Source organism: Micromonospora sp. NPDC049101 (assembly GCF_040648675.1).
In the GTDB taxonomy this organism is placed as follows: domain Bacteria; phylum Actinomycetota; class Actinomycetes; order Mycobacteriales; family Micromonosporaceae; genus Micromonospora.
Map to the genome: position 1 here is coordinate 57,090 of NZ_JBEZED010000026.1, position 56,243 is coordinate 113,332.

56 protein-coding genes and 1 pseudogene (1 of these 57 only partly in view) are annotated in these 56,243 nt (G+C 71.0%); 34 read left to right on the forward strand and 23 right to left on the reverse strand.

The genetic code is table 11. The features are described 5' to 3' along the window. The 3 genes from AB0B57_RS28645 to AB0B57_RS28655 form a co-directional block, all read left to right on the forward strand. Window positions 1-59 carry the 3' portion of a PadR family transcriptional regulator gene (locus AB0B57_RS28645; RefSeq protein WP_357076598.1) on the forward strand. The gene continues 556 nt to the left of window position 1, outside the view, so only the last 59 of its 615 coding nucleotides appear in the window; the start codon falls outside the window, past its left edge; it ends in the stop codon at window positions 57-59. Between the two features lie 156 nt (window positions 60-215). Beyond that, complete coding sequence (locus AB0B57_RS28650) at window positions 216-1,175, forward strand: ATP-binding cassette domain-containing protein (RefSeq protein WP_357076430.1); 960 nt, start codon at window positions 216-218, stop codon at window positions 1,173-1,175. 17 nt (window positions 1,176-1,192) lie between these two features. Further along, window positions 1,193-1,948, forward strand: a complete 756-nt coding sequence (locus tag AB0B57_RS28655; protein ID WP_357076433.1) for an ABC transporter permease — start codon at window positions 1,193-1,195, stop codon at window positions 1,946-1,948. Window positions 1,949-2,086: 138 nt separating this feature from the next. On the opposite strand, the gene AB0B57_RS28660 is transcribed toward AB0B57_RS28655, so the two are convergent. From AB0B57_RS28660 to AB0B57_RS28670, 3 genes are all read right to left on the reverse strand, one after another. Then, window positions 2,087-2,740 carry an O-methyltransferase gene (locus tag AB0B57_RS28660; protein WP_357076436.1) on the reverse strand — a complete coding sequence of 218 codons (654 nt, stop codon included), beginning with the start codon at window positions 2,738-2,740 and terminating at the stop codon, window positions 2,087-2,089. Continuing rightward, entirely contained in the window at window positions 2,737-3,405 is a 669-nt protein-coding gene (locus tag AB0B57_RS28665; protein ID WP_357076439.1) for a nucleoside triphosphate pyrophosphatase, read from the reverse strand. The genes AB0B57_RS28660 and AB0B57_RS28665 overlap by 4 nt, the downstream gene beginning before the upstream one ends. 232 nt (window positions 3,406-3,637) lie before the next feature. Next, the gene (locus tag AB0B57_RS28670; RefSeq protein ID WP_357076601.1) at window positions 3,638-4,726 is read right to left on the reverse strand and encodes a S8 family serine peptidase; all 1,089 of its coding nucleotides are present in this window, start codon (window positions 4,724-4,726) and stop codon (window positions 3,638-3,640) included. A gap of 954 nt (window positions 4,727-5,680) precedes the next feature. Between AB0B57_RS28670 and AB0B57_RS28675 the strand changes: the two genes are divergently transcribed. After that, entirely contained in the window at window positions 5,681-5,854 is a 174-nt protein-coding gene (locus AB0B57_RS28675) for a hypothetical protein (protein WP_357076442.1), read from the forward strand. A 292-nt stretch (window positions 5,855-6,146) separates the two neighbouring features. Here AB0B57_RS28675 and AB0B57_RS28680 read toward each other — a convergent pair whose 3' ends face one another. Both AB0B57_RS28680 and AB0B57_RS28685 read right to left on the reverse strand, forming a co-directional pair. Further along, window positions 6,147-6,611, reverse strand: a complete 465-nt coding sequence (locus AB0B57_RS28680; protein WP_357076446.1) for a hypothetical protein — start codon at window positions 6,609-6,611, stop codon at window positions 6,147-6,149. 88 nt (window positions 6,612-6,699) lie between these two features. Next, the gene (locus tag AB0B57_RS28685; RefSeq protein ID WP_357076449.1) at window positions 6,700-6,897 is read right to left on the reverse strand and encodes an acyl-CoA carboxylase subunit epsilon; all 198 of its coding nucleotides are present in this window, start codon (window positions 6,895-6,897) and stop codon (window positions 6,700-6,702) included. A gap of 90 nt (window positions 6,898-6,987) precedes the next feature. Here AB0B57_RS28685 and AB0B57_RS28690 point away from each other — a divergent pair, with 90 nt between their 5' ends. After that, window positions 6,988-8,955 (forward strand): protein kinase, encoded by a 1,968-nt coding sequence (locus AB0B57_RS28690; RefSeq protein ID WP_357076452.1) that lies wholly within the window; start codon window positions 6,988-6,990, stop codon window positions 8,953-8,955. A 65-nt stretch (window positions 8,956-9,020) separates the two neighbouring features. After that, window positions 9,021-9,248: a hypothetical protein gene (locus AB0B57_RS28695; RefSeq protein ID WP_357076455.1), complete on the forward strand. Its 228-nt coding sequence runs from the start codon at window positions 9,021-9,023 to the stop codon at window positions 9,246-9,248. Between the two features lie 77 nt (window positions 9,249-9,325). Here AB0B57_RS28695 and AB0B57_RS28700 read toward each other — a convergent pair whose 3' ends face one another. Together AB0B57_RS28700 and AB0B57_RS28705 are read right to left on the reverse strand one after the other, a co-directional pair. Next, window positions 9,326-10,078: a GH25 family lysozyme gene (locus AB0B57_RS28700; protein WP_357076457.1), complete on the reverse strand. Its 753-nt coding sequence runs from the start codon at window positions 10,076-10,078 to the stop codon at window positions 9,326-9,328. A gap of 126 nt (window positions 10,079-10,204) precedes the next feature. Next, window positions 10,205-10,750: a Uma2 family endonuclease gene (locus AB0B57_RS28705; RefSeq protein ID WP_357076460.1), complete on the reverse strand. Its 546-nt coding sequence runs from the start codon at window positions 10,748-10,750 to the stop codon at window positions 10,205-10,207. 99 nt (window positions 10,751-10,849) lie between these two features. On the opposite strand from AB0B57_RS28705, the gene AB0B57_RS28710 reads away from it, so the two are divergent. From AB0B57_RS28710 to AB0B57_RS28725, 4 genes are all read left to right on the forward strand, one after another. Next, window positions 10,850-11,593, forward strand: coding sequence for a M50 family metallopeptidase (locus tag AB0B57_RS28710; RefSeq protein WP_357076463.1), 744 nt, complete (start codon window positions 10,850-10,852; stop codon window positions 11,591-11,593). Between the two features lie 134 nt (window positions 11,594-11,727). Further along, window positions 11,728-12,711, forward strand: a complete 984-nt coding sequence (locus tag AB0B57_RS28715) for a 2-dehydropantoate 2-reductase N-terminal domain-containing protein (protein ID WP_357076466.1) — start codon at window positions 11,728-11,730, stop codon at window positions 12,709-12,711. A gap of 63 nt (window positions 12,712-12,774) precedes the next feature. Then, complete coding sequence (locus tag AB0B57_RS28720) at window positions 12,775-13,275, forward strand: sigma factor-like helix-turn-helix DNA-binding protein (protein ID WP_357076469.1); 501 nt, start codon at window positions 12,775-12,777, stop codon at window positions 13,273-13,275. Continuing rightward, complete coding sequence (locus AB0B57_RS28725) at window positions 13,268-14,116, forward strand: hypothetical protein (protein ID WP_357076472.1); 849 nt, start codon at window positions 13,268-13,270, stop codon at window positions 14,114-14,116. The genes AB0B57_RS28720 and AB0B57_RS28725 overlap by 8 nt, the downstream gene beginning before the upstream one ends. Before the next feature lie 43 nt (window positions 14,117-14,159). Here the strand turns inward: AB0B57_RS28725 and AB0B57_RS28730 are convergent, their stop codons facing one another. Next, a complete protein-coding gene (locus tag AB0B57_RS28730) occupies window positions 14,160-15,743 on the reverse strand; it encodes an acyl-CoA carboxylase subunit beta (RefSeq protein WP_357076475.1) in 1,584 nt (527 codons plus the stop codon). Window positions 15,744-15,827: 84 nt separating this feature from the next. Between AB0B57_RS28730 and AB0B57_RS28735 the strand changes: the two genes are divergently transcribed. Together AB0B57_RS28735 and AB0B57_RS28740 are read left to right on the forward strand one after the other, a co-directional pair. After that, a complete protein-coding gene (locus AB0B57_RS28735; protein ID WP_357076478.1) occupies window positions 15,828-16,703 on the forward strand; it encodes a biotin--[acetyl-CoA-carboxylase] ligase in 876 nt (291 codons plus the stop codon). 181 nt (window positions 16,704-16,884) lie between these two features. Beyond that, window positions 16,885-17,457: a PH domain-containing protein gene (locus AB0B57_RS28740; protein WP_357076481.1), complete on the forward strand. Its 573-nt coding sequence runs from the start codon at window positions 16,885-16,887 to the stop codon at window positions 17,455-17,457. A gap of 49 nt (window positions 17,458-17,506) precedes the next feature. On the opposite strand, the gene AB0B57_RS28745 is transcribed toward AB0B57_RS28740, so the two are convergent. The 3 genes and pseudogenes from AB0B57_RS28745 to AB0B57_RS28755 all read right to left on the reverse strand — a co-directional run bounded on the left by AB0B57_RS28745 (window position 17,507) and on the right by AB0B57_RS28755 (window position 20,084). Then, on the reverse strand, window positions 17,507-18,478 hold the full coding sequence (locus AB0B57_RS28745) for a MaoC/PaaZ C-terminal domain-containing protein (RefSeq protein ID WP_357076484.1): 972 nt from the start codon (window positions 18,476-18,478) through the stop codon (window positions 17,507-17,509). Next, window positions 18,475-19,182: a GtrA family protein gene (locus AB0B57_RS28750; RefSeq protein WP_357076604.1), complete on the reverse strand. Its 708-nt coding sequence runs from the start codon at window positions 19,180-19,182 to the stop codon at window positions 18,475-18,477. Before AB0B57_RS28750 ends, AB0B57_RS28745 begins: the two co-directional genes overlap by 4 nt. A gap of 63 nt (window positions 19,183-19,245) precedes the next feature. Beyond that, window positions 19,246-20,084 (reverse strand): annotated as a pseudogene (locus AB0B57_RS28755) (GtrA family protein). A 136-nt stretch (window positions 20,085-20,220) separates the two neighbouring features. Between AB0B57_RS28755 and AB0B57_RS28760 the strand changes: the two are divergent. The 6 genes from AB0B57_RS28760 to AB0B57_RS28785 all read left to right on the forward strand — a co-directional run bounded on the left by AB0B57_RS28760 (window position 20,221) and on the right by AB0B57_RS28785 (window position 27,228). Further along, window positions 20,221-22,065, forward strand: a complete 1,845-nt coding sequence (locus AB0B57_RS28760; RefSeq protein ID WP_357076487.1) for a phosphoenolpyruvate carboxykinase (GTP) — start codon at window positions 20,221-20,223, stop codon at window positions 22,063-22,065. A 37-nt stretch (window positions 22,066-22,102) separates the two neighbouring features. Beyond that, on the forward strand, window positions 22,103-22,948 hold the full coding sequence (locus tag AB0B57_RS28765; protein ID WP_357076490.1) for a hypothetical protein: 846 nt from the start codon (window positions 22,103-22,105) through the stop codon (window positions 22,946-22,948). A gap of 314 nt (window positions 22,949-23,262) precedes the next feature. Then, window positions 23,263-24,417 carry a sensor histidine kinase gene (locus AB0B57_RS28770; RefSeq protein ID WP_357076493.1) on the forward strand — a complete coding sequence of 385 codons (1,155 nt, stop codon included), beginning with the start codon at window positions 23,263-23,265 and terminating at the stop codon, window positions 24,415-24,417. Next, on the forward strand, window positions 24,414-25,019 hold the full coding sequence (locus AB0B57_RS28775) for a response regulator transcription factor (RefSeq protein ID WP_357076496.1): 606 nt from the start codon (window positions 24,414-24,416) through the stop codon (window positions 25,017-25,019). Before AB0B57_RS28770 ends, AB0B57_RS28775 begins: the two co-directional genes overlap by 4 nt. Window positions 25,020-25,283: 264 nt before the next feature. Continuing rightward, window positions 25,284-26,426 (forward strand): geranylgeranyl reductase family protein, encoded by a 1,143-nt coding sequence (locus AB0B57_RS28780; RefSeq protein WP_357076500.1) that lies wholly within the window; start codon window positions 25,284-25,286, stop codon window positions 26,424-26,426. Window positions 26,427-26,457: 31 nt separating this feature from the next. Then, window positions 26,458-27,228, forward strand: a complete 771-nt coding sequence (locus tag AB0B57_RS28785) for an isoprenyl transferase (RefSeq protein ID WP_357076504.1) — start codon at window positions 26,458-26,460, stop codon at window positions 27,226-27,228. 25 nt (window positions 27,229-27,253) lie between these two features. Here AB0B57_RS28785 and otsB read toward each other — a convergent pair whose 3' ends face one another. The 3 genes from otsB to AB0B57_RS28800 form a co-directional block, all read right to left on the reverse strand. After that, window positions 27,254-28,078 (reverse strand): trehalose-phosphatase, encoded by an 825-nt coding sequence (gene otsB, locus AB0B57_RS28790; protein ID WP_357076507.1) that lies wholly within the window; start codon window positions 28,076-28,078, stop codon window positions 27,254-27,256. A gap of 67 nt (window positions 28,079-28,145) precedes the next feature. Further along, complete coding sequence (locus AB0B57_RS28795; RefSeq protein ID WP_357076510.1) at window positions 28,146-28,499, reverse strand: hypothetical protein; 354 nt, start codon at window positions 28,497-28,499, stop codon at window positions 28,146-28,148. Between the two features lie 162 nt (window positions 28,500-28,661). Continuing rightward, window positions 28,662-29,105 (reverse strand): XRE family transcriptional regulator, encoded by a 444-nt coding sequence (locus AB0B57_RS28800; RefSeq protein ID WP_357076513.1) that lies wholly within the window; start codon window positions 29,103-29,105, stop codon window positions 28,662-28,664. Window positions 29,106-29,369: 264 nt separating this feature from the next. Here AB0B57_RS28800 and AB0B57_RS28805 point away from each other — a divergent pair, with 264 nt between their 5' ends. From AB0B57_RS28805 to AB0B57_RS28835, 7 genes are all read left to right on the forward strand, one after another. Further along, complete coding sequence (locus AB0B57_RS28805; RefSeq protein ID WP_354995764.1) at window positions 29,370-29,714, forward strand: hypothetical protein; 345 nt, start codon at window positions 29,370-29,372, stop codon at window positions 29,712-29,714. Window positions 29,715-29,745: 31 nt separating this feature from the next. Then, window positions 29,746-30,081 carry a hypothetical protein gene (locus AB0B57_RS28810; protein ID WP_357076516.1) on the forward strand — a complete coding sequence of 112 codons (336 nt, stop codon included), beginning with the start codon at window positions 29,746-29,748 and terminating at the stop codon, window positions 30,079-30,081. A gap of 474 nt (window positions 30,082-30,555) precedes the next feature. Continuing rightward, window positions 30,556-31,971: a PhoH family protein gene (locus AB0B57_RS28815; RefSeq protein ID WP_357076519.1), complete on the forward strand. Its 1,416-nt coding sequence runs from the start codon at window positions 30,556-30,558 to the stop codon at window positions 31,969-31,971. A gap of 276 nt (window positions 31,972-32,247) precedes the next feature. Next, window positions 32,248-32,925: a transglycosylase SLT domain-containing protein gene (locus tag AB0B57_RS28820; RefSeq protein ID WP_357076522.1), complete on the forward strand. Its 678-nt coding sequence runs from the start codon at window positions 32,248-32,250 to the stop codon at window positions 32,923-32,925. Window positions 32,926-33,032: 107 nt separating this feature from the next. After that, entirely contained in the window at window positions 33,033-33,686 is a 654-nt protein-coding gene (locus AB0B57_RS28825; protein ID WP_357076525.1) for a rhomboid family intramembrane serine protease, read from the forward strand. Between the two features lie 105 nt (window positions 33,687-33,791). Next, the gene (locus tag AB0B57_RS28830; protein ID WP_357076528.1) at window positions 33,792-34,760 is read left to right on the forward strand and encodes an NAD(P)/FAD-dependent oxidoreductase; all 969 of its coding nucleotides are present in this window, start codon (window positions 33,792-33,794) and stop codon (window positions 34,758-34,760) included. Between the two features lie 65 nt (window positions 34,761-34,825). Continuing rightward, on the forward strand, window positions 34,826-36,604 hold the full coding sequence (locus AB0B57_RS28835) for a DMT family transporter (protein WP_357076531.1): 1,779 nt from the start codon (window positions 34,826-34,828) through the stop codon (window positions 36,602-36,604). A 98-nt stretch (window positions 36,605-36,702) separates the two neighbouring features. Here the strand turns inward: AB0B57_RS28835 and AB0B57_RS28840 are convergent, their stop codons facing one another. Together AB0B57_RS28840 and glpX are read right to left on the reverse strand one after the other, a co-directional pair. After that, window positions 36,703-37,692: a DMT family transporter gene (locus AB0B57_RS28840; RefSeq protein WP_357076535.1), complete on the reverse strand. Its 990-nt coding sequence runs from the start codon at window positions 37,690-37,692 to the stop codon at window positions 36,703-36,705. Then, complete coding sequence (gene glpX / locus AB0B57_RS28845; protein WP_357076538.1) at window positions 37,689-38,720, reverse strand: class II fructose-bisphosphatase; 1,032 nt, start codon at window positions 38,718-38,720, stop codon at window positions 37,689-37,691. The genes AB0B57_RS28840 and glpX overlap by 4 nt, the downstream gene beginning before the upstream one ends. A gap of 159 nt (window positions 38,721-38,879) precedes the next feature. Between glpX and AB0B57_RS28850 the strand changes: the two genes are divergently transcribed. Beyond that, window positions 38,880-39,527 (forward strand): DUF4245 domain-containing protein, encoded by a 648-nt coding sequence (locus AB0B57_RS28850; protein ID WP_357076540.1) that lies wholly within the window; start codon window positions 38,880-38,882, stop codon window positions 39,525-39,527. Between the two features lie 191 nt (window positions 39,528-39,718). Then, a complete protein-coding gene (locus tag AB0B57_RS28855; RefSeq protein ID WP_357076543.1) occupies window positions 39,719-40,567 on the forward strand; it encodes a hypothetical protein in 849 nt (282 codons plus the stop codon). 43 nt (window positions 40,568-40,610) lie between these two features. Here AB0B57_RS28855 and AB0B57_RS28860 read toward each other — a convergent pair whose 3' ends face one another. Then, the gene (locus AB0B57_RS28860) at window positions 40,611-40,832 is read right to left on the reverse strand and encodes an exodeoxyribonuclease VII small subunit (RefSeq protein ID WP_141907898.1); all 222 of its coding nucleotides are present in this window, start codon (window positions 40,830-40,832) and stop codon (window positions 40,611-40,613) included. Between the two features lie 30 nt (window positions 40,833-40,862). Further along, entirely contained in the window at window positions 40,863-42,092 is a 1,230-nt protein-coding gene (xseA, locus tag AB0B57_RS28865; RefSeq protein WP_357076546.1) for an exodeoxyribonuclease VII large subunit, read from the reverse strand. 140 nt (window positions 42,093-42,232) lie between these two features. Here xseA and AB0B57_RS28870 point away from each other — a divergent pair, with 140 nt between their 5' ends. Beyond that, entirely contained in the window at window positions 42,233-43,219 is a 987-nt protein-coding gene (locus AB0B57_RS28870; RefSeq protein WP_357076549.1) for a 4-hydroxy-3-methylbut-2-enyl diphosphate reductase, read from the forward strand. A 40-nt stretch (window positions 43,220-43,259) separates the two neighbouring features. Continuing rightward, window positions 43,260-43,721, forward strand: a complete 462-nt coding sequence (locus AB0B57_RS28875) for a hypothetical protein (protein WP_357076552.1) — start codon at window positions 43,260-43,262, stop codon at window positions 43,719-43,721. A 16-nt stretch (window positions 43,722-43,737) separates the two neighbouring features. Here AB0B57_RS28875 and AB0B57_RS28880 read toward each other — a convergent pair whose 3' ends face one another. Beyond that, entirely contained in the window at window positions 43,738-44,901 is a 1,164-nt protein-coding gene (locus AB0B57_RS28880; RefSeq protein ID WP_357076556.1) for a DNA recombination protein RmuC, read from the reverse strand. 54 nt (window positions 44,902-44,955) lie between these two features. Between AB0B57_RS28880 and AB0B57_RS28885 the strand changes: the two genes are divergently transcribed. Next, window positions 44,956-45,798, forward strand: a complete 843-nt coding sequence (locus tag AB0B57_RS28885) for a hypothetical protein (protein ID WP_357076559.1) — start codon at window positions 44,956-44,958, stop codon at window positions 45,796-45,798. Between the two features lie 67 nt (window positions 45,799-45,865). Here the strand turns inward: AB0B57_RS28885 and ppc are convergent, their stop codons facing one another. Beyond that, window positions 45,866-48,652, reverse strand: coding sequence for a phosphoenolpyruvate carboxylase (ppc, locus tag AB0B57_RS28890; RefSeq protein WP_357076562.1), 2,787 nt, complete (start codon window positions 48,650-48,652; stop codon window positions 45,866-45,868). A gap of 300 nt (window positions 48,653-48,952) precedes the next feature. On the opposite strand from ppc, the gene AB0B57_RS28895 reads away from it, so the two are divergent. Then, window positions 48,953-49,993 carry a S66 peptidase family protein gene (locus AB0B57_RS28895; protein ID WP_357076565.1) on the forward strand — a complete coding sequence of 347 codons (1,041 nt, stop codon included), beginning with the start codon at window positions 48,953-48,955 and terminating at the stop codon, window positions 49,991-49,993. Between the two features lie 59 nt (window positions 49,994-50,052). On the opposite strand, the gene AB0B57_RS28900 is transcribed toward AB0B57_RS28895, so the two are convergent. Continuing rightward, window positions 50,053-50,931 (reverse strand): serine hydrolase domain-containing protein, encoded by an 879-nt coding sequence (locus AB0B57_RS28900; protein WP_357076568.1) that lies wholly within the window; start codon window positions 50,929-50,931, stop codon window positions 50,053-50,055. Beyond that, window positions 50,889-51,212: a hypothetical protein gene (locus tag AB0B57_RS28905; protein WP_357076571.1), complete on the reverse strand. Its 324-nt coding sequence runs from the start codon at window positions 51,210-51,212 to the stop codon at window positions 50,889-50,891. The genes AB0B57_RS28900 and AB0B57_RS28905 overlap by 43 nt, the downstream gene beginning before the upstream one ends. 274 nt (window positions 51,213-51,486) lie before the next feature. Between AB0B57_RS28905 and AB0B57_RS28910 the strand changes: the two genes are divergently transcribed. From AB0B57_RS28910 to AB0B57_RS28920, 3 genes are all read left to right on the forward strand, one after another. After that, complete coding sequence (locus AB0B57_RS28910) at window positions 51,487-52,761, forward strand: sensor domain-containing protein (protein WP_357076574.1); 1,275 nt, start codon at window positions 51,487-51,489, stop codon at window positions 52,759-52,761. Window positions 52,762-52,766: 5 nt separating this feature from the next. Further along, on the forward strand, window positions 52,767-53,417 hold the full coding sequence (locus tag AB0B57_RS28915; RefSeq protein WP_357076607.1) for a response regulator transcription factor: 651 nt from the start codon (window positions 52,767-52,769) through the stop codon (window positions 53,415-53,417). 1,143 nt (window positions 53,418-54,560) lie between these two features. After that, window positions 54,561-54,779 carry a hypothetical protein gene (locus tag AB0B57_RS28920; RefSeq protein ID WP_357076576.1) on the forward strand — a complete coding sequence of 73 codons (219 nt, stop codon included), beginning with the start codon at window positions 54,561-54,563 and terminating at the stop codon, window positions 54,777-54,779. 241 nt (window positions 54,780-55,020) lie between these two features. On the opposite strand, the gene AB0B57_RS28925 is transcribed toward AB0B57_RS28920, so the two are convergent. After that, window positions 55,021-55,998 (reverse strand): cyclase family protein, encoded by a 978-nt coding sequence (locus tag AB0B57_RS28925; RefSeq protein WP_357076579.1) that lies wholly within the window; start codon window positions 55,996-55,998, stop codon window positions 55,021-55,023. Window positions 55,999-56,243 lie beyond the last annotated feature (245 nt).

Below are 56,243 nucleotides of genomic sequence, written 5' to 3' on the forward strand. Positions count from 1 at the left end.
AGGGTTGGTCGGGGTGGAAGGGGCGCCCGGAGTCGGCGCCGCCGCCACAGGCGGAATAATCAACGTTGACTAAAAGAGCTATATCGCGTTAGCCTGCTGTCGGCACAGCGGGGGAGTGCGCCGTCCGGCGTTCGTCCCACTCGACGGCCGGCACGCGGCCGGCCCGAACGACACTCGACGGCCGGCCCCGCCGGCCCGAACGACCAGGAGCAGAAATGATCGAGACCAGGGGGCTGCGGAAGTCGTTCCGCTCCCGCGCGGGTCGAGAGACGAAGACGGTGGACGCCGTGCGCGGCGTCAACCTCGAGGTCGCCGAAGGCGAGATCTTCGGCTTCCTCGGCCCGAACGGCGCCGGCAAGACCACCACGCTGCGGATGCTCGCCACGCTCATCGAGCCGGACGGCGGTGACGCCACCATCGCCGGTGCCGACCTGCGCAAGGACCCAGCCGAGGTGCGCCGGCGCATCGGCTACGTCCCGCAGGGCGGCAGCACCTGGGACGAGTCCACCGCCCGCGACGAGCTGGTGCTGCACGCCCGCATGTATGGCATCAGCAAGGCCGACGCGCAGCGGCGCGCGGTCCGCGCGCTGGACGCCTTCCAGCTCACCGAGTACGCGGACCGCAAGTGCAAGACCTACTCCGGAGGTCAGCGCCGACGGGTCGAGATCGCGCTCGGCATCATCCACGAGCCGAAGATCGTCTTCCTGGACGAGCCGACCACCGGCCTCGACCCGCAGAGCCGCGCACACATGTGGGACGAGATCCGGCGGCTTCGCAACGACGGGATGACCGTCTTCATCACCACGCACTACCTGGACGAGGCCGACGCGCTCTGCGACCGGATCGCGATCATGGACAACGGCGAGGTGGTGGCCGAGGGCACGCCAGCCGAGCTCAAGCGCGAGATCTCCGGCGACGTGGTGCTTGTCGGTCTCGACCTGGCCGCAACCCCGCAGGCCACCCAGGTGCTCGACGGCGAGGCCTACGTCAACAAGCTGGAGGCCATCGACGAGGGCGGCCTGCGCCTCTACGTCGACGAGGGCGCCACCGCCATCCCGCAGGTGCTGCGCAGGCTCGACCAGGCCGGGCTGGAGCTGCGCTCGATCGAGCTGCACCGACCCAGCCTGGACGACGTCTTCCTCACCAAGACCGGCCGCTCGCTGCGCGAGTCCTGACCACCCGGAGACCACTCATGAAATTCGCCCGTGACACCTGGCTGATCTTCCAGCGCCAGACGCAACTCCTGCTGCGCAACCCGGTCTGGGTCTTCGTCGGCGTGTTCCAGCCGGTCATGTACCTGCTGCTCTTCGCCCCGCTGCTCAAGCCGGCACTGAACGCGCCCACCCAGGCCGCCGCCTACAAGATCTTCGTACCCGGCCTGTTGGTGCTGCTGGCGATCTTCGGGGGCCTGTTCCAGGGCTTCGGCCTGATCGCCGAACTGCGTGCCGGCGTCATCGAACGCTCCCGGGTCACCCCGATCAGTCGGCTCGCCCTGCTGCTCGGTCGCTCGCTGCGTGACGTCGTGTCGCTCGTCGTGCAGGCGATCATCATCACCCTGCTGGCGCTCCTGTTCGACCTGCGGGTGTTCATCGGGGACCTGCTGCTGGCGTACCTGATGCTCGCCCTGATCGCCCTCATGACCTCGGCCGTCTCCTACGGCGTCGCTCTCAAGGTCAAGAGCGAGGATGCGCTGGCCCCCCTGATGAACACTGTGGCGCAGCCGGTGCTGCTGCTGTCCGGCATCCTGCTGCCACTCACCTTCGCCCCCGGCTGGTTGCAGGGCATCGCCAACTGGAACCCGTTCTCCTGGGCGGTCGACGGCACCCGGGCGTTGTTCGCCGGTGACCTGGCCAGCGACAAGGTCTGGCAGGGCCTCAGCATCACCGCGGTGCTCGCCGCGCTCGGCGTCTACTGGGCCGCCCGCCAGTTCGCCCGCAGCGTCCGCTGATCCGACAGTCCCGGCGTGTTCGGCGCCTGGTGCGGGCGTGATCGACTCGCTTTCCTGAAAGTCGCGGTGTCCTAACGCCTGGGATGCCGCGACTTTCAGGAACCCGAGTGGATCAAAATGGCCGGCGGGCGTTGCCGGTCAACGCACCCGGGCGAGGGTGAGGCCGTCCGCGATCGGCAGCATCACCGGGTCCACCCGTACGTCGGCCAACACCTCATCATTGAAGGCGGCGATCGCCCGGTCGCCCTCGTCCTGCGGCGCCACGATCCGTCCGCCGCGCAGGACATTGTCGACCGCGATCACTCCACCGGGCCGCATCCGGGGCACCAACTCGGCCCAGTAGACCGGGTAGCCCGTCTTGTCGGCGTCGATGAACGCGAAGTCCAGGTAGCGCTCGTGCGGCAACTCCCGCAACGTCTCCCCGGCCGGGCCGATGCGCAGCTCGATCCGGTCCTGCACGCCGGCCCGCTCCCAGTAGCGCCGGGCGATGCCGGTGAACTCCTCGGAGATGTCGAAGCAGGTCAGCCGCCCACCCTCGGGCAACCCGCGGGCGATCGCCAGCGACGAGAGCCCGGTGAACGTGCCGATCTCGACGGCCTGCCGTACGTCGAGCAGCCGCGTCAAGAATGTCAGAAAGGCGGCCTGCTCCGGTGCCACCTGCATGGTGGCGTGCTCCGGCAGCACCGACCGGGTCTCCTCGGCCAGGTCCAAAATGATCTCGTCGGGCGGGGAGCCGTGCGCGACCAGGTACTCGTGCAGTTCGTCGGTGAGCGGGATCGATTTCGTGGTCATGACCGGACGTTACCGAGTGGCTCGACCGATTGGCCGCCCGGCGCGACCTTCGTCCACAGGTCGGTGATCCGCAGATCCAACTCGGCGAGGAGGCGGCGTAGCAGCGGCATCGACAACCCGACCACCGTCCCCGGGTCACCCTCGATCCGCTCCACGAACGGCCCGCCCAACCCGTCGATGGTGAACGCGCCGGCCACCGCCAGTGGCTCGCCACTTGCCACGTACGCGGCGATCTCGTCGTCGCTGATATCGGCGAAGTGGACAGTGGTCGAGGCGACCGCCTCCGCGCGCCGCCCGGCGGCAACGTCGATCAGGCAGTGCCCACTGTGCAGGACGCCGCTGCGCCCCCGCATCCGCAGCCAACGCCCGGTGGCATCCGCCGGGTCCGCTGGCTTGCCGAGGATCTCCCCGTCGAACGCCAGCACGGAGTCACACCCGATCACCAACGTCCGCTGGTCGGCGCCAGGGCTCAGCCGGGTCAACACCGCCTGCGCCTTGAGCCGCGCCAACTCCAGGCACAACTCCTCGGCCCGCTCGGTCACCACCAACGACTCGTCCACCCCGCTGACCAGCACATCTGGCTCAATCCCGGCAGCCTGGAGCAACTTGCGACGGGCAGGGCTCGCCGAGGCGAGCACGAGGCGGAGCGGCAGAGTCTCAGACACCCACCCGACGTTACCGGCTAACCACCCACACAAGCCTCCCACCACGCAGCAACCCAAGCGACCGCCGCCCGCCGGCCTGCTCGCCCCGCCCGCCGGCCCGCCCATCGGGCGCACGCGGTGCCGAGCGCGGTGCCGAGCGTGATCGACTCGGGTTCCTTGAAACCGCGGTGTCCCACCGCCCCGGACACCGCAACTTTAAGGAACCCGAGTCGATCACCGCGCCGTCGGCCAATCAGCGACTAATCCTGGGCGGCGGCTCATCGCCGCGCCGACGCCGCCGCGCCACCACCGCCCACCCAACCCCCGCAGCCAAGATCACGCCAAGCGTGACCAGGCCACGCGCCGTCGCGCCGTCGCCGTCATCACCCGGTTGAGCACCAACCGTCGTCGGGCCAGCATCAGCCGGCGCGCTCACAGACTCAAACCCCAGCGGCGGTACGTCCGCCGTCAGCGCCGCCACAAGATCGATCACGCCATAGCCGTACTCGTCGTCACGCCCCGGCGGGCCCTTGTCGACAGCCGTCGCCGTGAGTCGGTGCGCCACCTCCCGCGCCGGCAGGTACGGGTACTTGGACCGGATCAACGCGGCCGCCCCCGCCACGATCGCCGTGGCGCTCGATGTGCCAGTGCCCTTCGAGTACTTTCCGTCGTAGCTGGTGCTGTAGATATCGACAGCGGGAGCTACGACGTCGATCTTCGACCCGGTCACCGAGACGGCGGCGTGCAGTCCGTCACGACCGACGCCGCCGACGGCGATCACGCCTTCTTCGCTGGCTGGATAGCGCACGCCGGTGTCGGAGGGTCGATTACCCGCTGCGGCTATCACTACAATGTCGGCATCCTGGGCGGCCTTAATTGCTTGCTGAAGGCGCACGCTGGCACCGGCAACCGCTGAGATGCAAATAATGTCAGCACCTTTTGAAATCGCGAACTCGACACCGGAGGCGAGTGCATCCGGATCGCCTATGCCGCTCGGCGGGGTGTCAAGGATTGGAAGAATCTTTGCCTCAGGGGCGATCCCAAGAGCGCCCTGTTCGTCTTCCTTTCCGTGGGCGGCAATCAGGCCCGCCATCGAAGTGCCATGACTGTCTCGATCTTGGCGCCCGTCGCCGCTTCCTCCGGAAATAACGTCTGTGCCGTCTAGCAGATTTCCGCTTAGATCAGGATGGGGGTCGACTCCGGTGTCTGGCACCGCGACGATCACCCCTGCCCCTTGGCTAAGCAGATGCACCGCACCGATGTGCAGGAATGGAAGATGCCATTGGTCGCCTCGTATAAGGTCCGCATCTTGTGCTGGGGCGGCAATGCTCGCAGGTAGTATTAGTCCGATCAGCGCTACCCTAAGAGCTCCTGCCAAGAACTGCCGGATCACCTGTTAAAGCCGATTGCGGGACCAGGGTCGATCGGATCATCGCGGTCCGGAGGCTGAACCACCGGAGGTACGCCTTTCTCGGTCTCCCAAGGGTTATCCGGATCCCATCGATGAAATTTCTGTTCAAGCTCTGACCGCGTCCCTGGGCGACCCGCGCTCGCTTGCAAGCTTGGCGCACCGCCGATCGGGAAACCGCTTGGGCTTCCATTGATACTGCGTCCCCCACCTGGTCGGCTTCCTGCTGAACCACTGGGCGCTGTCCCTGCACCGCCGCCTCCAATGACGCCGCCGACCGGATTGACCCTTCTGGGGGTCCCAGCGTTACCTGCGGGTTGACCTGTACTCAATCCTGGGACACCCCCGATTAATCCTCCTGCAGAAGGGGTGGGGCGCGCGGGCGGCGTAGATCGCGTTGCACTCCCATCAGTGGCGCCATTAACTGGCCTTGTGAGTGGCCCTGGCTGGCCCGGCCGCAAGGCAGGTGCTGTTGGCGAGCCTAGGGGAGGAGTAGGGGGGAACGCCGGTGTGGGGCCCGGCCCGGCGGCTGGCGGGCCGACTATCGCTGGTGTCTGAATCGTGGGAGTGACGGTAGTAGTCGGTGGGAGAGAGACTCCTGCTGCGGCTCCTCCGAGAACCGGGCCCATTCCCGGCACCACGGGTACGGGACCCGCCCGCTCAGCGCTTGGGCTCGGCAGTTGAGTCACAGAGGGAGCGGATATCGGCACCGGCACGATGGGCGGGATCACGGGTGTTTGATAACTGCCATACACATCCGGATCGTCCGGCTGTCGCGTGCTCCTCGGCGCCGCTGGTGGTTTTTGGAGGGTTGCTTGGGCTTGTTGGAGTTCACCGCTGAGGTTGAACATGGCCGTCCGTGCCTGAGTATTCAGTCGTTCCAGGTCCGTGTCAGTAACAGGCGCCTCGGTGGTCCGGTTGCCCAATATCGCCTTCGGGTCGGCGGCCATCGACTCGTACGCCTGCTTCTGTTGGGACTTGGTCGCGTACTCCTCGTGGATCTTGCTGAGCGCGGCGCGGGTGGTGCCGATGGCCTGGGTGGCGGCGGCGAGCGCGGTGTAGTTCGCGGCGGCGGCGTCGTGGGTGCGCTGCACCTTGTCGATCAGCTCGTCGAGCTCGGCCAGGTACGTGCTGGAGGCGGCGCTGGTCTCGGGTGGCCACGCCTCGGCGAGCCCGCGCCGGTATTCCCGGAGGCGGCTGAGGTGGGTTTGCGCCAGGTCGCAGACCTTGCGCCAGCCGGCGACCTGCTTCCAGTGGTTGGTGGTGTCGTGGTCCTGTAGGCAGGCCCACATGCTGTTGACGTCCATCAGATGCCAGTCGGTGCGGCCGGAGGTGCGGCCGGTGCCCCGGTCGATCATGGCAGCACCACCGGCCCTTCGGTGTCGGCGTCGGCGCCGGTCGGGTCGGTCAGCATCGGTGTCGGACCGCCGGGCAGCATGCTGGTGGGGTCGGCGAGGGCCTGTCGCACGTCCACCACTCGCGCGGCGGTGAAGGCGTCGCTGTCGGCGTATCGGGTGGCGACCTGGTCGGCGGCGGCGGCCAGGTGGCCGGTGGCGCCGCGGACGGCGTACACGATGTCGGCGGTGGCCTGCTGCGTCTCGTGGTGGGCGTGCAGGAACGTGACCAGCTCGACGAAGGCGTCGCACGGGTTGGGCAGCTTCGCGGACATGTCCTCGGCGATGTACGACAGGTGCGGCGCGTAGTTGCTCTCGACCTCGGCGGCGAGCCGGTCGGCGAACTCTCTGAGCTGGCTGATGTCGGCCTCGATGCCGCCGTAACCGCGCAGCCAGGGCGCTGGCCGGTCCTCCTGAGGGATCACGGGTCCTCCCTAAGTGTCACGGCATCGTCTCCCTGAGTGAGGGTAACCGCTCCCCGTGCCCCTGGCAGCCCCCGTCCGGCGGGTCGGGTCAGCTGCGGGGCAGGCCGGAGGTACGCCACCCGCCGGAGGCGACCGGCCGACCGCTGCGCGCCCAGGCGGACGTGGTCGTCGGCGCGGGAGCGGCGGCAGGGCGGGAGCGGGTGATGATCGCTCCGACCAGGGCGGCCAGCTCCTCCGCGGTGGGCACGCCGCGAACGACCCGGAACAGCGGCTCTTCGGCAGACATGACGCCAGGGTACGCGGCGCGAAGTTACGCGAAGCGCACAGTGGCGTGCCGGCGGTGTGAGCGTCAGCCGGTCCGGGTACCGTCTCAGCGATGTCGAACGCGCTTCCCCAACTCGTCGCTGACCGATACCGGCTCCTGTCGCCGCTCGGCCAGGGCGGCATGGGCCGAGTGTGGAAGGCACGCGACGAGGTGCTGCACCGGGACGTCGCCATCAAGGAGTTGGTGCCGCCGCCCGGTCTCACCGATGAGGAGCGCCGCGAGATGCGCGAGCGCTCGCTGCGGGAGGCGCGGGCCATCGCCCGGCTCAACCACGCCAACGTCGTCCGCATCTTCGACGTGCTGCGCACCGACGGCGATCCGTGGATCGTCATGGAGTACGTGGCGTCGAAGTCGTTGCAGGACACTCTCGCCGAGGATGGCCCCGTCTCGGTGGCCCGCACGGTGGAGATCGGCCTCGGCGTGCTGGGTGCGCTGAGTGCCGCGCACAAGGCGGGCGTGATGCACCGCGACGTCAAGCCCGGCAACGTGTTGCTGGGCGAGGACGGCCGGGTGGTGCTGACGGATTTCGGTCTCGCCACCATTCCTGGTGACCCCAACGTGACCCGCACCGGCATGGTGCTCGGCTCGCCTGCGTACATCTCGCCGGAGCGGGCTCGGGACGGCACCGCCGGCCCGGAGGCCGACCTGTGGTCGTTGGGCGCGACGCTCTACGCGGCGGTCGAGGGCAAGTCGCCGTACGCGCGGCCGTCGGCGATCGGCACCCTTGCGGCATTGGCGACCGAGCCGATTCCGCCGCCGAAGAACGCCGGTCCGCTCAAGGCCGTGCTGAACGGGCTGCTGCGGAAGGATCCGAACGAGCGGATCACCGCCGAGGTGGCGGAACGCCTGCTGCGCCGCGCCGGTGGCAAGCGGGCGCGCGGGATCTCGCTGCTTGATGGCGTACGCCGGCCGGGGCCGAACGGCCCGCGCGAGCCGCGCCCGCCGCACGTCCCCGCGCCGCGACCGGCCGAGAGTGTCGACCGGCCGGTGTCGCCGCCGGCCTCCGCTACCTCCGCCGCTGCTACGACCTCCGCCACCGATGCCACCCCGACGGCCGTCGTTGCCTCCGGCGCGCACGGCGACCCGACCGCGGCGGTGCCGGCCGAGCCGACCGCCACGATCGACCGCCCGTCCGATGCCGCGCCGTCCGATGCCGACCCGACCGCGAAGGTCACGGCCGCGGCCGACACGACCGGCGACGGTACGACGAACGACGACGAGCCGACGGCGGTCGACGGTCCGCCGGTGGCTCCGGAACAGCGCAGGCCGACGACGCCGACGTCGCTCTTGCCGCCGGTGGGTCCGGCGGGTCGCGCGTCGGTGCCGCCGTTCGACGGCACGAAGCCGAACAACACCCGCCGCAACCTGCTGATCGGGGCGGTGGTCGCCCTGCTGCTGATCGGCCTCGTGGTGGTGGTGCCGATGCTCACCAAGGGCGACGACACGACACCGCAGACCGGGCCGACCGGGGGCGGCGGGACGTCGGCAGCGGCGCCGAGTTCCGCTGCGCCGGCGCCCACCACCGGTGCCCCCAGCGCGACGCCCTCGGCCTCGCCCTCGGTCGACCCGAACGCGTTGCCGGCGGGCTGGAAGCTGCACCGGGACCCGGCCGGCTTCACCCTGCCGATCCCGGACGGCTGGGTGCGCGAAGAGGCCAGCAGCGACACTGTCGTCTTCGACGATCCCGACGGCCCGGGTGAGTTGCTCGTGCAGTGGACGCCGAGGCCGGAGAAGGACGCCTACGCGAACTGGGTGCGGATCGAGCCGGGCCGCAAGGACATCGTGAAGAACTATCAGAAGCTCGGCATCGTGCGCTGCGACTTCTGGAAGACCTGCTCCGACTGGGAGTGGCTGGAGACCCGCGACGGCACGCGGATCCACGTCCGCAACCGTGGGTTCGTGACGGCCAGTAACCGGGGCTACGCCCTGCGGTGGGAGATCGCCGAGAAGGACTGGCAGGCCAACCTGCCGAACTTCGACCGGATCGCCAAGGGTTTCGTGCCCGACCGACAGGACTGAAACTCATTCGCATGACCCTCCGTCGTCCTGGGTAATTGACAGTCGACGACGGAGGGAGGCACGACATGGGTTACCGACGGAGGGACACCCGGCCTCGGCTGGCGCTGTGGATGCTCGTGGCGCTCGGCGACGCGATCCTGCTGCTGGTCACGATGGGGATTCCGGCGCTCATCGCACTGCTCAGCGTCGTGGTGGTTGCCGGCTTCGGGGTGGCTGCCTGGCGGCTGACCCGCCGGGGCGCGCTGGCCCGCGAGGAAGCCGTGGTGCCGGTGTTGAGCCGACGGAGGGCCTGACACCGGTGGTGTGGCGGCAGCCGGACCGATTGTCGACCGGGTGGTGACCGTCGATCCCGCTGCCGCCAACGGCCCGGTCAGGTGTTGTTGGCCAACGCGATCAGTCGACTGCGGTCACCGTTCCAGTAGTTGCGGTCCACGTTGCCGCTGATTCCGGCGACGACGCCGGTGCTGGTGTACTGCCAGAAGCTCCACACCGACGCGCCGGCCGGCAGGGCACCGGGCGCGCTGGCCCAGCGGGCCAGCCAGAGCGGGTGGTTCGCCCACGGGCCGGTCCAACTGCCGGTGCACTGGTTCCACCAGCTCGTGGTGGTGTAGATGACGGCGTACCGGCCGGTGCGCGACCGGTAGGTGTTGAGGAAGTCCTGCACCCAGTTGCGCATCCCGGTGGTGCTCAGGCCGTAGCAGTAGCCGCCGCTGTACGGGTTGGCCTCGATGTCCAGCGCCGCCGGCAGGGTGCGGCTGTCCGCGGACCAGGCGCCGCCGTTGGAGGCCAGGTAGTTGGCCTGGGTCGAGCCGGCGGAGATGTTCGGGCGGGCGAAGTGGTACGCCCCGCGGATCACCCCGGCGTTGTACGAGTTGACGTAGTTGGCGTTGAAGTTCGGGTCCTTGTAGGTGGTGCCCTCGGTCGCCTTGATGAAGGCGAACTGGATGCCCGCGTTGCGGACGCTTGTCCAGTTGATGGTGCCCTGGTAACGGGACACGTCGATGCCGGGTGTGGTGGCGGCGGCCGCCGGTCCGGCGGTCGCGACCAGGGCCGCCGCCGCGGTGGCGAGGACGGTGAGGCCGGCCGCGAGTGCGCGGCGCAGCGATGACGAGGTACGGGCCATGAATGCCTCCAAGGACGTCGCTCTATCGACAACCATCTTTGGAGGTAAGTGCCCTAGATCACAAGGGCGGCTGAAAAAAGCTTCATCGACGGGCATGTGTCGCCCCGGTTGCGAGGGTCGAACGGATCAGCCCAGCGTGGCCGGGTCGAGCTGCCAGCGGAACGGCTCGACAACGCTCAGCGTCTCGCCCGCCTTGGCCACCTGGTCCTCGACGTAGTGCTCACCGTCGAGCCGGTAGAGCCGCAGCGAGTGACCGTCGCCGTCCTGCTCGACCAGCAGGTACCAGGGGATTCGCGTGATGGCGTAGAGCTGCATCTTGACCAGCCGGTCGGCAGCGGCGTTGCCCGGCGAGATGATCTCGCCGACGAGCACCACCTCGGCGGCCTCCACCGCCATGCCCTCGTCGTCGGTGTCCGCGACAACCACGTCGGGGATGACGATTCGATCCACGCCGAGCCGAACGTTGACCGCCCCGAAGACTGCGAGGCCTGCTGCTGCGCGCTCGACCTGGTCTGCCAGCCGGCGCGACACCAACTGGTGACGCTTACTCGGGACCGGGCTCAGAAGCAGGCTCCCGTCGAGCAGTTCGATCCGGTCCGGAGTCTCACCCAGGGCGAAGTAGTCGGCCTCGGTCCAGAGCCCGACATGGTGTTCCAAGGGCAACGACCCCATCTGCAATCACCTCTATCCTCGATGGCCACCCGAAGTCTCAGGCATCACGAGGCGGTGCTCCGGGAGCGACACGGAACGCCGCCGGTAGGCTCGCGCCCCATGATGTCGATCGACGGGCTGGGCGATACGTGGGACACGCTGTTCGGCGCTCAGCCGGACCCGCCCCCGCTGCTGGTGTTGATCACGGCGGCCATCGCGCTGGTGGTGGTGTCCACCCGGTTGCCGTGGCGGATCGCCCGCAACGCCATCACCATCGCGCACGAGGGCGGGCACGCACTTGTCGCCCTGCTCAGCGGCCGCAAGCTGCGCGGCATCCGGCTGCACTCGGACACGTCGGGGCTGACGCTCTCCGCCGGCCGTCCCACCGGGCCGGGCATGATCCTCACCCTGCTCGCCGGTTACGTCGCCCCGCCGCTGGTCGGGCTGGCCGGTGCCTGGCTGCTCGGCGGCAACCGGATCACCCTGCTGCTCTGGGTGGCGGTGGCGCTGCTGCTGGCCATGCTCATCATGATCCGCAACGCCTTCGGCGTGGTGTCGCTGCTGGTCACCGGCGCGCTGGTGATCGCCGTCTCGTGGTACGCCACGCCGCAGGTGCAGGCCGCGTTCGCGTACACCGGGGTGTGGTTCCTGCTGCTCGGCGGGGTGCGGCCGGTGGTGGAGCTGCAACGGCTGCGGTCGCGGGGCCGGATGCCCGCTTCCGACGCCGACCAACTCGCCGGGCTCACCCCGTTCCCGCCGCTCTTCTGGGTGGCCGTCTTCGCCCTGGTCAACCTGGCCGCCCTGGTAGCCGGCGCCCTCCTGCTGACCGGCCCGATCCTCACCGACGCCGGCCTGACGCCCTAACCCGCCTCAACCCCGCCTCCGCCCGGGTCGATCAAGGAGTTGTGGTGGGCCGCGAAAGCCGCGATACCCCCGCATCCAGGCACCACAACTCCATGATCGACGGCGGGAAACGCGCGGGCGGGCAGAATGGGGCGATGCGATACGTGATCATCGGGGCGGGTGCGGTCGGCGGGACCATCGGCGTACGGCTGGCCCAGGCCGACCGGGACGTGACAGTGGTGGCCCGTGGTGCCCACCTGGAGGCGATCCGGGCGCGGGGGTTGACCCTGCGGCAGCCCGACGGGGAGGTCACCGCCCGGCTCACCGCCGTGGACGGGCCCGGCGAGCAGCCGCTGCCGGCGGACACGGTGCTGATCCTTACCGTCAAGTCGCAGGACACCGCCGGCGCGCTGGCCGCCTGGGTGGACGCGCCGGTGGTCGGTGGCGGTACGGCGGGTGAGCGGCTGCCGCTGGTGACCGCCCAGAACGGGGTGGCGAACGAGCGGGCCGCGCTGCGGCTCTTCGCCGACGTACACCCGGTCTGCGTCTGGTTGCCGGCCACCCATCTGGACCCGGGCGTGGTGGTGGCCAACGGCTACCCGCACCCGGGGATGCTCCACATCGGGCGATACCCCGCAGGCGCCGACGACACCGACCGGGCGATCGCCGCCGATCTGAGCGCCGCCGGGTTCGTCGCACCGGTCCGCGAGGACGTGCTGCGCTGGAAGTACGGCAAGCTGCTCAGCAACCTCGGCAACGGCCTCCAGGCGCTGCTCGGCCAGGACATCCCGGACGCGTTGGTCGAGCGGGTGCGCGCCGAAGGTGTCGCCGCGCTCGCCGCCGCCGGCATCGCGCACACCTCGCCGCAGGAGGAGAAGGCCGAACGCGGTGACCTGGTGCAGCAGCGCCCGGTCGACGGCGAGGCCCGCTCCGGCGGCTCCACCTGGCAGAGCCTGGCCCGGGGCACCGGCTCGACCGAGGTCGACCACCTCAACGGCGAGATCGCGCTGCTCGGCCGGCTGCACGGCGTGCCGACGCCGGTCAACGTGGCCGTGCAGCGGGCCGTCCGCCGGGCGGTCCGGGACCGGGTCGCGGCCGGCGCGTTCCCGCTCGCCGAGTTGGAGCAGATGATTCCCTGATCTCGGCAACCGACCACCCGACCCGGTGCGTGTTCCCTGCGACCGACACGGGGAGGTAAACGGGTGCCGGACATCGACGGGTTCGACGAGTTCTACCGGGGGAGCCGACAACGGCTGCTCGGGTTCGTCTACGCCCTGAGCGGCGACCGGGTCGAGGCTCAGGACGCCGTGCAGGAGGCGTACATCCGGGCGTGGCAGCGCTGGTCGACGGTCCGTGAGTACGACGACCCGGAGGCGTGGGTGCGGGTGGTGGCCAGTCGGGTCGCGGTCAGTCGTTGGCGCAGCCTGCGCAGTCGCGCCCGCGCGTACCTGCGGCACGGGGCCACCGAGACAGTTCCCGGGCCGGGCACCGACACCGTCGAGGTGGTCGCCGCCCTGCGCCGGCTGCCCGAGGAGCAACGCGTCGCCATCGCCCTCTACTACCTGGTCGGCATGCCGGTCGCCGACGTGGCGCGGGAAACCGCAGCCCCGGTGGGCACCGTCAAGGCCCGACTGTCCCGGGGGCGCGCCGCGCTCGCCGGCCTGCTCGCCGTCTCTGATCTGGAGGAGACCACCGATGCGTGATGACCCGTCGTTCGTCGAGCAGATCCACCGTGACCTGCAGGATGTCCAGTGGCCGGCACCTGAGGAGATTCGTTCCCGGGCCCGTCGCCGCAGCCGGCGCAGAATCGTCGTGGCCACCGCCGTGCTGACCCTCGTCGGGGCCTCCGCCGTGGCGGTCGCCGCACCGCGGCAGTCCTCGGCACCGGCTCTGCCGGCCGCTGCCCCGACCCGGCACGAGATCAGCACCGACGCGCTGTTGCAGCCGAGCGACCTGCCACAGCCGGTCGACGTGCAACTCAGCCAGTCGGGGCTGGGCGAGATGATCAGGCTGGACGAGATTCTCGGCTACTGCCGGACGAGCCAGGGGTTTTCGGAGGGTTGGCAGCCGTCGATCCTGTCCCGCTCGCAGACCTTCGTGCCCAAGCGCGCTCCCGCCATCCAGACGCGGGGTGAGGGCGACGTCACGCAGGAGCTCTTCAGATTGGTACCCGAGGCGGCCACGCAGCTCTTCACCGGTCTGGACGACCTGATCGCCCCGTGCGCCGAATGGCGAAGCGTCGGGCAGATGGACACGGCAGGGGTCACCCGCACGGTGTTCGTCGTGCACCGGTGGGCGGTGACGCAGCGGGGTTTCGCCGGGGACGACGCCGCCATTCTGCAGGACTCGCTCACGGCCGTCACCGACCTGGAAACCGGGCAGAAGGACGGCGACGACCCTGCGCCGCTTCGGCTGGCCGTCGTCCGGGTCGGCGACCTCGTCTCGGTGCTCCGCCTCGGCTACGACGGCACCGAATCGGAGCTCAGGCAGCTGGCCGTGGCGGCAGCGGCCCGCATGTGCGTAGCCGCGAACCCGGCCTGCTGACCCCGGACCGGGTCAAGCGTCGCGCGTCGGGGGTCGGCAGCGCTCAGAGCGGGATGTTGCCGTGCTTCTTGGGCGGCAGGGTCTCCCGCTTGGTGCGGAGGACGCGCAGCGCCCGGATGATCTGGGTACGCGTCTCGTGCGGCGCGATCACCGCGTCGATGTAACCGCGCTCGGCCGCCACGTACGGGTTGGCCAGGGTGTCCTCGTACTCGGCGATCTTCTGGGCGCGGACCGCCGCCGGGTCCTCCGCGCCGGCCAGTTCGGAGCGGTAGAGGATGTTCACCGCGCCCTGTGCGCCCATCACCGCGATCTGGGCGGTCGGCCAGGCGAAGTTCAGGTCGGCGCCGAGGTGCTTGGAGCCCATCACGTCGTACGCGCCGCCGTACGCCTTACGGGTGATCACGGTGACCTTGGGGACGGTGGCTTCGGCGTACGCGTAGATGAGCTTGGCGCCCCGGCGGATGATGCCGTCCCACTCCTGGCCGGTGCCGGGCAGGAAGCCGGGCACGTCCACGAAGGTCAGCACCGGGATGTTGAACGCGTCGCAGGTACGCACGAACCGGGCGGCCTTCTCGGAGGCGGCGATGTCCAGGGTGCCGGCGAAGTGCATCGGCTGGTTGGCGACGACGCCCACCGGACGACCCTCGACCCGGCCGTAGCCGACCACGATGTTCTGCGCGTAGAGCGGCTGGACCTCCAGGAACTCGCCGTCGTCGAGGATGTGCTCAAGCACCGTGTGCATGTCGTACGGCTGGTTGGCCGAGTCCGGGATCAGCGTGTCCAGCTGCCGGTCCTCGTCGTTGATCTCCAACGAAGCCGGCGCGTCGAAGACCACCGGCTCGTCGAGGTTGTTCGACGGCAGGTACGACAGCAGTGCCTTGACGTAGTCGATCGCGTCGTCCTCGTCGCTGGCGAGGTAGTGCGCGTTGCCGCTGCGGGAGTTGTGCGTGCGTGCCCCGCCCAGCTCCTCCATGCCGACGTCCTCGCCGGTCACCGTCTTGATCACGTCGGGGCCAGTGATGAACATGTGCGAGGTCTGGTCGACCATCACGGTGAAGTCGGTGACCGCCGGGGAGTAGACCGCGCCGCCCGCGCAGGGCCCCATCACCAGCGAGATCTGCGGGATGACGCCGGAGGCCCGCACGTTGCGGAAGAAGATCTCGCCGTAGCGGCCGAGCGAGACCACGCCCTCCTGGATGCGGGCGCCGCCGGAGTCGTTGATGCCGACCACCGGGCAGCCGATCTTCATGGCCAGGTCCATCACCTTGACGATCTTCTCCCCGAAGACCTCACCGAGGGAGCCGCCGAAGACCGTGAAGTCCTGTGCGAACACGCACACCTGCCGGCCGTCCACCGTGCCGTAGCCGGTGACCACACCGTCGCCGTACGGGCGGTTGCGCTCCAGCCCGAAGGCCGTGGAGCGGTGCCGGGCCAGCTCGTCGAGCTCGACGAACGAGCCCTCGTCGAGCAGCAGCTCGATCCGCGCACGGGCGGTCTTCTTGCCGCGCGCGTGCTGCTTCTCGACGGCACGGGCCGACCCGGCGTGCACCGCCTCGTCGACCCGGCGCTCCAGGTCCGCCAGCTTGCCCGCGGTGCTGTGGATGTTGGTCCCGGTCTCGGTAGTCACCCAGGGAATATAACGATGGTTCAGGTCGGCACCGGCGTGCCGTACCCCTCAGTGTCGGCACCGCCACCGCCGTAGGCTGGCGGAATGTCGGGCTCCCCGTACACCGATCTGGATCGCCCGCCGCTGTCGGCGGCCCGGCTGCGCCGCGCGTTGGTCGCGCCGAACGGGCCGTGGGCCCGGCTGGAGCTGCGCACCGAGACCGGCTCCACAAACGCCGACGTGGCCGAGGCGGCCCGAGCCGGCGAGCCCGAGGGCCTGGTCGTGGTCGCCGAGCGGCAGACCGCGGGGCGTGGCCGGCGCGGCCGGGTCTGGCAGTCACCGCCGCGGGCGGGCATCGCGACGAGCGTGCTGCTGCGGCCCGGCGAGGCCGTGCCGGACCGCGGTTGGCTGCCGGCGACACCCACGGGGTACGGGTGGCTGCCGTTGCTGGCCGGCGTGGCGCTTGTCGAGGCGGTGGCCCGGCTGGCCGAGCTGGACGCCAAACTGAAGTGGCCCAACGACCTGCTGATCGGCGACGCGAAGTGCGCGGGCGTGCTGGCCGAGGCGGTGCCCGGGCGTGCACCGGACCAACCGCCGGCCATCGTGCTCGGCATCGGGCTCAACGTGACGCTGCGCGCCGAGGAACTGCCGGTGAACCCGACCGGGCTGCCGGCCACCTCGTTGCAGTTGGCCGGTGCGGCGGCCACCGACCGGGATCCGCTGCTACGGGCGCTGCTGCGTGCGGTCGCCGACTGGTACGACCGGTGGCGCTCCGCGGGCGGCGACGCGGTGGCCAGCGGCCTGCGCGACGCCTACCTGGCGGCGTGCGCGACGGTCGGTCGCGAGGTACGCGTGCTGCTCCCCGACGGCGACTCCCTGACCGGCGAGGCCACCGGAGTGGACCCGGACGGCCAACTGATGGTCACCACCCCCACCGGCCCCCGAACCCTGACCGCCGGAGACGTCCTCCACCTCCGCTAACCACCCCACCCCACCCCCGCGATCTTGCAGTTTCGGTCGGGGTAAATCGGGTGAAGGCCGCGTAACGGCGACCGAAAGTGCAAGATCGCGGAGAACGGGGTGGGGGCCGCGTGGCGGATGTCGTGGTGGGGCTTGGGGGGTTTACCGTCTGCGCGTCTAGAAAATCGCGATGGAGGTTCCCGTGGCGTTTCCTGAAGACGTGCTCACCGAGGACGAGCACGTCGTGCTGCACCTGCACCCGCACTGGAAGGCGTTGATCCGGCCGATCGCGGTGCTGGTGCTGGCCATCGCCGCGGTGGTGGTGGGGCTGCTCCTGCTGCCCGAGAGCGGCGGCGGTTCGATCGCGCTGGCCGTGATCGGCGTGATCGCCCTGGTCGGGGTGCTCTGGCTCGGCCTGTGGCCGTTCCTGGTCTGGCGTACCACGCACTACCTGTTCACCAACGAGCGTGTGCTGATCCAGCAGGGCGTCTTCTCCCGTGACCGGCGGGACCTTCCGCTCACCCGGGTCAACGACCACTCGATGAACCAGCGCTTCGTCGAGCGCCTGCTCGGCTGCGGCACGCTCACCATCGAGTCGGCCGGCGAACGCGGCCAGTCGGTGCTCGCCGACGTGCCGGGTGTCGGAAAGGTGCAGACCACCCTGTACGAGCTGGTCGAGGCACAGCACGACAAGCACTCGCTCGGCGACGGGGAGATGCGCGACATCCTCGCCGACATGCAGGACGGCAAGCCGCTGCGCGACACCACGACCTGACCTCGGGTCGACCGAGGCCGTGACCCGCCCTGGACAGTGTCGGGGCGGGTCAGTCGTGTGGTTCGGCCGGGGGTGTGCCGTTTCCGGGCCGTACGGGCCCAGGCGGGCTGGTCTCGGCCGGGCCGGCGTCGGGCGGCCCACTCGCAGGCTGACCGCCTTCGGCCGCGCCGCGACCGGCTGGGCCGCCACTGCCTGCGTCGTGACCGGCTGGGCCGCCTTCGGCCGTGCCTCGACCGGCTGGGCCGGCTTCGGCTGGGCCGCGACCGGCTGGGCCGGCTTCGGCTGGGCCGCGACCGGCAGGGCCGGCTTCGGCTGGGCCGCGACCGGCAGGGCCGGCTTCGGCTGGGCCGCGACCGGCAGGGCCGTCGCTGGCTGCGTCGTGACCGGCGGGGCTGCCTCCGGCTGCGCCGCGACCGGCCGGGCCGGCTTCGGCTGCGTCCTGACCCGCTGTGCCGCCTCCGGCCGGGCCGGAGGCGACTGTGCCGGCTCCGGCCTCGGGGTCGGCCTCGATGGGGTCGGCCTCGGCTGGTCGCAGGGCGAACCAGCCACGGAAGCGGGTGCGCAGCACCTCCTGCTCGGGCCGGTCGTCCGGGCCGAGGCGCAACATGGTGCCGGTGAGGCTGACGGTGCCGAGCCCCGGGCGGGCCGTCGACGGTCGCGCGCCCATCACGTCGACCCGGATCGCGAGCCGGTCGCCGGCGCGTACGGGGGCGAGCCAGCGCAGCTCCTCCAGGCCGGGGGACGCGTCCGCGGCGGCTCGGGACAGCAGATGGTCGACGTACGCCCGCATGAACAGGCTGACCGTGTAGAAGCCGCTGGCGATCAGCCCACCGTGCCGGCTGGCCCCGGCCAGCTCGGGGTCGACGTGGTACCACTGCGGGTCGAAGCGGCGGGCGAAGGCGACCATCTCGTCGCCGTCCACGGTGACCACGCCGAGGTCGACGGTGTGCCCCGGAACGAGATCCTCGAAGAACAGCTCGGCGGGTAGCCCGGTGCCGGAGCGGGCGTCGGGTGTCGTCACCGGCGGGGCGCGCGGCGAGTGCCGACGTGTAACTCCGCGGCGAGCTCCGCGTCCAGGTCGGCAGCGGGGCTGACACTCAACCGGGTGGGCCGGCCCTGGGTGGGAGTGCCGGGCGGTTGGTCGGCGCGGTCTGCGGACTTCGCCTCCTCCTCCAGCTCCGACACGGTCTCGGCAAGCTCGGCGACCGGGTCCATCTCGGCCAGGGTGTCCCACTCGTCCCGCGGGATGTCGTGCCAGGTGGGCTCGGCTTTCGTCTCGCCCTCGGCCGGCACGACCGGCTGGAAGACGAAGGTCCGGTAGGACCAGAAACGGAAGAGCGTGCCCAGCAGGACGCCGACGGTCTTGGCCACGTTCAGTGCGAGCAGGCCATGGACGCCGAGGCCGTACTTGGCCGCCGCCACGGCACCCAGCTCGATGAGCAGGCCAACCCCGTTGAACAGGAAAAACAGGACGTACTCCCGGCGCAGCGCCGACTTCGGGCGATCCCGGTACGTCCAGTGCCGATTCATCAGATACGACGTGATCGTGGCGACGAGGGTCGCGATCACGTTCGCCTTCAATTGACCATTGACGAAAACGGTCAGTGCAAGGGCATTGAACACCGCGTAATTGATGACGGTGTTGACGCCGCCAACGATGCCGAACTTGAGCGCCTCGTGGATGAACTTCTGCCAGCGCTCAGGCAGCAGACGGACAAGACGCATGCGAAACACCTTAGGGCAGTCGGTGCGGCCGGTGATCACCGGCCGAACGGGGTGAGCGGCAGGTCACGCCCTGCGATCGGGGTCGGGTCTTACCTGCGGAACGGTCCGGGTTCCCGCTTCGACGAAGACGAACCGCCGGTACGACCAGAATCGGAACAGCGTGCCGAGGCCCGTGCCGACGACGTAGCTGGCGACGTTGTCGGCCAGGCGTGTCTCGAACACGGCGGGCCAGATGCTGCCGAGCCCGTACCGGCTGATCGCGAGGCAGGCCACCGCGATGCCGAGGCCGACGACGTTGAAGAAGAAGAACAGTGCGTACTCGCGGGCCGGGTTGCTGCGCTGCCGGTGCCGCCAGGTCCAGAACCGATTGCCCACGAAGGCGACGGAGGCCGCGATGATGGTGGAGATCGTCTTCGCCGTCAGCTCCTCGACGCCACGCGTGCTCGTCAGATAGTTGAAGAGCGCGAAGTCGACGAGGAAGGCGACGCCACCCACGGTGGCGAACTTGCTCATCTCGCGGACGAGATGACCGAAGCGGTCCAGCAGCCTGCCGACCAGACCCCGTCGGGTCTGCCGGGGACCCGGTTGCTCCCCGGTCATCGTGGCGGCCACGGGGCGAGCCTACCGGCTGTCGACCAGTCAGAGGGGTAGCAACGGCGAGCGGGCGTGGTCACCCGGAACAGCCGATCACTGTGTGCGGAACCGTTGTACGCAGCGTAACCAATTGGGAGGACTGACGCGCCCCGGAACGGGAATCCACGCACCGGTCGGCGGGGCAGGTCACGGCCCGACCGCTACAAGCGTCCGCCGGGGTGCACAACAAGATTTGCGTGAAACTGCGCAGGAAAGCGGGTATCAGCTCGTGATGCCGCAGCGTGGCCGTAGCTTGTGCAGTTCTTCACAACCAGTCCCACTGACTCGGAAGGCTGCCCGGTTTACGCTGAGGCCAATCCCAGGTTTCCACGAAGGCGACGCATCGCGCCGCTGAGTCTCGTGCATCCCATAGATCGGTCAGCGTCGACCACAAGGAGATGTGTCATGGTTGCTCCGGCTGTTGTGCGGGGTATTGATCAGGCCCCGACGTCCCATCCGAAACTGCTCGCCTGGGTCCGTGAGGTCGCGGAACTGACCACCCCCGACCGGGTCGTCTGGGTGGACGGGTCCGACGAGGAGTGGCGCCGCCTCACCGACGAGCTGGTTGAGGCCGGCACGCTGATCCGGCTGAACCCGGAGAAGAAGCCCAACTCGTTCTACGCGCGTACCGACCCGACGGACGTCGCCCGGGTCGAGGAACGCACCTTCATCTGCTCCCTCGACGAGGCGGACGCCGGCCCCACCAACAACTGGATGGCGCCGCCGGAGATGAAGCGGACGATGACCGAGCTGTACCGCGGCTCGATGCGCGGGCGCACCATGTACGTCATCCCGTTCGTCATGGGCCCGGTCGAGGCGGAGAGCCCGATGTTCGGTGTCGAGATCACCGACAGCCCGTACGTGGTCGCGTCGATGCGCATCATGACCCGGATGGGCACCCGTGTCCTCGAGGCGATGGGCGACGACGCGGACTTCGTGCACGCGCTGCACTCGATCGGCGCCCCGCTCGCCCCTGGCCAGCAGGACGTCGCCTGGCCGTGCAACGAGACCAAGTACATCTCGCACTTCCCGGAGACCCGGGAGATCTGGTCGTACGGTTCCGGTTACGGCGGCAACTCGCTGCTCGGCAAGAAGTGCTACTCGCTGCGGATCGCCAGCGTGATGGGCCGGGACGAGGGCTGGCTCGCCGAGCACATGCTGATCCTCAAGATCACCTCGCCGGAGGGCAAGGTCCACCACATCGCCGGCGCCTTCCCGTCGGCCTGCGGCAAGACCAACCTGGCCATGGTGGAGCCCACCATTCCGGGCTGGAAGGTCGAGACCATCGGCGACGACATCGCCTGGATGCGGTTCGGCCCGGACGGCCGCCTCTACGCGGTCAACCCGGAGTACGGCCTGTTCGGTGTCGCACCCGGCACCGACTGGAAGACGAACGCCAACGCCATGCGCACCCTGGACCGGGGCAACTCCGTCTTCACCAACGTGGGCCTCACCGACGACGGCGACGTCTGGTGGGAGGGCATGGGCGAGCCGCCGGCGCACCTGATCGACTGGAAGGGCAACGACTGGACGCCGGAGAGCGAGGGCCTCTCCTCCCACGCGAACAGCCGGTTCTGCACCCCGATCACCCAGTGCCCGATCCTCGCCGACGAGTACTTCGACCCCAACGGGGTGCCGATCGACGCGATCCTCTTCGGTGGCCGCCGCAAGGACACCATCCCGTTGGTGACCGAGGCCCGCGACTGGGTGCACGGCGTCTACATGGGCGCCACGCTCTCCTCGGAGACGACGGCCGCCGCGTCCGGCGCGGTCGGCGTGGTCCGCCGCGACCCGATGGCGATGCTGCCGTTCATCGGCTACCACGCCGGTGACTACTTCCGGCACTGGATCGAGATGGGCAAGGGCACCGACGGCGACGAGGCCAAGCTGCCGAAGATCTACTACGTCAACTGGTTCCGCAAGGACCCGGACGGCTCGTTCCTCTGGCCGGGCTTCGGGGAGAACTCCCGGGTGCTCAAGTGGGTCGTCGAGCGGATCGAGGGCACGGCCGACGCGGTGGAGACCCCGGTGGGCATGGTGCCGACGCCCGAGTCGCTGGACGTCGAAGGCCTGGACATGACCCCGGAGGACGTCCGGATCGCGCTGAAGGTCGACCCGGACGAGTGGCGCAACGAGCTGCCGATGATCACCGAGTGGTTCGAGAAGTTCGGTGACAAGCTGCCCGGCGTGCTCTGGGCCGAGTTGGACGCGCTGCGCGCCCGCCTGGACGCCACGCAACCGCAGCGGTAGGTGTGAACGAGACCCTTCGCGGGCAACATCGGATTCCATGAGGACGGCCGCCGAGACCCAGGTCCGGCGGCCGTCCGCCGTCCGGGTGCTGACCTTCCTGCTCGCGACGACGGCGGCGGCCACCGTCGTGGTCGAGCTGCTCAACTGGTGGTACGCCCCGGAGCAGGGCTTCGGTCTGGCGGTACGCACCGGCTGGGCGATGCTGCGCTCGTTCGGTTTCCTGCTGCTGATCGGGCACGTCCGCCGGGGCCGCACGGTGGCTCGCCCGTTCGGGCTGATCCTCGCGGTCACCACGGTCTTCGCCGTCGGCCGGTTGATCGTGCCCCGCCAGGGGGTGCCGCCGCTGCCCGGCCTGCTCGGCTTCGCCGTGCTCAGCGCGCTCTGTGTGGCGGTGGTCTGGCTGCTGTACCGCTCGTCGGCGCTGGCCGGGCATCTCGTCCGGCACCGGCCAAGGCTGGTTATCGACCGGGCCGGCCTCTCCTGGCGGGAAACCCCACCACGTCGGGCGGAGGCCAGTGCCTGGCTGCTGACCAGCCGGGTGGCGGCGTTCACCTACAGCCCGCTGATGCTGGTGCCGGCCCTGGTGGCCGGTGGCGCCATCCTGGACGGTCGGCTGTCCGCGCTGCCGGCCGTGCTGTTCTGGTTCGGTGCCGGCATCGCGGCCAGCTACGCGGTGCTGTTCTGTACCGCGTTCCTGATGCGCGGCAAGGACTGGGCGCGGAGCCTGCTGGTCGGCGTCACCCTGGTCGTGCTCGCCGTGGACCTGCCGCTGTGCTGGTGGCTGCTGGGCGTGGACGGCCTGGTCCGCGACGGCGCCCCACTGCTGGCGGCAGCCGCACTGGCCCTGTACGGCCTACGCCAAGCAACCCACACCCCAGCCTGACCCGCCCCGCCCTATCCATCGTCGATCTTGCACTTTCTGTCGCGACAGAAGGGAACGAAAGGCCCGAAGCGGCGACACAAAGTGCAAGACCGCGGGATTGGTGGTGGCGACAGCCCGGGACATTTGTCACCGTGCACCCGGTACCGGCGGCTCTGCCGGGGGCGTTCGCCCGTTCGTAGCGTGCTGGGTATGGGTGACAACGCGGTACGTCGCACGGGGCCTACCAACTCATCCGGACTGCTCTTCGCGGCCGTCGCGGCGTGCGCCCACCGGCGCGCGACCGTACGCGGTTGACCGCCACTAGCGTGTCCGTCGTGCCTGGTGCCAGCGAGATGACACGTGCCGTCGACCCCGGCCTGCGGCGGCGCGGGATCATGCTGGTGGCGGCCCACACGCTGTGGCTGTGGTTGCTGCTCCCGCCGGCTGCCACTGTCGTGCGGGGGGAGGTCCACCCGGTGCCGGTGGCCATGGTCGGGCTGGCCGTCTTCGCGTTGCTCTACCTCGCGCTGGTGGCGGTGCCGGTGGCCGCACTGGCCGTTCGGTCGGCCGTGCACCACGCCGGGCTGGCACTGCTGGCGCTGCTCGGGGTTGCGCTCGCCGCCGCGTACGGCAACGCCACGACCGGCTGGCTGGCCCTGCTGATCTATGTGTGCTCCGCGGGCGCCGTGGGGCTGCTCCGGGTGAAGTGGGCTTTCGCCTGGGTCGGCGGCAGCGTCGCGGCCGTGCTGGTGATCGGGGCGGCGCGACGCCTGCCCGCCGAGGGCACCATCCAGATCGCACTGATCACGCTGCTCGCCGGTGCCATGACGTTGGCGTTCGCGCGGGTGGCCCGCCTGGTCGACGAGTTGCGCCGCACCCAGCGGGAGCTGGCCCGTTCGGTCGTGGAACGGGAACGACTCCGGTTCGCCAAGGACCTGCACGACCTGCTCGGCCACACGCTGTCGCTGGTGGTGGTGAAGGCGGAGGTGGTCCGTCGGCTCGCCCCGACGGATCCACTCCGGGCGGCGGCGGAGGCGGCCGACATCGAGCGGATCGGCCGCACCGCCCTCACCGAGGTGCGCGAGGCGGTCACGGGTTACCGCGAGCACAGCTTCGCCCGGGAGCTGGACAACGCCCGGGCCGTCCTGGCCGACGTCGGCATCACCGTCACCGTACGGGGAACGGGGAATCTCGACGTCGACACCGACGACGCGTTCGGCTGGGTCCTTCGGGAGGGAGTGACGAACGTGCTGCGACACAGCCGGGCGTCGCGTTGCGCCATCGAGGTCGACACCGATGCCGACGGGTCGGTGCTGACCATTCGGGACAACGGGGTGGGCGGCCGACCGCGGTTCGGAAACGGCCTGCGGGGTCTCTCCGAGCGGCTTGAGCAGGCGGGCGGCACCCTGCGGGTCGGTCCGGCGCACGGTGGTGGTCTGCTGCTCACCGTCCGGGTTCCCACCCGCGCGGTAGCGACGGCGACCGAATGATCCGGCTGCTGCTCGCCGAGGACCAGGGCATGATGCGCGGGGCGCTGGCCCTGCTGCTGAACCTCGAACCCGACATCGAGGTGGTGGCGCAGGCCCGGACCACCGCCGAGGCGTTGGAGGCGGCCCGGAGCAGTCGTCCGGACGTGGCGCTGCTGGACATCGAGATGCCCGACGGCAGTGGCCTGGACACCGCCGCGACGCTGCGGGAGCAGTTGCCCGACTGTCGGGTGCTGATCCTCACCACGTTCGGTCGGCCCGGCTACCTGCGTCGGGCGATGGAGGCCGGTGCGGCCGGCTTCCTGGTCAAGGACGGTCCGGTGGAGGAACTCGCGGTGGCCGTCCGGCGGGTGCTGGCCGGTGAGCGGGTGATCGATCCGACGCTCGCGGCGGCGGCTCTGGCGGCCGGCCCGAACCCGCTCACCGACCGGGAGCGGCACGTGCTGGCGGCCGCCGTCGACGGTGCGACCATCGCCGACATCGCCGCCCGTCTGCACCTGTCCGAGAGCACGGTGCGCAACTATCTGTCGTCGGCCATCGGCAAGACCGGTACCCGAAACCGGATCGAGGCCGCCCTCAGCGCCAGGACCAACGGCTGGCTCTGACGCCGCCCAGGTCCGCGGTGCGTCGATGGAATTCCGGCCATGTGGGTCGGCCCGGGTGAGCGGCTGGCGGGCAGGAAGTTCCGGCCGTGTGGGGTCGGCCCGGGTGAGCGGCCGGCGGGCAGGAAATTCGGCCGTGCGGCGTCGGCCCGGGTGAGCGACAAGCGGGCAGGATGACGGGTGGTGTCGGTCACAGCACAGCGACGACGCCGACGGCGCAGGCGGGTGGCGAACGGGCCGTGCCGCCGACGGGGAGGGAGGCGCGCGGTGAGCGACGAGTTCGATGTGGTGGTGGTGGGAGCGGGGCCGGCCGGAGCAGCCGCCGCGTTGGCGGCACGCCGGGCGGGTGCCAGCGTGCTGCTGCTGGACCGGGCCGACTTTCCCCGGGACAAGGCGTGTGGCGACGGGATCGCCGCGCACTCGGTGGACGTGCTCGCCGAGCTGGGTGTGCCCGAGGCGGTGGCCGGCTACGCGCCGCTGCCCGCGTTACGCATGATCGCGCCGGGTGGCGGCGCCGTGGCTCGGGCGCTGCCCCGACCCGCGTACACCGTGCCCCGGGAGGTCTTCGACGCGCGACTCGTGGCGGCTGCCGTGGCGGCCGGCGCGCAGTTGCGCCGACACACCGTGCGCCGGGTCGAGCCGCGCGCCGACCGGGTGGTGCTCGACGGGGAGGTGTCCGGTCGAGTGGTGGTGGGTGCCGACGGCGCCGGCTCGTTGGTGCGTCGGGCGCTCGGCCATCCGCAGAATCCCGACCGGCACCTGGCGCTGGCCATCCGGGGGTACGCCCCGGCTCTGCCCGGCCCCTCCGAGCAGCTCATCGTCACCTCGAAGGCGCGCTGGCCGGCGTACGCCTGGTCGTTTCCGATCGGCGACGGACGGGCGAACGTCGGGTACGGGGAGGTGCTGCGCGGTGAGCCGCTGAGCCGGGCCTACCTGCTGGACCGGCTGGCCGCGCTGCTGCCCGGCACCGATCTGGGGACGGTGACCGGGTTGCGCGCCCACCATCTGCCGCTGTCCACCCACCGGCCGGCACCGGGGCGTGGCCGCACGTTGCTGGCCGGGGACGCGCTGTCACTGATCAATCCGTTCACCGGGGAGGGCATCTTCTACGCGCTGCTCTCCGGTGCGCTCGCCGGTGCGGCGGCGGCCCAGGCACCCGAGGCGGCCGCCGTCCGGTACGCCCACGGGTTGCGTCGCCGCCTCGGCACCCACCTGCGGCACAGCTCGTTCGCGGCCTGGTTGGCGCGGCGTGGCCGGGTGGTGGACGCGGCGGTGCGGGCCGCCCGGCGCGACGACCGGGTGTTCTACGACGTGGTCGAGTTGGGGCTGGGTGACGGACGCCTCACCGCCCGTACGCTGGCGATGATCGGCATCGGTCTGCCGGGCGGGGATGCGACTCCGAGGCGGTGATCTGGCCGAAGGGTCGCTACGCTGCTAGGTGATGACGCTGCGGGACCTTATCTACTCCGTGTACGAGCGCCGGCTCACGGCGAAGCTCGCGGGTAAGCCGGTGCCCCGGCACGTCGGGGTGATGTGCGACGGCAACCGCCGATGGGCGAGGGAGATGGGCTTCGTCGACCCGAACGACGGTCACCGGGTCGGGGCGGCCAAGATCAAGCATGTCCTCGGCTGGTGTGACCAGGCCGGCATCGGGCACGTCACCCTCTACCTGCTGGCCACCGACAACCTGCGCCGCCCGGCCAGTGAGCTGGACCCCCTCCTCAAGATCATTGAGGATCTGGTGGTGGAGCTGGCGGAGGAGGGCAACCCCTGGCGGTTGCGCATCGTCGGGGCTCTCGACCTGCTCCCGGCGCAGACCGCGGCGGCGTTGAAGGGCGCCGAGGAACGCACCCGCGAGCGCACCGGCGGCGCGGAGGTCAACATCGCGGTGGGCTACGGCGGTCGCCGGGAGATCACCGACGCGGTCCGCTCGCTGCTGTTGGAGCACGCCGCCTCCGGCGGCACGATCGAGGAGTTGGCCGAGGTGCTGGACGTCGAGCACATCGCCGAGCACCTCTACACCCGTGGCCAGCCCGATCCCGACCTGGTCATCCGCACCAGCGGGGAGCAGCGGCTGTCCGGCTTCATGCTGTGGCAGTCCGCGCACTCGGAGTTCTATTTCTGCGAACTCAACTGGCCGGACTTCCGGCACATCGACTTCCTGCGCGCACTGCGCTCGTACGCGACGAGGCAACGCCGCTACGGCGCCTGACGCGTCGGTCTGCCGCCCGGCCAGGTCAGGGCAGGTGGGTCAGCGCCTCGGTGAGGAAGTCGCCCAGGGCGGCCGGGGACTCGATCGTCAGGTCGGCGGCGTTGGCGACCTCGTGGCCGGTCTCCGGGTTGGCCACCGCCACGCAGACGCCGAGGAAGTCCGGGTCGGCGGCGGCGCGGGCGCGCAGTGCGGCGAAGGCCTTGATGTCCGAGACGTCGTCACCGAAATACCAGGCGCCGGTGGCCCCCTTGATCGCCTCGCCGATCACCATGCCCTTGTCCCGGTCGACTGGCGGTTTGAGCTCCAGCACCATCCGCCCGGCCTGCACCCGCAGACCCAGCCGGTCGGCCTGCGCCTGCCCCCACTGCTGCACTGTCGCGCCGAGCTGTGGGGCGGTCCGCCAGTGCAGTGCCACGGAGAGCCGCTTGTATTCCACGAGCGTGCCGGGCGGCAGTTCCGCCCGGGCCAGGTCGGCCAGCTCCGTCATGGTCGGCACCCAGGGCAGCGCGGCCGGCTCGGTGACGGTCTCCCCGCCGGAGTGGCTGTGCTCCAGCCCGTACAGGCCGTAGAGGTCCACGCCGGTGAGCCCGCCGAGCTGATCCCGCAGGAACTCGACGGGTCGGGCGGAGACGATCGCGACCCGCTGCACGACCGGGGCCAGCGCCTCGATCGCGGCCAACGCCTTGGGCGCCGGGCGGACCGCGGTCGGATCGTCGTCGACGGGCGCGAGCGTGCCGTCGAAGTCGAAGAAGAGCACGGTCCCGGCCGCCCGGCTGGCGGTGGTCCGCCAGGCCTGGTCGGCGTTCAACGGAGTACTCGGCTGGTGATTGCCCAGATTCAACGGCGGCACGCGCGTCAGCGTACCCCGGCGACGAAGGCTCATTCCTGGCCGAGCGGACCCGTTGCGCGGTGGGCGATCAGCGTTCGGCGGCTCCTCGTCCACGCCGACCGAACGGCACCACCGCAGCCTCCTGGCCGTGGCTCAACAGGTAACCCTCCACGAACCCGGTGTTGCGATCGCCGGTGTGGGTCTCGATCTCGTTGAGCCGTGCCACCAGGAACTCGGTGAGTGCGCTGATTCGGTCGTTCATGCGTTCGTGCAGCTCGGCGACGACGGCCAGGACGACCGCGGTGCCGGCGGTGATGAGTACGAAGAGGTTGACGAGCAGCGGCAGCTGCCCGCCGTCGACCGCGAGGGTCACTGTGTTACCGGTCGCCCACAGTGTCATCGACACTGTCGCGACCACGACTGCCAACCACTTCAGGGTCATGGACAGACCCCTCCTTTTGTCCCGCAGGGCTGGGTTCGGCCTTGTCCCGTCCCCCCGCCGATGACGAGCCCAAGCAGTACGAATAGGGACGCTAGCGTGCCCGTTCCGACCCCGGAGGCAAACGAATGAACCTGACCAGGCGTTCTTTCGCCATCTGAGGAACTACCCTGCTTGATTGCCTCTATTTCGGACATCGACCGGCAGCGTTGGGCGGTATGCGAGGTATCTAATGGTTTCTCGGATGTGGAACTTCTCCGCGTCCGAAACGTTCGGATCGACCAGCCGGCGCAGCAGAGCCTCCACGTCGGGGTCCATCGGAGGGGCGGGTTGGCCGCTGCGGGGGCCGCTCGCGGTGCGGTCCCAGCCGAGTGCGGCGAAGGCCGCCGCCGGGTTGAGCCCCAGGCCCTCGCAGAAGGCGACCACCCGTTCGGCCTCCGGGTCACTGGCCCAGTCGCCCCGGACCCACCGGTTGATGGTCTGCCGGGAGACGCCGGTGCGCCGGGACACCTCGGTGCCACTCCAGGCCCGGGTCGCCCGTGCCTCGTCCAGGGCGCGGCGAACGAAGGTGGCGAAGGCGATCTTCCGCGCATTGGCCGTCTCGGTCACCCCGTGACGGTACGGCCACGCGGCGCCGAGCGCGCGCCCCGGCTCGCCACTGTCACGCAGACGTGACGGGATCCTCGGATTTCCGGTAAACGATTCAGTGCCGCTGTTGAGGGGTGTCACGCGGGCAGAATAGATGCACGTAGTGGCGAAGGTAAGCGGACGAAAAGCTGATACTGTCACGCCCATGGGACAATCTACGGTGTGTCACGTGCATGAGACGATTGGTGCTCACATGCGTCATACCCCCGACGCCAAGGGGGTGTGGTGACCGAGCTCGCCACCCGCGCCCAGGCCTTCGGGCTGATCGCCGAGGGGGTCGCCGCGGGGCTGACCGCCCCCTGGCGTCTCTACCTCGCCCGAGGCTGCCGCTACCTGTCGCTGAGCGTCGGCGACCGCGCCGAGTGGAACGCCTGGCGTACCCATCTCGGCTGCCCGGAACTGAGCGTCCGGGTCTACGACGCCGGCGGCGAGATCCGCCGTTCCTCGGTGGCCGAGATCGTGCTGGACGGCTGCCGGATCAGCGTCGAACTGGTCGAGGAGGTCAGCACCGACGACCTGGACCGGCTGCTCGTCGCGGATCCCACCACGATCGAGCCGGAGGAGCGATGACCTGGCGTCCACGCTGGGCCGGTGTTGCCCGATGAGCCCGTTCCTCGCGGTGTTCCTCGTCCTGGTGCTCGGTGCGACCAGCTACGCGGCCGGTCGGTTGCACGGGCAGCTCAGCTACCGCATCGGCTACCGCTTCGGCTACCGGCAGGGCTACTTCGACGGTGACCGGGGCGCCTGGAACCGGCGTCGCCGCGACGCCCAGGCGGCGATCGCCTCCGCCCTGTCGGTCTCCCCGGCGGGCGTGGTCCGCTCGGCCAGCACCGTCGCCCGCCCCGGCACCACGTACACCGGCTCGTCGTTCAGCGCTCCGGCCGCCCCGATCACCGGGCGGCACCCGACCGGCACGCTCGTTCGACGTACCGGTTGAGGTCGGTCGGCGGGCGCAGGCCCGCCGACCGGCATTACCGACGCGGTGCGTCGTCCGCGGCGGACACGCACCGACGGGGTCACGTCAGACCGGTGACGGTGACCCCAACCGGCCGGGGTGCGCGCAGGGGGCATGCATCCCGGCCGGTTCCGCCGCGCCCGTCGTCAGCCCGTCCCGACGAGCACCCGGCGACGCGCCCGTCCTGGGAGTTCCCCGCACGCCAGGGCCTGTGTCAAAGCCCCTAGCCGGTCGCCGCCTGGACTCCGCCTCGGCTCGACCCAGGACTTTGACACAGGCCCTAGCCGGAAGGGTTCGGCGGGGCTAGCGTCTAGGCATGGCGCGGGGTTCTCCCGAGCCAGCCGGTCCGCCCGGATCTGCGACCTCGCGCACGGGGTTCCGCATCCGACCCCGTGTCCCCGGGCACCGGAGGAGGCGGAACACGGGTGGCGGGTGCCCATCCGTCGGAGCAGGCCTGTGACGACTCGCCGTACCACCGCCGGTGCCGACCAGACCCCGGCCGCGACTGCCACGACCCGCCGCGCCACCAGGAGCCGCCGCACGGCGGCCGCCGCGCCGGCCGACCCGAAGGAGCCACGACCAGCCGGCCAGGCCTTTGTCCTGGACACTTCCGTGCTGCTCTCCGATCCGGCGGCGTTCCACCGGTTCGCGGAGCACGAGGTGGTGCTGCCTCTGGTGGTCATCACCGAGCTGGAAGGCAAGCGGCACCATCCGGAGCTGGGCTGGTTCGCCCGGCAGTCGCTGCGGATGTTGGACGACCTACGGGTCCGGCATGGCCGACTCGACCGACCGGTGCCCGCCAACGATGCCGGTGGCACCCTGCGGGTGGAGCTCAACCACACCGACGACGGCGTGCTGCCGCCCGGCTTCCGGACCGAGAGCAACGACGCCCGGATCCTCTCCGTCGCGCTCAACCTCGCCGCCGAGGGGCGGGAGGTGACACTTGTCAGCAAGGACATGCCGCTGCGGGTCAAGGCGGCCTCGGTGGGTCTGCGCGCCGACGAGTACCGCCACGGCCAGGCCAGCGACCCGACCTGGACGGGCATGTCCGAGATGCAGCTCAGCGAGGAGCAGATCGGGTCGCTGTACGCCGGCGAGACCCTCGACCTCGACGAGGCGGCCGGCCTGCCCTGCCACACCGGCCTGGTGTTGCACTCGGGGCGGGGCTCCGCGCTCGGCCGGGTGCTGCCGGACAAGTCGGTCCGGTTGGTCCGCGGCGACCGGGAGGCGTTCGGCCTGCACGGCCGCTCCGCTGAGCAGCGCGTCGCCCTCGACCTGCTGCTCGACGAGGCGATCGGGATCGTCTCGCTCGGTGGCCGGGCCGGCACCGGCAAATCGGCGTTGGCGCTCTGCGCGGGGCTGGAGGCGGTGATGGAGCGCCGCCGGCACAAGAAGGTGATCGTGTTCCGCCCGCTGTACGCCGTCGGTGGCCAGGAGTTGGGCTACCTGCCCGGGTCGGAGTCGGAGAAGATGTCGCCGTGGGCCCAGGCGGTCTTCGACACGCTCGGCGCGGTGGTGCACGAGAACGTGCTGGAGGAGGTCACCTCGCGGGGCATCCTGGAGGTGCTGCCGCTGACCCACATCCGGGGGCGCAGCCTGCACGACGCCTACGTGATCGTGGACGAGGCCCAGTCGCTGGAGCGCGGGGTGCTGCTGACCGTGCTGTCCCGGATCGGGCAGGGCTCCCGGGTGGTGCTCACCCACGACGTGGCCCAGCGGGACAACCTGCGGGTCGGCCGGCACGACGGGGTGACCGCCGTCATCGAGGCGCTCAAGGGCCATCCGCTCTTCGCCCACGTGACACTCAGCCGTTCGGAGCGGTCGCCGATCGCCGCGATGGTCACCGATCTCCTGGAGGACATTCCGATCTGATGGTGCTTATGCGGCCTTTGTCCGCATAATTAATGTGGCAGAAGTCACAAACAGCGTGGTTGGTTTCCCATCAGCCTCACTGTGCGCAATCGTGTCCCACGAGCGCCCACGCACCAAGGGGATCGTCGGTGATCGTTCGTCGCACGACGGAGGACATCGGCGGCGATCGGTACGTCGGCGCGACCGGCAATCGGTCGGGGCGCTCGTGGCACGGTTGACGGTCCACCTGTGACCTGCGCCGTGCCGCGTCCATGCCCCCGACGAAGGGACCACTTCGTGAGTCGGCTGTGGAGCCGGTTGGGTGCCCGTACGGCTGCTGTGGCGCTGCTCTCCGTGGGCGTTGCCGGTGGCTTCTACCTGGGCCAGGACCGGGAAACCCAGCAACAGGGGTTGGTCGAGCAGGCCAGCCTCGAGGTCGACCGGGCCGACCTCGCGTACCAACGCGAGCGGCAGGCCGCCCACCAGGTGCAGTTCTCCAAGCAGCGGGCCGCGGAATACCAGGCCAAGCTGCGGGCGGCACAGGCCGCCAAGGAGGCCGCCGAGCGAGCCCGCAGGGCCGAGGCCGCCGCGGCGTCCCGCAAGCGCGAGCGCGAGGCCGCCAACGCACCCGCCAAGCCGTTCGACGGGCCGATCCCGGCGTCCTGCGAGGAGTTCAGCGGCAACCGCAAGACCGGCTGCGCCCTGATGATCAGTGCGGGCTTCGGCATCGCCGAGTTCCCCTGCCTGGAGAAGCTCTGGACCAAGGAGAGCGGCTGGAACCACAAGGCCGCCAACAACTCGTCAGGTGCGTACGGCATCCCGCAGGCACTGCCGGGCAGCAAGATGGGCACGGTGGCCGCCGACTGGCGGACCAACCCGGCCACCCAGATCAAGTGGGGGCTGAGCTACATCAAGGGTAGGTACGACACGCCCTGCGGCGCCTGGACCTTCTTCCAGAACAACAACCACTACTGACGGCTTCCGAAGGCGGGGCGGGTGGCTCTCCACTCGCCCCGCCTTCGCGCGTACTCCGGACGGGACGTGAGTGGCGGCCGGCCGCTTTTGCTGATAGCAGTTGTCAGGTGACCCTGCACCCGTCAAGCGGCGACCCCTTCCGGTTCGGCACCGAGGCGTTCTACGCCGCCCTCGGCCGGGCGTTCGTCGCCATGTGCGCGGTGGTCCCGTTCCTCTTCCTCATCGAGGCCGTCGACCAGGGGCTCGCGTTCGGCCTGGACGCCAACGCCGGCATCATCCCGCAGCGCATCGAAGGGCTGGACGGGGTCTTCTTCTCCCCGTTTCTGCACCACGGCTTCGACCACCTCTACAGCAACAGCATCCCGCTGATCCTGCTGGGCACGTTCGTCCTGGCCGCCGGCGCCCGCCGCTTCCTCTGGTCGACCCTGGTCATCATCCTGGTCAGCGGGCTCGGCGTCTGGTTCACCGGCTCGCCCAACTCGGTGGTGGTCGGCGCCAGCGGCGTCATCTTCGGCTACCTGGGCATCCTGCTCACCCGGGGCATCGTCGAACGCAGCTGGTGGAACTTCGCGGTCTTCCTGCTGGTCGGCCTGCTCTACGGCTGGCAACTTGTCGGCATCCTCCCCACCGACGAGCGGATCTCCTGGCAGGGCCACCTGTTCGGGCTGCTCGGCGGGGTGGTCGCGGCGATCCTGTTCCGTCGTCGACGGCCGGCGGTGGACGGGCCGGACCACTTCGGGTCCACGCTCAGCCTGCCCTGACCAAATCCCCGGCGCGCCCCTGGGACGTGCTTGCCGGACCGCTGCCACCCGCCTACGGTCGAGATCAGCACGCGTTGATCCGTAAGCGGAAAGCGACGGTACGCCATGCGCGAGGTCGATGTCGCCGTGATCGGGGCCGGTCCAGCCGGTCTCTTCGCCGCGTACTACGCCGGGTTCCGAGGGTTGTCGGTGGCGGTCATCGACGCGCTGCCCGAGCCCGGCGGCCAGGTCACCGCCATGTACCCGGAAAAGTTGATCCTCGACGTGGCCGGCTTCCCCGCGGTCAAGGGCCGCGACCTGGTGGCCAACCTGGTGGCACAGGCCGCCCCGTTCGCGCCTCAGTACCTGCTCAACACCCGTGCCGAGAAACTGTCGTACGCCGACGGTCTTCCGGTGCTCGGCCTGGCCGGCGGCGAGCAACTCGGGTGCGGGGCGGTCGTGGTCACCGGCGGGCTCGGCAGCTTCAGCCCCCGACCGCTGCCGTGCGCCGACGGCGCTCCCGGCACCGGGATCGTCTACTTCGTCACCGAGCCGACCGACCTGGCCGACCACGACGTGCTGATCGTCGGTGGCGGCGACTCCGCCTTCGACTGGGCGTTGGCGCTGCAACCCCTGGCCCGTTCGGTGACCCTCGTGCACCGCCGGGAAAAATTCCGGGCGCACGCCTCGACTGTCGCCCGCGTGCTCTCCCTGCCGGTGCGGGTGGTGGTCAACGCCGAGGTCACCAGGCTGTTCGGGGAGGGTGCGGTGACCGCCGCCGAGGTGCGGGTGCACGGTGGCGCCACCGAGACGCTGCCGGTGGACACCGTGGTCGCCGCGCTGGGCTTCACCGCCGACCTGGGCCCGCTCGCCGAGTGGGGGCTGCGGTTGGACCGCCGGCACATCCTGGTGGACAGCGCGATGGCGACGAACCTGCCCCGGGTCTTCGCGGCGGGTGACATCACCGAATACCCGGGCAAGGTGCGGTTGATCGCCACCGGCTTCGGCGAGGCGGCGACGGCGGTCAACAACGCGGCGGTGGCCATCGACCCGAGCGCCCACCTCTTCCCCGGGCACTCCTCCGACGCCGGCTGACCGTCGGTATCGGACCCGAACCGATCCGTGTCCGGATCGAGACGGGTCGACCGGACCCTGGGTGGATGACGGGTCCCGCGGCACGGCAGGACGGCGCACCGACGACCCTGCCCTGGCTCTGCCACCCCAGCACCCTGCTCGCCCTGGTGCTGCTCCTGGTCAACGACCACGTCCTGAAGGCGGCCTTTCCCGGCCTGCTGACCGGCAAGCTGAGCGACGTCGCCGGTCTGGTGCTCGCCCCGCCACTTGTCGCGGTGCTGCTGACCCTCCTGGTGCCGCGGTTGCCGGCCCGGGCCGCCGCGCTGGCCGGCCTGGTCGCGGTGGGCGCCGGCTTCGCGCTCGTCAAATCCAGCGGGTACGCCGCCGAGGCGGCCTCGTCGGCCTGGACCGTACTGGCCGGGCCGTCCCTGGTCCGGGCCGACCGGACCGACCTGCTGACCCTGCCGGCGCTCGGCCTGGCCTGGTGGAGTTGGACGCGAACGCGTCGCCGGCCGGTGCGCCAGCGGACCGCCCGGCTGGTCCGGCTGCTGGTGGTGCTGCCGCCGGCGGTGTTGGCGGTGGCCGCGACAAGCGTGGTGCACTACCCCTACGCCGTGGGCACCGCCCTGCTCGACGGACAGCCGGCGGTCTCGATCGGCTCGGGCTACGACGACCGATCCTGGCCGACCCAGCCAGCCGAGGGCCGGTGGTCGGTCAGTACGGACCGGGGGACCAACTGGCGACCCGCCGACGCCGCCGAGGAACAGCGGTTGTCCGGTCCCGACGTCGGGCAGCGGCAGGCGTGTGTGCCGGCCGAGCCGCAGCGGTGCTACCGGGCGGTCCGCGGTCACCTGCGCGTGGAGCAGAGCGACGACGCCGGTGTGACGTGGCGGGTGGCCTGGGAGGTGTCGGACGCACGCCGCGAGGCGTTCGCCCGTCGATTCGACAACCCGGGCGACATCCGCCGGCACTTCGCCTCCCGTGATCTGATCGTCTATCCCGTCGCCGACGGCGGCCACGAGGTGCTGGTCGCCAACGGCCGCGACGGCCTCCTGCGCCGAGGGTCGGACGGCGGCTGGCGACGTGCCGGCTTCCCGAGTGAGCAGGACACCTCGGACGGTCCACCCGCACTGGGTCCCGGTGGACCCGGCGACCGCGACACCGACGTCTTTCTCGCCTTCGCCCTCTCGCTGACCCTCGCCGTCGCGGTCACCGTGCTCGCCGCCCACCTGGCGATCCGGCGCGGCAAAGGCCCACGCTGGTGGGGAGTCGCCGGCAGCGGGGTGCTGCTGTCCGCCGGCATCGTGCTGGCCCTGGCCTGGGAGCGCAGCGACGACTGGTCGACGTCCAACGCCCTGCTGCTCGTCGTTCTGCCAGCGTGTCTCCTGACGGCGGTGAGCCTGGTCGTCCGAGCCTCCTACCAGGGGTCAACGGGCCGGTGGATCGCAGGGGCGCTGACCGGGCTCGTGCTCACCGTCGTCCTGGCCGGGCTGCCGCTCGTCGGTTGGCTGCACGGCACCCCACCACAGACCCGGTTCGCGGTGGCGCTCGCCCTGTTGGGCACGGTGCCGGGCGTGCTGTTGGCCATCCGGATCGCCGGGCTGGTCGACCCGGCCCGCGCGTACGAGCGCCGGCACCCGCCGCGTCCGCCCTACCCGCCGCACGGGCCCTATCCGCACGGGCGGCCCTATCCGCACGGGCCCTACCCTCCGGGCCCGCCGCCGGTGCCTGACCCGCCCTACCCGAATGCGCTCTACCCGTCGCGCCCGCCGGCGGTGCCTGACCCGCCCGCGCCGTCGCAGCTCCCGCCGCCCGGACCAGCGCAGCTCCGGCCGCCGTGCCCGTCGCAGCTGCCGCCGGGCTGAGCGTCAGGCGCGGAGCCGCCAGCGCGGGGTCAATCGGTGCGTGGTGCGCTCAGCGCGCCGGTCGGTCGACGCGCGGGGTTGATTGGTGCGTGGGGTGTTCAGCGCGCGGGTTGGTCGGCACGGGGGGCCGGTGGCGCCAGCGCGGCGATCAGCACCGCCACCATGGTCAGTGCTGCCCCGAGCAGGGTGTTCACACCGGGGTGGGAGGCCGCGGTGGGCAGCACCAGGTCCAGCAGGACCGCCCCCACGATCTGGCCGGCGATGGTGGCCAGACCGAGCAGCAGCACACCGGTGAACCGCACGATCGCGGCGGCGATCGCGATGAACACGATGCCGATCGGGCCGCCCAGGTAGAGCCACGGCTCGCTCGGCAGGTCGCCGGTCGGCCAGCCGCGTACGGCGGTGTCGACGGCGAACGCGACGAGCAGGGTGACCGTCCCGACGGCGAAGTTGACGAGGGTGGCGGTCAACGCGCTGTCGGCCGCCGCCCGGACCCGCCCGTTGACGGCCTGCTGCCAGGCGATGCCCAGGCCGGCGAGCAGGGGCAGCAGGGCAAGCGCCAGCGTGCCCGGATCGCCGAGCCGGTCGGCCACGGCCAGGCCGACCGCGAGCACGGTGAGCACCGCGCCGGCGAGTCGCTGCCGGGTGACCGGCTGCCGGCCGGTCGGCCCGATCCCGGCCCGGTCCACGGCGAGGCTGCTGCCGGTCTGGCCGGCCACCACCGCCACGGTGAAGACCGCCACGCCGAGCGTGCCGATGGTGAGCCCCTGGGTGGCCACGAGGAAAGCCCCGCACATCCCGCCGAGGCACTGCCACGGCCGCAGCGTTCCCGTTGCCAGGGCACGCCGCGTCGCGGCCAGGCCACGTCGCCCGCCGGGGGTGGCGGGCACCAACACCAGCAGCACCAGCAGGCCGACGCTGAACGAGACCACCGCGGCGGCGAACCCGTCGGCCAGGCGTACCCCCAACTCGCCGTTGATCCTCGACTGCACCGCCACCGCCACCCCGGAGACCGACGCCAGCGCGACGCCGGTGATCCGGCGGGTCGCGGAGAGAGCCTGCGGTGTCGCGGCGCCGGTGGCGGTCACTCCTGCTCGGCCAGCGGCCGACCGTCGAAGTCGACAGCGGAGTAGAGCGCCAACTTCTCCAGCCGGTGGTACGAGTCGATCACCCGGATCGTGCCGCTCTTCGACCGCATCACGATCGACTGGGTGTACGCGCCGCCGGCCCGGTACCGCACCCCGCGCAGCAGATCTCCGGAGGTGACCCCGGTCGCCACGAAGAAGCAGTTGTCACCGGTGACCAGGTCGTCGGTGGCCAGCACCCGGTCCAGGTCGTGCCCGGCGGCGAGCGCCTTCTCCCGCTCCTGCTCGTCGCGCGGCCAGAGCTTGGCCTGCATCGCACCGCCCATGCACTTCAGGGCGCAGGCGGAGATGATGCCCTCCGGGGTGCCGCCGATGCCCATCAGCACGTCGACCTCGGACTCGCCCCGGGCGGCCGCGATGGTCCCCGCGATGTCGCCGTCGGAGATGAACCGGATGCCCGCCCCGGTCCGGCGGATCTGGGTGACCAGGTCGTCGTGGCGGCTGCGGTCCAGCACGCAGACCGTCACCTCGGACACGTCGGAGCCCTTGACCTTCGCGATCCGGCGCAGATTTTCGGCCACCCCGGCGTTGATGTCGATCACATCGGCGTACGCGGGACCGACGGCGAGCTTCTCCATGTAGAAGACGGCGCTGGGGTCGAACATCGCACCCCGCTCGGAGACGGCGAGCACGGCGACGGCGTTCGGCATGCCCTTGCTCATGAGGGTGGTGCCGTCGACCGGGTCGACGGCGACGTCCACCTCCGGGCCGGTGCCGTCGCCGACGTGTTCGCCGTTGAAGAGCATCGGGGCGTTGTCCTTCTCGCCCTCGCCGATCACCACCACGCCGCGCATCTGGATCGAGTTGATCAGCTTGCGCATGGCGTCGACGGCGGCCCCGTCGCCGCCCTCCTTGTCGCCCCGGCCCACCCACCGGCCGGCGGCCATCGCGGCGGCCTCGGTGACCCGGACCAGGTCGAGGGCGAGGTTTCGGTCGAGATCCTGTGGGATCCGCGTCCTGGTGTTGGTCATGACGGCTGCTCCTCCTCGCGACGGTGCGGGGACGACCGGCGGCGGGGCGGTCCCCACTGCCGGCTCTGTCGCTGATCCTCACACGATGGCCGACCCGGGGTTGGCGCGGGGCGGTGATGGCCTGGATACCGCCGGTCGGGCGGCTGCGAAGATGGAGGGGTGGAGCCCGCACAGCCAGCCGACCGCGTACCCGCCGACCGCACGCCGCCCGACGGTCAGCCGCCGGCCGACGTCCCCGTCGGCCCCGGTGGTGACCCCGCCGGCGATGAGCCGACGCCGCCACCGGGAGTAAAGCCCGCCAAATCCGAACGGTCGCCGAAGGACATGGCGATCTCGTTGCTGGTGCTGCTCGTCCCGATCGCGCTGCTGCTGGCGTTCTACCGGGGCTTCCTCGGTGGTGACCAGGCCACGACAGTCGATCCGGCCCCGGCCATCGAGCAGGCCCGGTCGGCGAACGTGTTTCCGGTGAGCCAGCCGGAGGGGCTCAGCTCCGAATGGTCGACGGTCAACGCCCGCTACCAGACTGTCGACGGCGGCGCGAACCTGCGTATCGGCTATCTCACACCGGAGGGGCGGGGCATCCAGCTCCTACAGAGCAGTGTGCCGGCGGAGCGGCTGCTCCCCGCCGAGCTGACCGACCAGGGTCAGCCCCGGGGCCCGACCGAGCTGGCCGGGCGGACCTGGCAGCTCTACACGGCCCGGGGCAACCAGCAGGCGCTGGTCCTCCTGGAGCCGACCCGCACGGTGATCGTCGTCGGCGACGCCCGGGACAACGAACTACGCGAGCTGGCCGGCTCGCTGCGCTGACCGGGCTCGGTGGTGGTCGGAGAGGGCAACCGGACAGAAGGGTGATTGTCCGACCCGTCAACAGGGAACAGAGAGGGAGTGATCCGGGCGCGCTGCTCGGCCCGGATCGCGCGGCGCGGCCGACGGTGCTGCCGCGTCGCCCGGTTTCCGGCGCCGTCCAGGCCGTCGGGTGACCCTCTTGGGAGACACGTATGACTGTCCGACGACTCGGTGCCGGCCTGGTAGCCGCTGCCCTGATCACGCCCGCACTGGCCGCCTGCGGCAACGGTGGGACCGGCACCGCCGGATCGACCGCCACCCCGACGGTGACCGCGTCTGGCACGGCGAGCGCGTCCGGCGCTCCGGCGGCGGGCGACGCCAAGCAGGCCCTGCTCGACTCCACCAAGGAGATCAGCAGCGGCAACTTCCGATTCACTCTCGCTGGCGCCGGCTCGACGGCCGAGGGCCAGGTGCACCAGCCGAGCCAGAGCGCGGCGATGAAGTTCGCCATCGGCGGCCCCTCGTCCGACCTGGCCATGAAGCTCGACGTGATCCACTACAAGCCGGACAGCTGGGTGAAGCTGGAACTGACCGGCCCCACCGCCGACAGCCTGCCCGCCATCAAGCAGCTCAACCTCGGTAAGTACCAGCACCTGGACCAGGCCCGGATCAAGGGCAACCGCAACCTCGGCTTCGACTTCGACAAGGTCGACCCGGCCGGCAGCGCGGTGCTGACCCAGAGCATCACCGAGGTCCGCAGCACCGGCACCGGCGCGTACGCGGGCACCATCGACGTCACCAAGGCCGCCGAGGCGGGCTCGTTGAACGCCGCCACGATCGCCGCGCTGGGCACCCAGGCGAAGACCGTTCCCTTCACCGCGAAGGTGGACCCGCAGAACCGCCTCAGTGAGCTGGTGCTGCAGTTGCCGGCCGCCGGGCAGACCGCCGCCCAGGAGATCAAGATGACGTACTCCGACTACGGTGCCGCCACCGCCGCCCAGAAGCCGCCGGCGGACCAGGTCGTGGAAGCGCCAGCCGAGCTGTACAGCCTGTTCAACTGACGTACGCGCGTGGGGCGGCTCCGGCCGCCCCACCGGCGGTCGGTCAGGAAGCGGGCTCCTGCCGGGCGGCGTCGATCCGTGCCCGCGCGCCGTCCAGCCAGCGTTGACAGATCACCGCCAGCGCCTCACCGCGCTCCCAGAGCGCCAGCGACTCCTCCAGGGACGTGCCGCCGGCCTCCAGCCGCTCGACCACCGAGGCCAGCTCGGCGCGGGCCTGCTCGTAACTGAGCCGTTCGTCCGGCCCGGCCTTCGTGTCGTCGCTCATCGCACCCATCTCAGCACACCGCCCGCCGGGTCACCGCGTCGCCACTGCGCCGTCGACCGTGGCGGACAGTTCGCCGTCGGCCAGTCGTACCCGCAACGGGTCGCCCTTGCCGACGTCGGACGCCGCGCGGACGACGTGGCCGTCGGCGCGCTGCACGATCGCGTACCCCCGGTCGAGGGTGGCGGCGGGGGAGAGCGCACGCAGCCGGGCGAGGGTGTGGCGCAGGTCGTCGCCGGCGGCGCCGAGCCGGTGCGCCAGGCAGCGGCCGGCCCGTTGGCGTAACGCGGTCAGGTCGGTCGCGCGATGCTCCACCATCACCTGCGGTCGGGCCAGCACCGGCCGGGAACGCAACCCGTCGAGCCGGTGCGTCTCCCGGTCGACCAGGTTGCGCACCGCCCGTTCCAGGCGGTGCCGGGCCTGACCGATGAGGCGTACCTCCTCGGTGAGGTCGGGGACGACCCGCTTGGCCGCGTCGGTCGGGGTGGAGGCGCGGACGTCGGCGACGTAGTCGATCAGCGGTGCGTCCGTCTCGTGGCCGATCGCGCTGACCACCGGGGTACGGCAACCGAACACCGCGCGGCAGAGCGCCTCGTCGGAGAAGGGCAGCAGGTCCTCGATGCCGCCACCGCCCCGAGCGATGATGATCACGTCGATGCTCGGGTCGGCGTCCAGGACCTTGAGCGCGTCGATGATCTGCGGCACCGCGGACGGGCCCTGCACGGCCACGTTGACCGTGCGGAACTCCACCGCCGGCCAGCGTCGCCGGGCGTTGGTCAGCACGTCCCGCTCCGCCGCCGACGCGCGGCCGGTGATGAGCCCGATCCGGCCGGGCAGGAACGGCAGTCGGCGCTTGCGGGCGCGGTCGAAGAGCCCTTCGGCGGCGAGCAGCTTCTTGAGCTTCTCCAGCCGGGCCAGCAGCTCCCCGAGCCCCACCTGACGGATCTCGTCGGCGCGCAGGCTGAGCGTGCCCCGGGCGGCGTAGAACTCCGGCTTGGCGTGCAGCACCACCCGGGCACCCTCGCGCAGCTCCGGTGCCCCGGCGTCCAGCACGTCCCGGTTGGTGGTGACGGTCAGGCTCAGGTCGGCCGACGGGTCACGCAGGGTGAGGAAGACGGTGCTGGCCCCGGGACGGCGGCTGATCTGCGCCACCTGCCCGTCCACCCACACCCAGCCGAGCTTGGCGATCCACGCCCCCACCTTCTGGCTGACCACCCGCACCGGCCAAGGTTCCTCCGCACTGCTCCGCGCCCCCTCAGTCACCCGCCCACCCTACGGACCCCACGGCCTGCCCCCGTGGCCTGCCCCGTTGATCATGAGGTTATTGCCCCTGGTGTCGGCGTGTCGCAGCAATAACCTCATGATCAACAGGCCTGGAGGGGGCCGGCACGTACGATGGGGGGGTGACTGAGGCTCAGGCGACTCCCCGGACCGGCAAGCGCGTGCTCCTGGCGAAGCCCCGCGGCTACTGCGCCGGCGTCGACCGCGCGGTGCAGACCGTCGAGGAGGCACTGAAGCTCTACGGTGCCCCGATCTACGTGCGCAAGCAGATCGTGCACAACAAGCACGTCGTGCAGACCCTGGAGGCGCAGGGCGCGATCTTCGTGGAGGAGAACGAGGAGGTGCCGGAGGGGTCCACCGTCATCTTCTCCGCGCACGGCGTCGCTCCCGAGGTCTACGAGCAGGCCAAGGCGCGCTCGCTGAAGGCGATCGACGCGACCTGCCCGCTGGTCACCAAGGTGCACCACGAGGCGAAGCGGTTCGCCGCCGAGGACTACGACATCCTGCTCATCGGTCACGAGGGGCACGAGGAGGTCATCGGCACCGCCGGCGAGGCCCCCGCGCACATCCAACTTGTCGACGGCCCGGACGGCGCCGACAAGATCACCGTCCGCGATCCGGAGAAGGTCGTCTGGCTCTCCCAGACCACACTCTCGGTCGACGAGACGCTGGAGACGGTGGCCCGGCTCAAGCAGCGGCTGCCGCTGCTGCAGTCCCCGCCCAGCGACGACATCTGCTACGCCACGTCCAACCGGCAGCACGTGGTCAAGGAGATCGCCGCCGACTGCGACGTGGTGATCGTGGTCGGCTCGACGAACTCCTCCAACTCGGTCCGCCTGGTCGAGGTCGCCCTGGACGCGGGCGCCCGCGCCGGCCACCTGGTCGACTTCGCCCACGAGATCGACGACGCCTGGCTGGAGGGGGCCAACACGGTCGGCCTGACCTCCGGCGCGAGCGTCCCGGACGACCTGGTCCAGGAGGTGCTGGCCTACCTCGCCGCGCGGGGCTTCGCCGACGTCGAGGAGATCACCACCGCCAACGAGCGGCTCACGTTCTCACTTCCGCAGGAGCTGAAGCGGGACATGAAGGCCGCGGCGGCGCGCGGCTGAACACGGGAACGAACCCGGCCCGGCGTACGTCAGATTCGGCATGAGGACCTTTCGGCTCGTCGTCTCCGCGCTGACCGTCTGCGTGGCGCTGAGTGCCTGCGGCAGCCAGGACGCCGGAGGCGGCAACCCCCCGCCGACGCCGACCGGCACGGTGACCAGCCAGCCCACGCCCGACCCGACCGGCACGCCGTCGAACGTCGACCCCGCGCCGACCGGCACGCCATCGGTCGTCGACCCCGCACCGACCGGGATGCCGTCACGCCCGAAGCCGGGCGGCCCGAGCACGCCCCCGGGAGTCCGGGCCACCACCCTGTCCGGGGTGGTTCAGGGCGGGGTGGAGCCCGGCTGCGTCCTGCTCGACGGCTACCTGCTCCTCGGGGGGCCGCGAGACGTGCTGACCCCGGGTGCGCGGGTGGAGGTCAGCGGCCGGGCCGAGCCCGGCATGATGACCACCTGCCAGCAGGGCACCCCGTTCGTCGTGTCGAACGCCAACCGGTCCTGAACAGCCGCGCCAGGCGCTAGCGGGTCGTGACCTCGTCGTCGGCCGGATCGGCCAGCTCGGGTGCCTGCGGCTGCCGGGGCGTCAACTCGACCTGCGCGGGCGTGGCCAACTCGTCGTCCGAGACGCCCAACTCGGCGAGCTTGCGGGCGCTGACCAGCACCCGGGCCTCCAACGACCCGACCGCCCGGTTGTACGCGGTCACCGCCCCGGCCAGCGACGACCCGAGCTTGCCCACGTGGTCGCCAAGCGTGGAGAGCCGACCGTACAGCTCCCGCGCGAGGGTGTGCACCGCGAGCGCGTTGCGGGCCAGCGCCTCCTGCCGCCAGGAGTACGCGACGGTCCGGAGCAGGGCGACGAGCGTGGCCGGCGTGGCCAGCACCACGTTGCGGGTGAACGCGTGCTCCAGCAGCGTCGGGTCACGTTGGAGTGCGACGTCGAGGAACGTGTCGGCCGGAATGAACAGCACCACGAACTCGGGTGAGTTGTCGAACGCCGACCAGTAGGACTTGGCGGCCAGCGCGTCGACGTGCCCTCGCAGGTGCCGGGCGTGCGCGTCGAGGTGGGTGTCCCGGCCGCGCTCGTCGCGGGCCTCCATGGCCGTCAGGTACGCCTCGAACGGTGCCTTGGCGTCCACCACGACCGATCGGCCGCCGTGCAGCCGGACCACCAGATCCGGTCGGACGACCTGCTGGTCGGTGGCGGCGGTGACCTGCTCGGAGAAGTCGCAGTGCTCCAACATGCCAGCCGCCTCGACGATCCGGCGTAGCTGGTGCTCGCCCCAGCGGCCCCGCACCTGCGGCGCGCGCAACGCCGCCACCAGTTGCTTGGTCTCGGTGCGCAGCTCACCGGAGACGGCGGTCATCGAACGGACCTGCTCGCGCAGCTCGGCGTACGCGTCGACCCGGTCGTGTTCCAGCTCGGCCACCCGCAGCTCGTAGCGGCGCAGGGTGTCGTGCAGCGGCGCGACCGCCCGGGCCACCGCCTCCTGGGACTGCGCGGTGGCCTCGTAGCTCAGCGCCCGCATCGACTGCTCCAGCCGGCCCTCGCCCTCCCGGGTGGCGGCCAGGGTGGCATCGAGGCGGGCGATGTCGGCCGCCGAGCGGGACCGGGCCGCAAGCCAGCCCACCGCCCCGCCGGCACCGAGGCACACGATCACCAGGAGCAGGGTCGAGACGTCCATCACCGGAGCTTGCCAGACGGATACGACGCGACAGGCGGGGGTACGTTCGATGACATGGAACTTGTGTTGTGCCTCGCGGTCGTGCTGGTCGGCGGGCTGGGCGCCGCGGCGCTCGTCCGCGCCCAGGCCAACGCCCGGCAGCGCACCGCGCTCGGCGACGCCCGCGCGGAGGCGCAGCGGTGGTACGAGCGCCTCGGCGGCCAGTTGATGAACCTGCAGGGCGACGAACCAGCGGTACGCCAGGCGCTGGCCGATGCCGGTGAACGGTACAACGCGGCCGGCTCGCAGTTGGAGCAGGCGCGTACGCCGCACCAGTTCGGGTTGGCGCGGGAGACCGCGCTGGAGGGGCTGGCGTACATCCGGGCGGCGCGTACCGCGCTGGGCATCGATCCGGGTCCGGAGGTGCCGACGCTGGCCGCCGCGCGGGGCGTGGGGCAGCTCACCAAGGAGCGCGAGGTCGACGTGCAGGGGCAGACCTTCCGGGCCGGCCCGCAACCCGGCCGGGAAACGCCCTACTACTACCCCGGTGGGCGTTACCAGGGTCGGCCGGTGCCGGCCGGGTGGTATTCGACGCCGTGGTGGAAGACCGCGCTGGGTGCCGGCGCCGGTGTGCTCGGCGGCATCCTGATCGCCGACGCGCTGTTCTCGCCCGCCTTCGCCGACCCCGGGTACGGCTACGACGCCGGCTACCAGGAGGGCTTCGGCGACGGCGTCGACCAGGGCAGCGCCGACCAGGACTTCGGCGGTGACCAGGGCGGCGACTTCGCCGGCGGTGACCAGGGCGGCGACGTCGGCGGTGACTACGCCGGTGGGGACTTCGGTGGTGGCGGCTTCGGTGGTGGGGACTTCGGTGGCGGCGACTTCGGTGGTGGGGACTTCGGCGGCGGCGACTTCTGACAGTCGTGCACACCTACGGAAACGGGCCCCGGTCGCAGCGACCGGGGCCCGTTCTCGTACCTGTTGATCAGCCGGTGTTGCGCATGCCGGCGGCGATGCCGTTGACCGTGGTGAGCAGCGCGCGTTCCAGGGCGGTGCCGTCGCTCGGTGCGCGTCGGCCGCCCGGGGCGGTGGCGATCGCCCGCCCGGCGGCACCGGACTCCCGGTACTGCCGCAGCAGCGCCACCTGGAGGTGGTGCAGCGGCTCCAGGTAGGTGTCCCGGACGGCGAGGGTGCGCTGGAGCACCGGCGAGTTTTCCAGCAGGGCGGGTGAGGCGGTCACCGCCAGCACCTCCCGCTTGGTCAGCTCGTACTCCTGCTCGATCTGTTCGAAGATCGGGTGCAGCTTCTTCGGGACCAGGGTCTCGACGTACCGGCGGGCGATGCTCAGGTCGGTCTTGGTCACCATCATCTCGACGTTCGACAGGAACGTGCGGAAGAAGTGCCAGTTGCGGTGCATCTCGGCGAGCACGTCCGCCAGACCGGCCTCGCGGGCGGCGGCCAGCCCGGAGCCGACGCCGAACCAGCCCGGCACGATCTGCCGGGTCTGCGTCCAGCCGAACACCCACGGAATGGCCCGCAGACCGGACAGCCCCGCGCCGGTGTTCGGGCGCTTCGCCGGCCGGGAGCCGATGTTCAGCGCGCCGAGCAGCTCGGTGGGGGTGGACGCCCAGAAGTACGCCGGCAGGTCCGGGTCCTCGACGAGCGACCGGTAGCGCCGGAACGCCGACTCGGAGACCTTGTCCATCGTCGCGTCCCAGCGTTCCAGCATCTCGGCCGGCTGCCGTGGCGCGGTGTGCAGCAGGGTCGCCTGGAGCACCGCGGCGAGGGTGAGCTCCAGATTTTCCCGGGCCAGGGACGGCAGGGTGTACTTGTCGGAGATCACCTCACCCTGCTCGGTCACCTTGATCGCGCCGTCCAGCGTGCCGTACGGCTGAGCCAGGATCGCCTCGTGCGTCGGCCCGCCGCCGCGACCGACCGTGCCGCCCCGGCCGTGGAACAGCCGCAGGTGCACCCCGTGCCGGGCGGCCACGTCGCGCAGTGCGCGCTGCGCGCGGTGGATCGACCACTGGCTGGTGGTGATCCCGGCTTCCTTGTTGGAGTCGGAGTAGCCGAGCATGACTTCCTGCACGTCGCCCCGGGCCCGCACCAGCGCCCGGTACGCGGGCAGCGACAGCAGGTCGTCGAGGAGTTCGCCGCCGGCGTTGAGCTCGGCCGGGGTCTCCAGCAGCGGCACGAACCCGACCCGGGCGCGCCCGCTGTGCACGTCCACCAGGCCGGCCTCGCGGGCCAGCACCACCGCGGCCAGCACGTCGTCGACACCCATGGTCATCGAGATGATGTACGACTCGATGACCTCGGTGCCGAACCGGTCCTGGGCCTCCCGGATGGTGCTGAACACGTCGAACGTCTTGCGGGCGGGCTCGGAGAGCGGGGTGTCGAGGGTGGACAGCGGTCGCCGCCCGGTCAGCTCGTCGGCGAGCAGCTTGGTGCGTTCCAGTCGGGTCAGCGCCGGATAGTCGGAGACCTCGCCGACGGCCTCGTAGAGCTGGGCGAGCACCGCGTGGTGCGCCTCGGCGTGCTCCCGTACGTCCATGGTGGCCAGGTGCAGGCCGAACGCGGAGACGGTACGGATGGTCGAGGCCAACCGGCCGACGGCGGTGAGCTGCCCGGAGTTGCGGGCCAGCGAGGCGCGCAGCAGGTCCAGGTCGGCGATCAGCTCGGCGGAGCCCCGGTAGTCCCGGCCCGGCACGTGCGCGGTGCCCTGGCGCAGGCGTTGCCGGGTGTTGGCGAGCTTCGCCTTCACGCAGCGCGCCTTGAGCCGGTACGGCTCCTCGGCGTTGACCCGCCGGAACCGCGTCGCCACCTCGGGCAGGGCGTCCAGGTCGGCGGCGAGGCTGGCGGAGAGGTCCAGCGACACCCCGCGCAGTCGGCGGGAGACCGACACCTCGTTGATCAGGTGGTCCATCGCTTTCTCGGTGGCCGCGATGCCGTGCTCGTACTGGATGGTCAGCACCTCGCGGGTGACCGCCGGGGTGACGAACGGGTTGCCGTCGCGGTCGCCGCCGATCCAGGTGCCGAAGCTCAGCGGCCGGGCCGTCGGCGAGGTCTCCACGCCGAGGGTGCGCAGCGTGTCGGCCAGATCGTCGAGCACCTGCGGGGCGGCCTCGGCGTAGAGGTCGCGCAGGTAGTAGATGGCGTTGCGGGCCTCGTCGGTCGGGTCCGGTCGGTCGAGGCGCAGCTCGTCGGTCTGCCACATCAGGTCCAGCAACTCGGCCAGGCGGCGGTTGGCCGGGCCCTCGTCGCTGGCGCCGTAGAGGATCGCGTTGGCGGTCTCGGTGTCCAACTCGTCGGCGATCGCGCGCAGCTTGGACAGGATCGAGCGGCGGGCCGCCTCGGTCGGGTGGGCGGTGAAGACCGGGCGGACCGCCAGCCGACGTGCCGCGTTGGCGATCTCCTCGGCCGGCACCCCACGCTCGGCGATCATCTTGGCCGCCTGGTCCAACCAGCCGCCCTGCACCGCGCGACGGCGGCGCAGGTCCCGGGCGCGGTGCACCTGCTCGGTGATGTTGGCCAGGTGGAAGTAGGTGGAGAAGGCGCGGGCCAGCTTGGTGCCGGTGGTCACGTCGAGCCCGCCGAGGCGCTGGGCGGCCGCCGGGGCGTCGGTGCGGACCTGGGCGCGGATCTCCTCGACGAGGTCGAGCAGGGGGCGACCCTCCTGGCGGGCCAGGGTCTGACCGAGCAGGGTGCCCAGTCGGCGGATGTCGGCACGCAGCGCGGCGTCGGGGCCGTCGTGGTCGTGCTGGTCAGTCACGGTGCGCTCCCTCACGTGGATGCGAAGGACAGCGCTGTCCGACTCACTGGATGGTATCCGCGCCCACCGTATGTCTGGAGACCCCCGGGTGATCCACTGCCCCTGGGGCGGTGTTTTCGGGCGTGATCTCAGCCACCGTTTCGGGCTGATCCGGAGCCGCCGGAGGCTGGCCAGTGGCCGGGCGGGGCGACCGGGTCTGGCGGTGACGGTCCGGCGGCACCGAACCAGGCTCGCGCTGACCAGCGGCGGTTTGCCAGCTGCCGGGCGAAAACCGCTTGGCTGACCGATTAGCGTCTGATCATGGTGTCGCTGCGCTACCCGCCCAAGCCGCGTCCGGGCGACCGGGTCGCGGTCGTCTCACCGTCCGCCGGCCTACCGGCGATTTTCCCCCACGCGTACGAGTTGGGGCTGCGCCGGCTGCGCGAGGAGTTGGGACTGGAGCCGGTGGAGTATCCGACCACCCGGGTCACGGGGGCGGACCCGCGCGACCGGGCCCGCGACCTGACCGCCGCCTTCGCCGACCCGAGCGTCACCGCCGTGCTCGCCACGGTCGGCGGGAACGACCTGATCACCGTCACCCCGTACCTCGACGACGACGTGTTGCGGGCCAACCCGAAGCCCTACTTCGGCTACTCCGACAACACCAACGTGCTCAACCACCTCTACCGGCTGGGCATCGTCGCCTACCACGGCGGATCGGTGCTCGTGCACCTCGGCCGCCCGGGCGCGCCGCACCCGCTGACCTTCGACTCGCTGCGCGCCGCGCTGTTCACCACCGACTGGTACGCGCTGACGCCCGCGCCCGCGTGGGGTGACCGGCCGAACCCGTGGACCGAGCCCGAGACGCTGGCGTACGAGCCGGAGATGCTGCCCGGCGAGGGCTGGCGTTGGCAGGGACCGGAACGGGTGGTGCGGGGGCGCACCTGGGGTGGCTGCCTGGAGATCCTGCACTGGCTGATGGCCACCGACCGGGTGCCGACCCGCGACGAGTTGGCCGGGGCCGTGCTGGTTGTCGAGACCTCGCAGGAGATGCCCAGCGCGCAGGAGGTGTTCCGGATCGTGCGCAACATGGGGGAGCGGGGCCTGCTGACCGCCTTCGCGGCGATCGTCGTCGGTCGTCCGAAGGCGTGGGACTTCGACAAACCGCTGTCGGTGCCGGAGCGCTCGGCGTGGGGCGCGGCCCAGCGGGAGGCGATCATCCGCGGCCTCACGCCGTACAACCCGGAGGCGGTGGTGGTCTTCGACGTCGACCTCGGTCACACCGACCCGCAGTTGATCATCCCGTACGGCGGCGAGATCCTTGTCGACGCCGTCGACCGCCGGATCTCGGTGCGTTACTGACGGGACCTGTGCGGTGCACGCACCCGGTGGGGAGGTGCGTGCACCGGAATCCGCAGGTGTCAGTCGGTCGCGCAGAGGACCGACCGCAGCGCGGCCAGGGCGCCCGCGCTCGCCGGCACCGGCGGCAGGCCCCGAACGTCGGCGTCGATGTCGTAGACGTTGCCGGCGAGGACAAGCTGCCGGGAGTTGTCCAGGCTGGTCGCCGCGATGCTGGTGAAGCCCGGCCCGCCACCGTCGGTCGTCCACACCGACGTCGGGCCCGCGGCGCAGGGCACCGTCATCCGTTGCACGCCCAGCCCGTACCCGTCCGGCCCGTCGTCGGTGGGCACCAGCGTCTCCAACGCGCGCTGCTGTGCCGGCGCGAGCAGTCGCCCGCCGAACAGCGCCCGATGGAACCGCGCCAAATCCGCCGCCGTCGAGATCATCGCCCCGGCGGTCCAGTCGTAGGACGGGCTGAACGTGGTCACATCTCGCCCGGCCAGGTCGTAGCCGTGCAGGTGCCGACCGTGGATCTCCGGGTCGGTGACCGGGAACGAGGTGTGCCGCAGACCCAGCGGTCCGATGATCCGCCGCCGCACCTCGGACGCCGCGTCCCGGCCGGTGACCGCCTCGATGATCAGACCGGCCAGCAGGTAGTTCGTGTTCGAGTAGCCCCACGAGGTGCCCGGGGCGAAGTCCGGTCGGTGAGCCACCGCCAGGGCGATCACCGTGCGGGGTGCGATGACCCGGTCCCAGTCGTGGTCGTCGAGGTACGGCGCCCAGAAACTCCGTTCGCCGGTCGGGTCCCAGATGCCGCTCGTGTGGTTGAGCAACTGCCGGACGGTGATCGTCGAACCGTCGTTGCCGTTACCCCGGACGACCCCGGGCAGCCACCGCTCGATCGGATCGTCGAGGGTCAACCGACCCTCGCCCACCAGTTGCAGCAGCACTGTCGACACGAACGCCTTGGTGTTGCTGGCGATCCGGGCCGGTCGTCCGGCCGGGCCCGCGCCCCGGTGGCCCGGTCGGCCATCCCCGCCGCCACCTGCCACCGTCGGCCATCCACCCGGCCGTACGCCACCGCGGCGGGAAAGCCGTCCGCGACCAGTTGGTCGAGCGCGGCGACCATCGCCCGGCGTTCCGCCCCTGGTTGGCCGGCACGAGCCGGCAGGGGCGCGACGGCGAGTGTGGCGACCAACGAGCCGACCGACACCACCACGGCCCACAGCTGACGCATCATGATCTTGCTCCCATCGACGTGACGACGTCTGTCCCCGTCGACCCTGCCGAAGTGCGGAGCGCGGGTGAATGCGGATCTCCCGCCGGTCGGGTGGGGTTAACCCGACAGATCACGACGGGTTGGCCGGCTGGGCGGGCGGCTCGTGCCCCGGCATGCTGAGCGGACACTCCGGTAAGCGTCGGCGCGGGATCAGCCGGCGCGTTGGCGTCCGGCGTTGTGTTGACCGGCACGGTCTCGCCCGCCGTGGTGTCGTCCGGCAGGTCGGGAGGATCAGATGACGCGTCTGCGGCAACTCCGCCATCAGGTCGGGTACGTGCTGGTCGGCCTGCCGCTGGCGGTCGTCGGCTTCGCGTACGCCGCTCTCACGGTCGTGGTCGGCGGCATGCTCTCGCTGACGCTGCTCGGCCTGCCGCTGCTGTCCACCGGCGTCCTCGGCGCTCGCGGTTGGGGCCGGCTGCACCGCGCTCTCGCCCGCGCGGCGCTCGGGCTGCGGGTCGACGCGCCACGCCCGGTCCGCCGACGGCCCGGCCCGGTGGGGTACGTCCGCACCGGCCTGGGCGACGCCACGGGGTGGCGGGCGATGGCCTATCTGATCGTCAAGCTGCCGGTGACCGTGCTCGCGGCGGCGGTGGTCGCGGTCTTCCTCTGCTACCCGGTGTTCCTGCTCAGCCATCCGCTCTGGTGGAAGTTCATCCAGCCGGTCAACACCGACAGCACGGGCCGGCCGCACCGCGCCGCCCTGCAACTCGGGGACTTCTTCTTCGACACCTGGCCCCGATCGTTCCTGCTGGCCGGGATCGGTGCCGGGATGCTTCTCGCCGGCCCCTGGCTGCTGCGCGGCGTGCTGTTCTCAGACGAGCTGCTGATCCGCGGCCTACTCGGCCCGAGCAGCCTCGACGACCGGGTCGACACCCTCGAACGGACCCGCGCCCTGGCCGTCGACGACGCCGCCGCGCTGCTGCGCCGCATCGAACGCGACCTGCACGACGGCACCCAGGCGCAACTTGTCGCCCTGGCGATGAAGTTGGGCATGGTCAAGGAGAAGCTCGCCGACGGGGCCGGGCCGGAAGCCAGGGCACTCGTGGAGACCGCGCACCGGGACGCGAAGACCGCGATCACCGACCTGCGGGACCTGGCCCGGGGCATTCACCCGCCGATGCTCGACAACGGGCTGGAGGCGGCGCTGGCCACCCTGGCGGCCCGGGGCGCCGTACCCGTCGCGTTGCGGGTCGCGTTGCGTGAGCGGCCGTCGCCGGCCGTGGAGACGATCGTCTACTACTGCGTCGCCGAGTTGCTCACCAACGTCGCCAAACACTCCACCGCCCGGCGGGCGACAGTCGACGTACGCCAGGAGGGCGGCCTGCTGCGGGTGCGGGTCTCCGACGACGGCGACGGCGGAGCCCGGATCGGGTCGACGGCCCGCGCCCTGCCCGGCGGCGGGCTGGCCGGCCTGCGCGACCGAACCCGTACCGTGGACGGCACGATGCGGATAGACAGCCCACCCGGCGGGCCGACGCTTGTCACCGTGGACCTCCCGGTACGGCCGTGACCGGGCTGCGAGTGGTCCTCGCCGAGGACTCCGGGATCCTGCGCGACGGGCTCACCTACCTGCTCAGCGACCGGGGGCACCGGGTGCTCGCCGCCGTGGCCGATCCGGAGGCGCTACGGGTCGCCGTCGACGAGCACCGGCCGGACATCGCGGTGATCGACATCCGGATGCCGCCCACGTACACCGACGAGGGGCTGCGGGCGGCGCTCGCCGTCCGCGCGGCCCATCCCGGCACGCCGGTGCTGCTCTTCTCCCAGTACGTGGAGACCCGGTACGCGGCACAGTTGCTCGCCGGCGGTGCCGGGGGAGTCGGTTACCTGCTCAAGGACCGGGTCGCCGAGGTCGGCGAGTTCGTCGACGCGCTCACCCGGGTCGCCGCCGGGGCGACAGTGCTCGACCCGGAGGTGGTGACGCAACTGCTCGGTGCGGCCCGCGGTGGCGAGGAGTTGGCCAGCCTCTCCGAGCGGGAACGGACCGTCCTGGCCCTGATGGCCCAGGGGCGGTCGAACGTGGCGGTCGCCGCGGCGCTGTTCCTCAGTGTGGGGGCGGTGGAGAAACACATCACCAGCATCTTCGGCAAGCTCGGCCTGCCCCCGTCCGAGAGCGACCACCGCCGGGTCATCGCGGTGCTGCGCCACCTCCAGGCCGGCTCCTGACCCGCCGCTTCGGCGATGCTCCCGGGGGGACCAGCACTCATGCCGCGTTCCGCCTCGCCGCAGGGCGAGCCTTTCCCCATCGGGAGATTTTGTGACGACCCGATAACCCCGCGTACAGGGTGCGGGATCGGTCGGTCTCCGCTGACGTCCGCAGTGCGTTGCGGCTTCTGGCGGGCGATAACCGGCGCGCACGCGGACACTGCGGCACCAGATCCCGCTCTTCCGCCAGAACCAAAGGTAACCAGCGGTGGAAAAGAGCATTTCCGCTTTCCGGCGGAGGCGATTCTGGATTGCCGCCCACCAATCCGCATTCGACAATTAGGCTCTGCCGACGCGTGCCGCGAGCTTGTCTTTTGAAGGTGGAAGCGCTCCCATGCCGCACAAAATGTAAGGGCGACGCCCGCTGAAGTAGTGAACCTCTGGGGCGTCGCCCTTACCTACCCCCTGCCGCAAAACGGGGGGTAACGCCTGTCCCGTGAGTATGTCCAAGACCAACGGTCAGGCGAGAACGGGGTAGCGCTAAGTTCTTTGGCTCGGCTGGGCCCCACCTTGCCGACAATGCGCAGGGTTGGCAACCCCGCTTGCGGTCATCGGTACTCACCGGTAGGCGCGGAAAGCGACATAGTTAGACAAAAATTAAAGACACTCATCTTTGCCGGGCTGTGATTTGGAACACAAGGCCAGAGTGCGCCTTGTATTTCTTTCATTTGACGGATGACACGGTTCGCATCCCTCAGTGACCAACGAACGACTCAACGTGATGGTCACGGTTCGACGAGGGTCGACCGTCGGAGCTTCCTAGTGTGATGCCCGTCACCCGCAGTCCTTCAAAAGCTTTCAAATTGGACAGGATGCAAGGGGTCACGCTCCTGTCACTGTCGCGGCATACGGTTTACTCTCCAGCAGTACTTCCGTGAGACCACCCGTATGCCGCCTGTTCTTTCCGGCTTCCAGTCAACGGACCGCAAACCGTCGGAGGCCGGGAAAGGCTGCTGTCGCGTGGAGTCCAAGACCAGCGCACCACATCAGGAAGAGAGAGGGGAGCCAACGGTGGCTTTCCGCAGTCCTGGTCCTCTCATGCCCCGGTGGCAGCTCTTGCCGCCGGGGCCCGGGACCATCATCACGGCCGTCCTCGTGGCGTCCGTGTTGCTCACCGTCCTTGGCCAGCCGCTGTTCGCACTGGCGGCCGTTCTGTTGGCCCTGGCCGCCTGCTTCGCAACCGCGGGTTGGATGCACCATCGCCAGAACGCGGAGAAGTCGGACGAGTCCGGCCGCGAGGACAGGGACGTGATCACGGTCGAGCCCCTCGTCGTGCCGTCCGAGACGGACACCAAGCCGGCTCCGCCGGCACAGGGGCGGTGAGTTCGATCGGCCTGTGTCCGCTTGGTTGAGTGGATGGGCCCGGACACCCCGGCAACCTCCACAACCACCTGGACAGCCGTCTTCCGATGGCTGGCGAGAGACGACCCCTCCGCAGCCTGAGGTGTGACCGCACCACGCCTAGCAGCCGAATCCCCGCCACCCGAACAGGGTGGCGGGGATTCTTGGCTATGCCAGCTGTGTCGGGACAGGAAGTGCGAGATCGCGGGGGTGGGGGCGGAGTTCAGAGGGTTACGAGGGCGAAGGCGCGGACCGGGAAGGTGCCCATGCCGGCCACCCTCGGTGGGGCCGCTGTGAACCGGAATCCGCTCGGCGGCAGCGCGTCCAGGCCGGTCAGGTGCTCCACGACCGGGATGCCGGCGGCGAGCAGGGTGCTGTGCGCGGGGCGTACGCCGCCGGCCGCTGGACTCATGTCGTCGATGTTGATCGAGTCGATGCCGACCAGGGCGGCGCCAGCGTCGGCCAGCGCCTGGGCGGCGTCCCCGGTCAGGTAGGGCGCCTCCGGCGCGCCGTACCGCTCGGTGCCGAAGTGCACGTCCCACCCCGTGTGCAGCAACACCGCGCACCCCGCCACCTCGTACGGCGCCAACATCAGCCGGTCCACGGCCCGGGTGCCGGCCGGCACGCGAACGACCACACCGGGCAGGTCGGCGAGGCGGCTCAGGGACACCCCGGCCAGGTCGTCGCCGCCGGCCCAGCGGTGGGCGGGGGTGTCCAGGTACGTGCCGGTGTTGGCGATCATGTCGATCCGGGCCACGTGGAACTCGGTGCCCGGCGCGTAGTTCGCCCGGGACGCCGCGAAGGTCAACCAGTCACTGATCCGCGGGGCCGGCCAACCTGGCAGGGTGCTCATCCCGTCGCTGATCACGTGGCTCAACTCGACAAGTCGACGATCGGAGCCGGCTTCCTCGACGGCGACGCCCCGACCACCCTTGTGCGGCTCTTCGATGATCGTCTTCGCGCTGATCCGGACCTCGGCGACCATCAGCAGCCCGAGGTGCCGGACGAACAACACCGCCAGGTCGTCGTCGCTGATCTCCGGACCCGGAATGTCCAGCCGAAACTCCTCGGTACGTAGCCCGCCGCCGTTGGCGAAGCTCACCTGCGCGTCGAACTGTGCCCGCCACTGCCCCATCACGAAACCCGACCACAGGGACCACCCACCGGTCAAGATCCACGCTTCGGCTGGTGGGGTTCGCACCGCACGATCTTGAGGCGCGAACGAGGGCGGCAGTGCGAGCGGCCCCTCCCCGGGCGGCCACGTGCGCGGATCTTGGGGCAGGTGTCAGGTGCGCGAGGGCTGGGCGTGAGGTGCGGGGGCTGCGGGCGCGGGGGGCATCGGGGCGTGGCGCGGGCCGGGGTCCCCGCGGCGTGGGCGCGTGTATCGGGGTCCGGGAGCGTGGCGCATGCCTGGGCGAACGGGTTCACGGGTGGGGTGTCGAGCGC

Bases quoted from the DNA above. Each gene is read 5' to 3' on its own strand.
- AB0B57_RS28650 (WP_357076430.1), top strand. From the start codon at position 216: ATGATCGAGACCAGGGGGCTGCGGAAGTCGTTCCGCTCCCGCGCGGGT.
- AB0B57_RS28655 (WP_357076433.1), top strand. From the start codon at position 1,193: ATGAAATTCGCCCGTGACACCTGGCTGATCTTCCAGCGCCAGACGCAA.
- AB0B57_RS28660 (WP_357076436.1), bottom strand. From the start codon at position 2,740: ATGACCACGAAATCGATCCCGCTCACCGACGAACTGCACGAGTACCTG.
- AB0B57_RS28685 (WP_357076449.1), bottom strand. From the start codon at position 6,897: ATGTCTGCCGAAGAGCCGCTGTTCCGGGTCGTTCGCGGCGTGCCCACC.
- AB0B57_RS28690 (WP_357076452.1), top strand. From the start codon at position 6,988: ATGTCGAACGCGCTTCCCCAACTCGTCGCTGACCGATACCGGCTCCTG.
- AB0B57_RS28695 (WP_357076455.1), top strand. From the start codon at position 9,021: ATGGGTTACCGACGGAGGGACACCCGGCCTCGGCTGGCGCTGTGGATG.
- AB0B57_RS28700 (WP_357076457.1), bottom strand. From the start codon at position 10,078: ATGGCCCGTACCTCGTCATCGCTGCGCCGCGCACTCGCGGCCGGCCTC.
- AB0B57_RS28705 (WP_357076460.1), bottom strand. From the start codon at position 10,750: ATGGGGTCGTTGCCCTTGGAACACCATGTCGGGCTCTGGACCGAGGCC.
- AB0B57_RS28710 (WP_357076463.1), top strand. From the start codon at position 10,850: ATGATGTCGATCGACGGGCTGGGCGATACGTGGGACACGCTGTTCGGC.
- AB0B57_RS28715 (WP_357076466.1), top strand. From the start codon at position 11,728: ATGCGATACGTGATCATCGGGGCGGGTGCGGTCGGCGGGACCATCGGC.
- AB0B57_RS28725 (WP_357076472.1), top strand. From the start codon at position 13,268: ATGCGTGATGACCCGTCGTTCGTCGAGCAGATCCACCGTGACCTGCAG.
- AB0B57_RS28735 (WP_357076478.1), top strand. From the start codon at position 15,828: ATGTCGGGCTCCCCGTACACCGATCTGGATCGCCCGCCGCTGTCGGCG.
- AB0B57_RS28750 (WP_357076604.1), bottom strand. From the start codon at position 19,182: ATGCGTCTTGTCCGTCTGCTGCCTGAGCGCTGGCAGAAGTTCATCCAC.
- AB0B57_RS28760 (WP_357076487.1), top strand. From the start codon at position 20,221: ATGGTTGCTCCGGCTGTTGTGCGGGGTATTGATCAGGCCCCGACGTCC.
- AB0B57_RS28765 (WP_357076490.1), top strand. From the start codon at position 22,103: ATGAGGACGGCCGCCGAGACCCAGGTCCGGCGGCCGTCCGCCGTCCGG.
- AB0B57_RS28775 (WP_357076496.1), top strand. From the start codon at position 24,414: ATGATCCGGCTGCTGCTCGCCGAGGACCAGGGCATGATGCGCGGGGCG.
- AB0B57_RS28785 (WP_357076504.1), top strand. From the start codon at position 26,458: ATGACGCTGCGGGACCTTATCTACTCCGTGTACGAGCGCCGGCTCACG.
- AB0B57_RS28795 (WP_357076510.1), bottom strand. From the start codon at position 28,499: ATGACCCTGAAGTGGTTGGCAGTCGTGGTCGCGACAGTGTCGATGACA.
- AB0B57_RS28810 (WP_357076516.1), top strand. From the start codon at position 29,746: ATGAGCCCGTTCCTCGCGGTGTTCCTCGTCCTGGTGCTCGGTGCGACC.
- AB0B57_RS28830 (WP_357076528.1), top strand. From the start codon at position 33,792: ATGCGCGAGGTCGATGTCGCCGTGATCGGGGCCGGTCCAGCCGGTCTC.
- AB0B57_RS28835 (WP_357076531.1), top strand. From the start codon at position 34,826: ATGACGGGTCCCGCGGCACGGCAGGACGGCGCACCGACGACCCTGCCC.
- glpX (WP_357076538.1), bottom strand. From the start codon at position 38,720: ATGACCAACACCAGGACGCGGATCCCACAGGATCTCGACCGAAACCTC.
- AB0B57_RS28855 (WP_357076543.1), top strand. From the start codon at position 39,719: ATGACTGTCCGACGACTCGGTGCCGGCCTGGTAGCCGCTGCCCTGATC.
- AB0B57_RS28860 (WP_141907898.1), bottom strand. From the start codon at position 40,832: ATGAGCGACGACACGAAGGCCGGGCCGGACGAACGGCTCAGTTACGAG.
- AB0B57_RS28875 (WP_357076552.1), top strand. From the start codon at position 43,260: ATGAGGACCTTTCGGCTCGTCGTCTCCGCGCTGACCGTCTGCGTGGCG.
- AB0B57_RS28880 (WP_357076556.1), bottom strand. From the start codon at position 44,901: ATGGACGTCTCGACCCTGCTCCTGGTGATCGTGTGCCTCGGTGCCGGC.
- AB0B57_RS28885 (WP_357076559.1), top strand. From the start codon at position 44,956: ATGGAACTTGTGTTGTGCCTCGCGGTCGTGCTGGTCGGCGGGCTGGGC.
- AB0B57_RS28895 (WP_357076565.1), top strand. From the start codon at position 48,953: ATGGTGTCGCTGCGCTACCCGCCCAAGCCGCGTCCGGGCGACCGGGTC.
- AB0B57_RS28905 (WP_357076571.1), bottom strand. From the start codon at position 51,212: ATGATGCGTCAGCTGTGGGCCGTGGTGGTGTCGGTCGGCTCGTTGGTC.
- AB0B57_RS28910 (WP_357076574.1), top strand. From the start codon at position 51,487: ATGACGCGTCTGCGGCAACTCCGCCATCAGGTCGGGTACGTGCTGGTC.